The following is a 49,033-nucleotide window of genomic DNA, read 5'->3' as shown; positions in this document are numbered from 1 at the left end:
CCTCTTCCAACCCCACGAGTGCGCCAACTACCTGCACAACTCCGGATACGGTTCCGTCTAATCGAGTCCCGCTCTAGCGGGGCGGTGAGCCAGGCGACTGTCTTGCCCGACGCTTCAAGAGTTCCCGCACCCTTGTGCTGAGGGACACCGCGGCCGGCTGACAACCGACGCAGGCCCGTCCTGCGGATAGATCCCGGCGCGTGACGTCGGGCCCGATTGACACCCCCCGCGGCCGGCCCACTGATAGGCGAATTCATCCGGCGTTACGACCGGCGTCTATTTTTGTAGGAAACCATAATGGCCAGCTCGGCGCAGATTCCCGGCGCGCGCGTACCTCTTCGCACCAAATTCTTCTTCGGCCTCGGCGCCACCGCCGAAAGCATCACCCTGGCCGCGGTCGGCGGCTATGCGATGTTCTACTACAATCAGGTCCTGGGCTTGCCCGCGACGCTCGCGGGTCTCGCGATCACGGTCAGCCTGGTGCTGGACGGCTTCGCTGATCCCATCGTCGGCTCACTGTCGGACCGAACGCGCGGCAAGCTCGGCCGCCGCCACCCCTACATGTATCTCGCCCCCGTCCCGGTGGCCCTCTGCATCGTGGCGCTGTTCAATCCCCCAGCGGCCTTCTCGCACCTGTGGCTGTTCGTCTGGTTCTCGGGCTTCATCGTCACCCTGCGGGTGTTCATGGCCGTCTACCACGTGCCGCACCTGGCGCTGGGGGGCGAGCTCTCGGGCGACTACACCGAGCGCAGCCGAATCATGAGCTGGAACAACCTGCTCGGCATGATCGGCACGGCCGGCACCAGCTTCGTGGCGCTGACCTTCTTCTTCCACAAGACCGCGGAATATCCGCGCGGCCTGCTGAACCCCCACGCCTATACGCCCTTCGCCTTCGCAGTGGCCGGCTCGGGCATGCTGCTGCTGCTCGCCTCGGCCTGGTTCACCCGCGACCGCATCGCGCTGCTGCCCAAGACCCCGGACGACCTGCCGGCCTTCAGCCCCTTCGAGTTCATGAAGGACATGGGCAGCGCCTTCTCCAACCGAAACTATGTGTACCTGCTGATCGCCTATTTCTTCCTGTCCCTGATGCTCGGTATTCGCCAGGGCCTGGGGCTCTACATGAACACCTTCTTCTGGGAGTTCACGTCCGAGCAGATCCGCTGGTTCGTGATCGGCACCATCAGCGGCTACTTCCTCGGGTTCGCCACCGCGGCCAGGCTGCACGGGCGGTTCGACAAGAAGATCGCCATCATCGTCACCTGCGTCCTGCTCGCGACGATCCCGGCCATCGCGCCGAGCCTGCGGATTCTCGGGCTGTTCCCCGAACCGGGCCAGCCGATGCTGCTGCCGCTGATCATCATCTTCACCGGCCTAGGCTCCTGCGTGGCCAGCATCATGAGCATCAGCGTCATGTCGGCCCTGGCCGATATCGCCGACGAGAATGAGGTCCGCTACGGCTACCGGCAGGAGGGGGTGCTCTATTCGACGCGGGCCCTGTTCTCCAAGATCGACGCCGCCATCGGTCACTTCTTCGCCGGCATGGCCCTGGACATCGTGGCCTTCCCCGAGAAGGCGCAGCCGGGACAGGTCGATCGCCAGACCCTGATGGACCTGGCTCTGGTGGACGCGCCCATCGCCACCATTCCGGGCCTGATCGCGGTGTTCTTCTACGCCCGCTACAAGATCAACCGGAAGAGCTACGACGCGACCCAGGCCCAGCTCCAGGTCCTGCGCCGCGAGCGTGCCGCCAAGGCCGCGCCGGCCGGCCAGCCGGGCGCCGAGCCGGACGGCATGGTGGGTGAAACCACGACCTAGACGATCAGGCGGGCGCGGATGGCCTCACGGGTCGCCGCGTCCGCCCCTATCGCATCCAGATAGGCCTCGATCGAACCGCTACGCGCCTGGATCGAGGCGAAGGCGGCGTCCAGATAACTGGCCTCGACCCCCAGGAAGGCGCGCACCGCGGTTTCCGACGGCCGCTTGCCGAGAGACGCCTCCAGGGCCTGGGTGATCATCGGCAGTCGCGCATCGACCCGGGCGGCGAGGTTGGTGAGCAGGTAGTCGGCGCGGATGTCGTCGTCGTGGACGCCGAGCACGTGGTGGGTCAGGGCCGCGAGCAGACCCGTGCGGTCCTTGCCGGCCGTGCAGTGGATCAGCACTGCGCCTTCGTCCTTGGCCAGGGCGGCGAGGTAGCGGCCGAAGAGCTCCAGGTGGCGCGGCTCGAAGGGCGCCTTGTCGTAGTAGTCGAGGAAGAAGGCCCGCGCGCTTTCCGGGGTCAGGTCGGTCTCGCGAAGAAAGGCCACATGCGGCGCCTCGGTCTGGTCGCCCAGGTCGCACTGGATCACCTGGGCCGCGAAGCCCTCGTGGCGCAGGATGGGATCATTGTCCCGCTCGCGAGGGCGGCGCAGGTCCACCACGGTGGCGAGCTTGAGGTCGGCCATCACCGCCAGATCGGCCGGCGTCGCGCGGGCCTGATGGGCGGCGCGGAACAGCTGGCCCGAGGCGACGCGTCCCCCGCGCACGGCATACCCACCGTAGTCGCGGAAATTCTCGACACCCTCGAGGGGCAGGATGCGGGGATCGGTCATGAGCGCTTCCATGAGGCTCATGACCTAGACAACAAGTGTGACGGCTGGCCTAGAGCTGGTTGTACTCGCCGCAGCGGCACTTCACGACCACTTCGCGGGCCGAGGCTTCATCCTGGCCCACGAGGATCACCGCGTCGCAGGCGCCGCAGGTGAAGGCCGCGCCGATGTCGGAGGTCTTGTCGAGGTCGATGGCGACCGCTTCCACCAGGTCCCGACGGCCGATGAACAGGCTGGGGAACACACGCATCGAAGTCATGATCATCGAAACCGCCTCACTATGGCTCAAACTCACGGGGTCCAGAGCTGACCCTGCAAGAACCAAGGTTATGAACTGCAATTGCTGCAATGCAATGACAACCAGCACCCCTTGCGCGCAAAGGCTCCCGGCGCTCGGTGGGCGAACAACTTGCGCGGCGCAGCATCGCCAGCGCCCGGTTTGCGATCAGCGGGCCTGAGCGTCCATCAGGCTGCCGGCATAGGCGGCGTGGCCGACATGGGTCAGGCGGGTTTGGAAGTCGGCGAACACCTGGCCTCCCAGGTCACGCCATCGGCTGCAGAAGGCATAGTCCTCCGAGAGATGCTCGCCGGTGTCGGGTTCGATGAAGGTCTCGAAGATCATGGCGGCCTGCTTCGACCCGCCACCGGAGGTGTCGCTGAGCCGCGCCTTGAGTTCCGGATGGGCGGCGGCGACCCGCTCCACCACGACGCGCTTGATCAGCATGAAACCCGTCCCGAGATAGGCCACCGGGCCAAAGCCGTCGTCATCGATCTCGACACTGTTGTTGGGCGTGGGGATGAAGCGGACCACATAGCCCACGGAGGCGGCCATCAGGTCGCGTTTGCCGTCGATCGCGGCCTGGCGCACCTTGGCCCAGTCGATGCTCTTGAGGGGATAGACGCCGCCCACCAGGTCGCGATCGGCGTCCAGCAGCCGGAAAACCTGCTCGGGCCGAAAACCTATGTCGGCGTCAACGAACAGCAGGTGGCTGGCGTCGCTTGTCAGGAACTTGTCGGCCATGGCCGCGCGGGCCCGGGTGATCAGGGCGTCGCCGCCTCCCAGTTCCACGGTCAGCCCCACGCCCCGCGCCGCGCAGGCGGCCTGGAGGTCCAGGACCGAGCGCATGTAGTGGATGTGGGCCAACCCGCCATAGCAGGGCGTCGCCAGAAAGATCGATGCGGCCTTGGCCATGAAGCCCCCTTGTTTCGGAGTGAGCTTCCCGTGCGCCGCCCCGCAGGGCAAGGCGTCTAGTAGACCAGATCAAAGCTCGCGAGCGCTGCGGCGGCGGTAAGGAAGAGGATCACCGCCAGGATTTCATAGCGTTTGAAGAGGGGCCCGTTCGGCGATCGCATCTTGGTCTCCTGGGCGTCCCGGGATGGGACACCGAGGTTTTGTCAGGGCAAGCGTGAGGCCAGCCTCAGGGGCGCGCGGGAACCTTGCCGGGCCAGGTGAGGAAGCCGTTGCGGTCGCGGCCGGCGGCTTCGCGCGGGGCGCAGCCTCCGCAGCCCCGCCCGCCACCACGACTGTCGTAGCCGCCGTGGTGCTCATAACCTCCGGCATAGCGTCGACCGCCGGAGCTTTCCGACTGTTCGGAATAGCGCTCGCTGAAGGTTTCACGGTCTTCGACGCTCACCACCCGGCCCTGGATGCGGCGATCGGGGACCTCGACATAGCCGTCATACTCGGGCGCGGGCGCGGGCGCGGCCGCATATGAGCGCTGCTGGGCATAGGCGTACTCGCGCACCTCCCCATAGTCGCGCTCGACTGCGCGCTCGGCATGATGGCGCTGGACCTGGGTGACACGGCGCGCGGCGGGGCGAGCCGCCTGGCGGTGTACGGCCGGACGATAGGCGGGTTGTTCCGGCTCCGGCGTCATGGCGGTTGGCTGGTCGGCGATGGGGGTCGGCGCGGCGGCCGGCGGGCAGCTGGCCTGGGTCGCGGCCGGCTTGCAGCAGCAGTCGGCGGGCTTGGCCGCAGGCGCCTGGGCGATCCTCAGGGCGCCGGTGGAATCGCAGGCGGCGAGGGCCAGGAAGGCCAGGGCGGGAATGAGGGAGCGCAGGCGCATAGCTGGGTCTTCCGGCGGCTCGAAAACGAGGGTCGGAGCCACCGTTGGAGATCAGGCGCCGTTAACGCTGTGACTTTCACCGTGCGCGCGAAGAAAGCTCTCCACCAACTCGGCGTAGAGGTGAAATCCCTTATAGGCCGCGAAATCCGGGGCGGCAGAACGCCAGGCGCGGGCGAAGGCCGACAGGCGCTCCGGGCTTTCCAGCAGGGCCGCAAACGGCGTCAGCCACACCCGGATGGTGAAGAGCACGCCGCCGGTGTCGGGCAGCCGGCGCACGGTCTGGCGTTCCACCCGGGTGAACAGCGCCTGGCCGACATCGCCAGGCGAGATCTCGGCGATGCGAGCGCGGACCGGGGCGGAGAACGGGGTGAAGAATTGATCGGAATTGACCACCGACCAGTTGCGCCGTTGCAGGATCAGGCCAGGACGCAGGCCATCGAAGATGCGCGCCAGCCGCACTAGGAAGCGGTCATTGAAGCCGTTCACCGGGCCGTGGATGTCGGCCAGGCTCTTTCCCAGCACGTCGGCGGCGGTGAAGAAGGTCGGCGCCGAGAGGCTCAGCGCGCTGACCCGCCAGTGACCGCCGGCCTTCTCCACCAGCACCAGGTCGTCGGCGACGGCGCGCGAGGCGGCATAGAGCGGCGGCAGGTCGCCGGCGGACGCGACCCCGATGAGCGCGGCGACCTCCATCTGGCCAGGCCGCGACGCCGCCGTCTCGCCCCAGACCAGGTCGCGGTGTTGGGCGTAGAGGGTGTCCTTGCGCGCCGCGGGATCGGCCTCTCCCCCCTCCAGCCAGCGGGCCTCGTCGATAGGCGCCAGGCCGATGGCGAAGTCGGCGCCCTCCTCCCAGGGACGGTGGCTCATCGCCGCCGCAGCCTCTCGACCAGGGCGTAGAGCGCCAAGGCCGCCACGACCCCCAGGGTGTCGGCCATCAGATCGCGCCAGTCGCCGTGCCGGCCGAACCCCATGGTCGCCTGCAGCAACTCCACCGCCGCGCCCACGGCGATGGCGAAGGCGGCGATGGCGCGAGGCCGATGGTGCGAAAGCAGCAGGCCCGTCATCGTCAGGACGAACCAGGCGATGCTGTGCTCGATCTTGTCGCCCATGGGCGCCGAGGGCAGCTCCTGCTGCGGGATCAGGCACATGGCCAGCAGGATGGCGGTGGCCACGGCATAGAGGGCCAGGCGCAGCGGGCGAGGCAGGGAAGCGAGAAACATGTCCCCTAACTTGCACGTCTCCCCTTGCGTCTCTAGCGTCGCGCCGATTTTCAAGGACGGAGTGGGTAATGGCGGTCGAGGCGGTGATCTGGGATTTCGGCGGGGTGTTCACCTCCTCGCCCTTCGAGGCTTTCGCCCGCTATGAGAGCGAGAACGGCGTGCCCAAGGACCTGATCCGCCGGGTCAATTCCACCAATCCCGACACAAACGCCTGGGCGCTTTTTGAGCGGAACGAGATCGACACCAAGGGCTTCGATCAGCTCTTCCTGGAGGAGTCGACCGTGCTCGGTCATCCGATCCCCGGCAGCCACGTCCTGCCCCTGCTGTCGGGCATGGTGCGGCCGCGCATGGTGGCGGCGCTGAAGGCCTGCAAGGAACACTTCAAGGTGGGCTGCATCACCAACAACATGGTCAGCATGCATTCCCCGGGCGCCGACGCTCCGCAGCGGGCGGCGGGCGCCATGGGTCAGATCATGCCGCTGTTCGACCACATCATCGAAAGCTCCAAGGCCGGCGTCCGCAAGCCCGACCCGAAGATCTACCTGATGATGTGCGAGGCCCTGTCGGTTGATCCCCAGAGCTGCGTCTATCTCGACGACCTGGGGATCAACTGCAAACCGGCCGCGGCGCTCGGGATGAAGGCCATCAAGGTGGTGGACGTCGACCAGACCCTGGCCGAGTTGGGCGTCGCCACCGGCCTCACCTTCGACAAGGTCGCCGCGTGAGCCGCCCAGACAAGATCGGCGCGGCGGCGGCCCTGGCCAAGCTGCCCGGCTGGAACGCCCTGGGCGGCGACCGCGACGCCATCACCCGCACCTATCTGTTCCCCGACTTCAACACCGCCTTCGGCTTCATGGCCCGGGCCGCCCTGATGGCCGAGAAGCTGGATCACCATCCGGAGTGGTTCAATGTCTACAACCGGGTCGAGGTCACCCTGGCCACCCACGACGCCGACGGAGTGACCGAGCTGGACGTGACCCTGGCCGCCTTCATGGATAACGCGGCCCACCACGCGGGGCTGAAGAACTAGTTCACCAGGATGGTGCCCAGCAGCAGCTTGCCGCCCGGGCCGCCGAGCACTCGGTCGGTCTCGCGCTGCAATTCGCGGGCGATGAACTCGGCGTTGGGGGCGGTGGAGGGCGACAGGCCCGAGGCGTAGATCTGCAGGGCCTGCACAAATCCCGCCCGGAACCGAGGGACCAGCAAATCGGCCTTGGCCCGCTGGTCGGTGTTGGGAATGTCGATCCCCGTCTCCACGGTCAGCACGCCGCGCCGGCCGTCGGGACGCATGATGGTGGCCGTCAGGGTCGGAAGCTGCAGGTAGGAAAGCCCGCCGCCCTTCTTCTTTTCGGTCTTCTCCCCGCCTCCAGACGCCTGGGCGGCCACCGGCAAGGCGGCGGCGAGGGCGGCGAGACTCATCAGGCGGCGGCGATCCATGCGTGACGGTGTGCCGCATTATGGTTAGCGGTCTCTTTACGCGGGGCGTTCGACAGTGCGGCGAAGATTCGCACGACCGATCACGCATGTGATCGGTCTTCTGGGTTAGAGCGGGCGCGGGCGGAAAACCGGTTCCCACTTTTTCTCGCCCGCTCTTGATGGAGCCCGCCCTTGGGCCGTTTCGCGCCAACCTCTCTCGATCTCGACGGCAAGGTGATCCTGGTCACCGGCGGCACGGGATCCTTCGGCAAACGCTTCATCGAAACCGTTCTGCTGCGCGCCAGGCCGCGCAAGCTGATCGTCTATTCCCGCGATGAGCTGAAGCAGAGCGAGATGCAGACCGACCTGGCCGAGAAGTTTCCGGCCGAGCAACTGACCTGCATGCGGTTCTTCCTCGGCGATGTCCGCGACCGCGAGCGCCTTACCCTGGCTCTGCGCGGGGTCGACATCGTGATCCACGCCGCGGCCCTGAAGCAGGTGCCAGCGGCGGAGTACAACCCGTCCGAGTGCATCCACACCAACATCATGGGCGCCGAGAACGTGGTCTGGGCCTGCCTGACCAACCGGGTGCAGCGGGTGATCGCGCTCTCCACCGACAAGGCCTGCAACCCGGCCAATCTCTACGGCGCCACCAAGCTGGCCTCCGACAAGACCTTCGTGGCGGCCAACAACCTGTCGGGCGACATCGGCGCCAAGTTCTCCGTGGTCCGCTATGGCAATGTAGTGGGTTCGCGGGGCTCGGTGGCCCCGGTCTTCCAGCGGCTGCTGGCGCGCGGCGCCACGGAGCTGCCGATCACCGACCCGCGGATGACCCGGTTCTGGATCACCCTGAACCAGGGGGTCGACTTCGTACTGTCGTCCCTGTCGCTGATGCGCGGCGGCGAGATCTTCGTGCCCAAGATCCCGTCGATGAAGATGACCGCTCTCGCCGAGGCCATGGCGCCCGGCGTGCCCATCAAGGTGATCGGCATCCGGCCGGGCGAGAAGCTGCACGAGATGATGATCTCGGTGGACGACGCCCGCACCACCGTCGACCTGGGGGACCGCTACGCCATCGAGCCGGCCTTTGTGGAATACACCCGCGAGAGCTACGCCAAGACCCATCCCATGGCGCCGGACGGCTTCTGCTACGCCAGCGACACCAATGACGAATGGCTGAGCGGCGACGGCCTCATGGAGCTGATCAACGATCCGGCGCCGGTGGCCCCGCCCCTGCGGCGGCGGCTGACCGACTGATGGCGGGGCCGCTGCTCCCCTATGGCCGCCAGACCATCGAGGACGACGATATCGCCGCCGTCGCCGAGGCCCTGCGCGGCGACTTCCTGACCACCGGCCCCCTGGTCGACGCCTTCGAGGCCGCCTTCGCCGAAAAGGTCGGGGCGCGCCACGCGGTAGCCTGCGCCAATGGCACGGCGGCCCTGCACCTGGCCATGCTGGCGCTCGATGTGCAGCCGGGCGAGGTCTGCATCGTCCCCTCCATCACCTTCCTGGCCACCGCCAACTGCGCCCGATACGTCGGCGCCGAGGTGGTGTTCGCCGACGTCGATCCGGCGACCGGCCTGATGACGCCCGACACCTTGGCGCAGGCCCTGACCCGGATGGGCGATCGCAGGCTTCGCGCCGTCCTGCCGGTCCACCTGCGCGGCGACACCGCCGAGCTTCCGGCGCTGGCGGCCCTGGCCCAGAACGCCGGCGCCGTGCTGGTGGAGGACGCGCCCCATGCGCTCGGCTCCACCATGAGCTTCGGCAATACCAGCGAACGGGTCGGCGACGGGCGCCACTCGGCCATGGCCACCTTCTCCTTCCATCCGGTCAAGACCATCGCCACCGGAGAAGGCGGCATGGTCACCACCAATGATGACCGGCTGGCCCAGCGCCTGAAGACCCTGCGCAGCCACGGCATGGTCCGGCCGGAAGGGGCCGATCCGTGGATCTACGAGATGCCCGAGCCGGGCTTCAACTACCGCCTGCCCGACATCCTCTGCGCCCTGGGGCTCTCGCAGCTGGCCAAACTCGACCGCTTCGCCGCGCGGCGAAGGGCGCTGGCCGCGCGCTACGCCGAGGCCCTGAAGCCGCTGACGCCCATCGTGAGGCCTGCGACCCGCCCCGACTGGAGCGACCCGGTCCTGCACCTGATGGTGGTCCTGATCGACTTCCAGGCCGCGGGCAGGACGCGCCGCCAGGTGGTGGACGACCTCAAGGCGCGCGGGGTGGGGACCCAGGTCCACTACATCCCCGTCCACACCCAGCCCTACTACCGCGACCGCTATGGGCCGATGGACCTGCCAGGGGCCCAGGAATGGTACCGGACCTGCCTGTCGCTGCCGCTTTATCCCGGCATGGCCGATGAGGATGTGGACCGGGTGATCGTGGCCCTGTCTGAGGTTCTGGGGCTCTGAGGGCAGGTTTAGGCGCCGGATGAAGTGGTTCACCCGCCCCTGATTTCGATATATCGGAATCAGGCCGCCGCGGCGACGGCGGTCATGGCCTGCAGCAGTTCGCGGACCTGGCCCATGCGTTCGGGCGCGCGGGCGAGTTCGGCGCGGGTGTCGTCGCGGCGAACCAGTTTCAGGGCCTCAGCGCGGGCGCGATCGGCGGTGGGGCCGAGGGGGGCGGTGTCGCCGATCGCCATGCGCAACAGGGTCATCAGCCGTTGGACCGGCCCCTGGGAGGACTTGGCGACGAGGGAGACGATCTTGGAGTCGGCCTCCACCATGCCGCCGACATCACCGATCTTGGCCTGGATCGGACCATAGTCCTCCGGCGCCAGGCCAGCGCGGGCCGCCTGTTTCTGCAGCTTGGCCAGGACTTCCAGCTTCACGGCCGGGCTGTCGGAGCTGAGCCGGAACTCCTTCTCGAAGCGCATGCCGCTGACATTGGCCGACAGAAAGCGGCCGGCCTGACGCTTGTTGGCCGCGCCGATGACGTTCTCCACCAGCCACATCAGGGCCTCGACCTCGGCGCGGGAGGTGCGGCTGGTTCCCAGATAGGCCTCGACGAAGTCGCCGGTGACCAGCATCCGGGATCGGGTGACGAAGGCCTCCTGCACATCGTCCAGGGAGATCATGGTCCCGGCCGCGCAGGTGAGCGCCATGGCCAGGGCCCGCATGACCGCGATCTCGCCCTCGGCGTCTCCAGGCCGCAGGCGGCGTGGGCCGGTGAGGTCGCGGACAACGCGCTTGGCGATGGCCAGGCGCACGGCGCCGAAGTCCTCGGTGGAGAGCCAGCGGGCCAGGCGCTGGCCGGTCTCCGACAGGGGCGGCATCATCCGCTGCACCGAAGGTTCGATGCGCATGAGGGCGTCGACCGGATCACAGGCCACCAGCCGGGTCATGGCCGCCAGGCGCGCGCCCAGGTCCAGGTCCTTGCCGATGATGTCGTCCAGGCCGGACTTGGAGCCCAGGATCTCGGCCAGGGGCTGTTCGATGACCGCGAGCGCCAGGGCCCGCGGCGGTCCGGCCAGGGGGGCGGAGTCGGCGAGATCCAGCAGGCGGGTGACCTTTTCGGTCCAGCTGCGGGCCGGTGCGATGGAGACCGCGACCCCGGCGCCCAGCAGATAGGCGCGCTCCGGGTGCTGGGCCACGCGCTCGGCGGCGCGGGCGAAGCCTTCCTTGTCGAGGTTGGGCAGGTCGCCCTTGCGGGTGTCCTTGAGCAGCCGCTCGATGGCGCGCTCCACCAGGCCCTGGAAGACGCGGATCAGCTCATGGACCGACAGACCCCGGGCCTGCGCCTCGGGAATGGCCAGCTTCTGGATGGCGTGCTGCAGGTCGGTGCCCGAGGCCTCGAGCTCCTCCACCAGGTCGGCCCGGTGCAGCAGTTCGAAGGGCGTCGCGCCCTTGCGCTCCAGGAAGCCCTCCAGCAGGCGACCGATCCGGTCGCGGGCGTGGATGGTGTAGAGGTCCTGCGGGCTGACGCAGAGCGGGTCGTTGTCTTCCTTGACCTTGGACTTCTTCGGCGGCTCGGCGTTGCCCAGGTTGAGAATTCCGACCGACTGGAACTCGCGGGTCTCGGGATCGAGGGTTTCCTTGGTGACGCGGACCGCGGCCACCTTGCCCTCTTTCATCATGTCGTTGGCGGCCGCCAGCGCCGCGGCGCGGTTCTCGGTCGCAAGATCAAGCGTCCAGCCGCCGGCCGGCGTCCGCTTGCTGAAAACCTCGTAGTGAACCTGAGCGCCGTCCATAGTCCCCCCAAGAACCAGCACCGTGACGCAACAACCCTAAAAACAGTTTACTGCGACAAAGTGGCGCTGGTGGCCGGTTGACGCGTTATGGAGACAGCCGCCGCCTCGCCGCCCGCCCCATTGAGGCCACGCTGCGGGGCGACTAGCTTCAGTCACGCTTCCAAGAAGGAATTTGTTCGAGCCCATGGCCAAGATCACCCTGGTGGACGACGACGAGAACATCGTCACGTCGGTCAGCCTCGCCCTCGAGAGCCACGGCCATACCGTGAAGGCGTACTTCGACGGCGCCGCCGGCCTGGCCGCGCTGGAGAACGATCCGCCCGACCTGGCCATCCTCGACGTGAAGATGCCGCGCATGGACGGCATGGAAGTGCTGCGCCGCCTGCGTCGGACCTCCGACCTGCCGGTGATCATCCTGACCTCCAAGGACGAGGAGATCGACGAGATCCTCGGCTTCAACCTCGGCGCCGACGACTACATGCACAAGCCCTTCAGCCAGCGGCTGCTGATCGAGCGGGTGAAGGCGGTGCTGCGCAGGGCCGGGGCCGACGCCGAGGAGGCGCTGGCCACCCCCGGCGACACCAGCGCGCGGGCCTTGAAGCGCGGCAAGCTGACCCTGGACCCCGCCCGCCACGACTGCCTGTGGGAAGGCCGCCCGGTGAAGTTGACGGTGACCGAGTTCCTGCTGCTGCAGTCCCTGGCCCAGCGGCCCGGCTTCGTGAAGAGCCGCGACAACCTGATGGACGCCGCCTACGACGATCAGGTCTATGTCGATGACCGCACCATCGACAGCCACATCAAGCGGATGCGGAAGAAGTTCCGCGAGGTCGACCCTGAGTTCGACGGCATCGAGACCCTTTATGGCGTCGGATACCGATACCGCGAGACCTGACCCGGGACGCCTGTCCTCATGGTTCAGCTGGCTGCCAGGCTCGCGCCTGGGGCGGCTCATCATCGTGCTCAATCTGCTGGGCCTGACGATCCTGATCGCCGGGGCCCTGGTGCTGAACGAGCTGCGGCGCGGGCTGGTCAACGCCCGCATCGACAGCCTGACCACCCAGGGCGAGCTGATGGCCACCATCATCGACCAGGCGGCCACCGTGGGCGAACCCCTGCCGGCCATGGATGGCGCCTATGCCAGCCAGATCCTGCAGCTGCTCTCCAACCCCCGAACCCAGCGCGCGCGGCTGTTTGACTCCAAGGGCCGGCTGATCGCCGACAGCTACTGGGTGGCCGACCGGGTGGAGTGGAAGGTGCTGCCACCAGCCCGGGCCCGCGACGACGACCCCGGCTTCTCCCTGCAGCTCAACAAGGGCCGAGAGCCCCCGGCTCCGCAGCCCGAGGTCAAGGAGGCCCTGGCCTTCGAGGTGGCCCAGGCTCTGAACGGCAAGCATTGGTCGGGCATGCGGGCGGGCGACGACGGCGAGCGGGTGGTGTCGGTCTCGATCCCCATCCAGCACGTCCAGGCTGTGCTGGGCGTCCTGACCCTGGAGGCCAGCGACGTGGACGAGATCATCGCCCGCGAGCGCGTGGCCCTGATCCCCTTCATCCTGATCGCCATCGGGGTGACACTGGCCTCCTCCCTGCTGCTGAACAGCCTGATCGCCCAGCCGGTGCGCCGCCTGGCCCGGGCCGCCGACCGGGTGCGCCTGAGCCGCGCGCGCTCCATCTCCCTGCCCGATATCGCCAAGCGCGACGATGAGCTTGGCGACCTGACCCGGTCCCTGCAGGACATGACCCACGTGCTGAGCGAGCGGATGGACGCCATCGAGCGGTTCGCGGCCGACGTGGCCCACGAGATCAAGAACCCGCTGACCTCCCTGCGCTCGGCGGTGGAGACCCTGGAGCTGGTGAAGGACCCGGCGGCCCGCGAGCGGCTGCTCGCCATCCTGCAGCAGGATGTCACCCGCCTGGACCGGCTGGTGACCGATATCTCCAACGCCTCGCGGCTGGACGCCGAGCTCTCGCGGGAGGATCCCAAGGCCTTCGACCTGGGCCACCTGATCGGCGAGGTGGTGCAGCTCTACAGGGACACCGCCAAGCCCGGCGAGCCCACCGTGGCCTACACCCCGCCCGACGTGCTGGAGCCGATCATGGTCTCGGGACGCGAGGGGCCGCTTGGCCAGGTGCTGCGCAACCTGGTGGACAACGCCCGCTCCTTCAGTCCGCCCGGCGGCGAGGTGCGGGTCAGCCTGGAGCGCAACAAGGGCGAGGCGAGCGTCGCCGTCCAGGACGACGGGCCCGGTATCCCCCCCGACAATCTGGAGACCGTTTTCGATCGGTTCTACACCTCGCGGCCCAAGGGCGCGGCCTTTGGCGGCAATTCGGGGCTTGGCCTCTCCATCGCCCGCCAGATCGTCGCCGCCCAGGGTGGGACGATCCGGGCGGAAAATCGAATAGATACGGACGGCCAGGTGGCCGGCGCCCGCTTCACCGTGGTGCTGCCAGAGGCGCGGCGGTGATCCATCACGCCGGATTGATCGCCGCCTTCGTCGGTGGCGGCTGGCGCGGGATCCTGATCCAGGGCCCCTCCGGCGCCGGCAAGAGCGACCTGGCCCTGCGCTGCCTGAACCAGGGCTTTCGATTGGTGGCCGATGATCGGGTGGAACTCTGGATCAGCGGCGGGGGTCTCTACGGCCGCGCGCCGGAATCCCTGTCAGGCCGGATCGAGGTGCGGGGGCTCGATGTCCTGACCGAGCCGGCCCTCGCCTGGTGCCGGGTCAGCCTCTGTGTGCGGGCCGGAACGCCCGATCGCATCCCCGAACCCGCCTTCACCGATGACTTCGGGTTGCGGATACCCCTGCTGACTCTCGCGCTGCTTGAGTCTTCGGCGCCTGCGAAGCTGACTCGCGCGTTACGACATCTTGGAGACAGTCGATAAGGAGCGTATCTAGGCGGCCTCGCGGCCGGCGTTCCGCCGCAGCCGGGTGGGGATTCCCGTTGAGAGAGTTGGCATGATCGGCCTCGTGATCGTCACGCACGGGCGCTTGGCCGAGGAATTCGTCTTCGCCATGGAGCATGTGGTGGGCCCGCAGACCGCGGTCGCCGCCATCTGCATCGGGCCGGAGGACGACATGGAAAAGCGTCGCCAGGACATCCTGGCGGCCTGCGGAAGCGTGGACGCCGGCGATGGTGTCATCCTGCTCACCGACATGTTCGGCGGCACGCCCTCCAACCTGGCCATCTCCGTCATGGAGCAGACCAAGGCCGAGGTGATCGCCGGCCTGAACCTGCCGATGCTGATCAAGCTGGCCAGCGTACGCACCAAGCTGTCGCTGCAGGACTGTGTGGCCCACGCCCAGGAGGCCGGCCGCAAGTACATCTCCGTCGCCTCCTACGTGCTGGCCGGCGAGAAATGACGACGAGCCGCTCGGTCGAGATCGTCAACAAGCGGGGCCTGCACGCGCGGGCCTCGGCCAAGTTCGTCAGGATGGCCTCGACCTTCGACGCCGAGGTGACGGTTTCGAAGGACGGCTCCACGGTGGACGCCCGCTCCATCATGGGCCTCATGATGCTCGCCGCCGGCCCCGGCTGCTGCATCGAGATCCAGGCCGAGGGCGCCGAGGCTGGACCGGCTCTCGAAGCCCTGGCCAAACTCGTCGCCAACCGCTTCGACGAGGATGAGTAGGTCTTGAAGCCTGGCGTTCTGGCGAAGCCAGAAGAAGAATGTCCACGAACCACACGAACCACACGAACGGGTTCAGAGGGCGAGGCGCTCAATGCGGGCCTTTGGCATGGCGCCGAAGTTCACGAGCAGACCTAGGCGCATTCCGGACGCCTTCAGGTAGTTCAGGACCTGCGCCCGATGCTCGGGCGCGAATTCGCGCAGGGCTTTGATCTCAACGATGATGGTGTTGAAGCAGACGAAGTCCGGGACATAGGTCTGCCTCAGCGCCTGGCCCTTGTAGGTCAGGCTCAACGGCCGCGAAGCGGCGAAGGGTATTCCACGGGCTTCGAACTCGATACTCAGCGCCTCCTGGTACACGGCTTCAAGGAAACCGGCGCCAAGCTCTCGATTGACCTCGAAGATCGCGCCTTGGATCCGAAACACCTCGTCCGGATAGAGCACCCGTTCGTGTGGTTCGTGTGGTTCGTGGACCATTCTTCTTAGCACGCAGCTTCACCCGAATGGCCAAGCTAGCTCGCGTTCAGTCCTAGGTCTTCAGCTTGTAGCCGGTCTTGAAGATCCAGGTGATGGCCGCCAGGCAGAGCAGCATGAAGCCGAAGGTGGCCGCCAGGCTGACGCCGACGCTGACGTCGGACTTGTCGTAGAAGGCCCAGCGGAAGCCGGAGACCAGATAGACCACCGGGTTGAACAGGGTGATCTTCTGCCAGATCGGCGGCAGCATGCTGATGGAATAGAAGCTGCCGCCCAGGAAGGTCAGCGGCGTGACGATCATCATCGGCACGATCTGCATCTTCTCCCAGCCATCGGCCCAGATGCCGATGACGAAGCCGAACAGGCAGAAGGTCACCGCCGTGAGCGCCAGGAAGGCGATCATCACGAAGGGGTGGGCGATGGTGAAGGGCACGAAGAGCCGCGCCGTGGCCAGGATGATGAGACCCAGGATCACCGACTTGGTGGCCGCGGCCCCCACATAGCCGATGACGATCTCCACCGGGGAGATCGGCGCCGACAGCACCTCGTAGATCGTGCCCGACCACTTGGGCATGTAGATGCCGAAGGACGCGTTCGAGATGCTCTCGGTGAGGATCGACAGCATGATCAGGCCCGGCACGATGAAGGCGCCGTAGCTGATGCCGTCGATCTCCGTCATCCGCGAGCCGATCGCCGAGCCGAAGACGATGAAATACAGCGAGGTGGAGATCACCGGCGAGGCGATGGACTGCAGCACCGTGCGCCAGGTGCGGGCCAGCTCGAAATGATAGATGGCGCGGATCGCATGGAGGTTCATCGCGGGGTCCTCACCAGGCTGACGAAGATTTCCTCAAGCGAGCTCTGGCTGGTCTGGAGGTCCTTGAAATCGATGCCATGCTTTGCGAGCCGGCGCAGGAGGTCGGCGATGCCGGTCTCCTGGCTCTGGGTGTCGAAGGTGTAGACCAGCTCGGCGCCGTCGGCCGACAGCTCCAGCGGTTCGCCCGCCAGCTCCTTGGGCAGGGCGGTGAGCGGTTCCTGCAGGTGCAGGGTCAGCTGCTTCTTGCCGAGCTTCCGCATGAGGACGTCCTTGTCCTCCACCAGGATCAGCTGGCCTGCGCTGATCACCCCGATCCGGTCGGCCATCTCCTCGGCCTCCTCGATATAGTGGGTGGTGAGGATGATGGTGACGCCGCTGTCGCGCAGGCCCCGGACCATCTCCCACATGTCGCGGCGCAGCTCGACATCGACCCCCGCCGAGGGCTCGTCGAGGAACAGGATCTGCGGCTCGTGGCTCAGCGCCTTGGCGATCATCACGCGGCGCTTCATGCCCCCCGACAGGGCCATGATCTTCTCAGCCTTCTTGTCCCACAGGGAGAGCTGGCGAAGGATCTTCTCGATATAGGCGGGGTTGGGCGCCTTGCCGAACAGGCCGCGGCTGAACTTCACCGTGTCCCAGACGCTTTCGAAGGCGTCGGTGGAAAGCTCCTGCGGCACCAGGCCGATCTTGCCACGGGCGGCGCGGTAGTCGGCGACGATGTCATGGCCATCGGCCAGGACCTGGCCCGAGCCCGGATTGACGATGCCGCAGATGATGCTGATCAGCGTCGTCTTGCCGGCGCCGTTGGGGCCCAGCAGCGCGAAGATCTCGCCCTTGCGGATATCCAGGTCGATCGACTTCAGGGCCTGGAAGCCCCCGGCATAGGTCTTGGAGAGACCTCTCACGGATATGATCGGCTGCACGCGGGCTCCGGGGTCATCGGGGGTCCCGCAGATATGCGGGGGGGGGGGGGGTCAAGCTAGTCCGCAGGACGAATAAGGGGCGCCCAGGCCGACATCGGCCAAGCTTTAATCGCTCAGGCGCCGGTTTCTGTCAGCAGCCGCGAAAGGGCCCTGGGCGCCATGGCGACATAGCTCTGGCGCACCCAGCCCTTCAGGGTGTCGAGCTCCGCCAGGATGTCATCTTCAGGACCAAAGTGCGCGATGGCCCATCTGTTCTCCCGGTACCAGGGTGAACCTTGCCGCATGAACGGGAGGTCCTGGACCATCTCGTAGGAGATCGGCAGCTTGACGGTGAGCGTCAGGGCGTCTGGCGCTTGCGCCTTGTCGCCGAAGACGGCGAAGCCCTTGCCCCGCACCCGCAGGTAGCGGGTCTCGCCCCATCCCGGCGCCAGGTCTGTCTCCGGCAGGCTCAAGGCGTAGGCGGTGAGTGCGGCTTCGGCCTGTTGGTGCGGCGTGGGCATGGCCTGAAACTACCACCGCCCACGCCTTTGCGAAGCGTCTAGGCGCCGACGCCCATGGTCATGGGGCGCAGGCCCAGGTCGGCCATCAGGGCCGCGTCGGTGTCCTTGTCCGGGTTGGCGGTGGTCAGCAGGCGCCCGCCGATGAACATGGAATTGGCGCCGGCCAGGAAGCACAGGGCCTGCAGCTCCCGGCTCATATGCTCGCGGCCGGCCGACAGGCGCACCACGGTCTTGGGGCAGAGGATGCGGGCCACGGCGATCATGCGGACGAACTCGATGCCGTCCACCGGCGTGGAGTCCCCCAGCGGCGTGCCCGGAATGGGCATCAGGTCGTTGATCGGCAGCGAGTCGGGATGGGCCGGCAGGGTGGCGAGCGTATGCAGCAGGCCCGCGCGGTCGCGGCGGGTCTCACCCATGCCGACGATACCGCCGCAGCAGGTGCTCATCCCCACCGAGCGCACGGCCTCCAGCGTGTCGAGGCGGTCCTGGTAGGTGCGGGTGGTGACCACCTTGTCGTAGTAGTCGGGGCCGGTATCGAGGTTGTGGTTGTAGTAGTCGAGGCCGGCGTCCTTCAGGGACTGGGCCTGGTCTCGGGTCAGCATGCCGAGCGTCGCGCAGGTCTCCAGGCCCAGCGCCTTCACGCCGGCGATCATCTCGGCCACCTTGGGCACATCGCGGTCCTTCAGGTCGCGCCAGGCCGCGCCCATGCAGAAACGCTGCGCCCCGCCGGCCTTGGCCTCGGCAGCCGCGGCGATCACGGTGTCGGCGTCCAGCAGCTTGGATGCGGTGGTCGCGGTCTTGAAGTGCTGGGACTGGCTGCAATAGCCGCAGTTCTCGGGACAGCCGCCGGTCTTCACCGACAGCAGCTGGGAGAGCTGGACCTCGGTGGGGTCAAACCACATGCGGTGGACTTGCGCCGCGCGGAACACCAGGTCCATGAACGGCAGCTCGAACAGCGCTTCCACCTCCTCCAGGGACCAATCGTGCCGCGGTTGCGTTTCATCAAGGACGGCGTGGAAGGGGGCGTTCATGGTGCACTCCTCGTATGGGCGCCCATTCTGAATCGGGCGGCAGGAGCATCTAGCGCATGGGCGCCGACGAGATCGAGTTGAAGTTCCTCTGCGAGCCGCAGGATGTGACGGCCCTGCTGGCCGCCGCCCCGCCGGGGCTGGAGGAAACCAAGCAGTTCACGGCCGTCTATTTCGACACGCCGGACGGCCACCTGCAGGCCGCCCACGTCTCGTTGCGCCTGCGGGAGAGCAGCGGCAAACGCGTCCAGACCCTGAAGCGTGGCGACGGTTTCGCCCGCGAGGAGCACGAGGCCAAGGTCGCCGGCGACGCCCTGAACCTGACCATGCCGGCGGTGAAGGCGGCCCTCAAGCCCGCCCAGCGCAAGGCCCTGGAGCCGGTCTTCACCGTTCGCGTCACTCGCCAGCAGCGGACCTTCACCTATGCGGGGGCGCAGATCGAGTTGGCCCTCGACCAGGGGGACATCACCACGGGCGACAAGCGCAGCACCCTGTGCGAACTGGAGCTTGAGTTGAAGTCGGGCGACCCGGCGGCGCTCTTCGCCCTGGCGCGTCAACTCTCGGTGACCGCGCCGCTCTATCTTTCCTTCGACGGCAAGGCCTCGCAGGGCCAGGCCCTTCGCGCCGGGACGGAACGCGAACCCCGACGGCACGACAAGGCGCCCCTGCGCCGGGGCGGGACGGCGGGCGAGGCCTTCCAGACCATCGCCCGCAACGCCCTGGTCCAGATCGCCGCCAATGGCCTGGTGCTGCGGGAGGCCGAGAGCCAGGACGCCCTGCACCAGCTCCGCGTCGCCGTGCGCCGGCTGCGCAGCGCCATGAGCACCTTCAAGGCCGTGGTTGACGATCCGAGGGTGGCCGACCTGAAGGCCGAACTGAAATGGCTGTCGGGCGCCTGCGACGAGGCCCGCGACCTGGACGTCTTCGCCCAGGACAATCTGGAGATCGCCGGCGACCGGACCCCGCTGGCCCCCAAGATCGCCGCCGCCCGCGCCCAGGCCCATGCCAAGACGGCCGCCGCCGTGGCCTCCAAACGCTTCCGCGACCTGGTGCTGGAGACCACCGCCTGGGTGGAGACCGGCGCCTGGCGGAGCGCGGAGCGCGGCCGCCGCTCGGCCCGGGACTTCGCCGCCAAGGCTCTGGACCGCCGCTGGAAGAAGCTGCTGAAGCTGGGTCACGACCTGCGGGCCCTGGACGACGCGGGCCGCCACACCGCCCGGATCGCGGCCAAGAAGCTGCGCTATGCCGCCGAGGCCTTCGCCCCCCTGTTCACGGCGCAGCCCGGCCGCCGGTACATCAAGAAGCTGAAGGCGTTGCAGGACACCCTGGGCGACCTCAATGACGCCGCCGTGGCCAAGACCCTGGTGGCCAGGCTGGCCACCGATGACTCCGACGCTGCGCGCGACCTGATCTCGGCGCGCGACGCCAAGCGGCCAAAGGCCCTGAAGACCGCGGCCAGACAGATGAAGGCCCTGACCGAGGCCAAGCCTTTCTGGCGGTGACCGCGGCATATAAAGATATCTTTATATCACGGTTGCAGGCTTGCCCGTGCGCGGCTATAGAGCCCGCAATTGCATTCGCGCCGACAGGAAGCCCTGATGACCGACTATGTCGTGAAAGACATCACCCTCGCCGACTTCGGTCGCAAGGAAATCGAGATCGCCGAAACCGAAATGCCGGGCCTGATGGCCGTGCGCGCCGAGTTCGGCAAGGCCCAGCCGCTGAAGGGCGCCCGCATCGCCGGCTCCCTGCACATGACCATCCAGACCGCCGTGCTCATCCAGACCCTGGAAGCCCTGGGCGCGGAAGTCCGCTGGGCCTCGTGCAACATCTTCTCCACCCAGGACCACGCCGCCGCCGCCATCGCCGCGGCCGGCACCCCGGTCTTCGCCATCAAGGGCGAGAACCTGGTGGAGTACTGGGAATACGCCCACCGCATCTTCGAGTGGCATGACGGCGGCTACCCGAACCTGATCCTCGACGACGGCGGCGACGCCACCCTGCTCTGCGTGCTCGGCCCCAAGGCCGAGCAGGACATCAGTGTCCTGGCCAACCCGCAGAACGAGGAAGAAGAAGCCCTGTTCGCCGTGATGAAGCGGTACCTGAAGGAGAAGCCCGGCTTCTATTCGGGCATCCGCGACGCCTGCAAGGGCGTGTCGGAAGAGACCACCACGGGCGTCCACCGCCTGTACCAGATGTCGGAACGCGGCGAGCTGCCGTTCCCCGCCATCAACGTCAATGACAGCGTCACCAAGTCCAAGTTCGACAACCTCTATGGCTGCCGTGAGAGCCTGGTGGACGCCATCCGCCGCGGCACCGACGTCATGCTCTCGGGCAAGGTCGCCGTGGTCCTGGGTTATGGCGACGTGGGCAAGGGCTCGGCCGCTTCGCTGCGCAACGGCGGCGCCCGCGTCATCGTCACCGAGATCGACCCGATCTGCGCCCTGCAGGCGGCCATGGAGGGCTACGAAGTCCAGACCATGGAAGACATCGCCGACAAGGCCGACATCTTCGTCACCGCGACCGGCAACAAGGACGTCCTGACCGTCGATCACATGCGGCGGATGAAGAACAACGCCATCGTCTGCAACATCGGCCACTTCGACAGCGAAATTCAGGTCGCTGGCCTGAAGAACTTCAAGTGGGACAAGATCAAGGACCAGGTCCACCACGTCGAGTTCCCGGACGGCAAGAAGATCATCCTGCTGTCGGAAGGCCGCCTGGTGAACCTGGGCAACGCCACCGGCCACCCCAGCTTCGTGATGAGCGCCTCCTTCACCAACCAGACGCTCGCCCAACTTGAGCTCTGGACCAATGGCGCCAAGTACGAAACCAAGGTCTACACCCTGCCCAAGCACCTCGACGAGAAGGTGGCCATGCTCCACCTGGGCAAGCTCGGCGCCAAGCTGACCACGCTCTCCAAGGACCAGGCCGACTATATCGGCGTGCCCGAGGCCGGCCCGTTCAAGCCCGATCACTACCGCTACTAGGTTCCAGCCTTCGTCATCCCCGGCGCCGGCGATTCTCCAGTCCGCCGAGCCCCCCAAGCGCCGGGGATGACGTTTTATTTGTTGAGCTAGCGCCGCCCTGTGGGCTCGGCTAACAAGCCTGCCATGCCGCTAGCGCTCGTCATCTCCAGTCATGTCGCCGCCAGCCGTGTCGGCGGGACCGCCCAGGCCCAGGCCCTGGCGCCCTTCCGCATCGACACCATGGTGGTGCCCACCGTCCTCTATGGCCGCCACCCCGGCTGGGGCGCCCCCGGCGGGGCCTCGGTTCCGGTGGAAGCCATCGAAGGCATGCTGGACGGCATCGAGGCCAATGGCCTGTTCGCCCAGACTGACCTGGTGCTCACCGGCTATTTCGCCTCCGCCGCCCAGGTTCGCGCCGCCGCCCGCGCCATCGACGCCGTGCGGGCCGCCCCGCGCGAGACCGGCGTCCGCAAGCCCATCATCATCGTTGATCCCACCATCGGCGACGCCGGCAAGGGGCTCTATGTCGCAGCCGACGTGGCCGACGCGGTGATCGGCGAGCTGGTCCCCCGCGCCGACATCGTCGCCCCCAACGCCTGGGAGCTGCAGCGCATGACCGGGGCCGAGACCCGAGACCCGACCCAGGCCCTGCACGCCGCCCGCCTGCTGGGCCGCCCGGTGATGGTGTCGTCGGTGCAGCGCGGCGGCGAGATCGGGGTGATCTATGCCGACAAGAAAGAAGCCTGGCTGGCCGCCCACCCTCGCGCCGATAGCGCCCCAAAGGGCACCGGCGACCTGCTGTCGGCCTTGTTCGGCGCGGCCCTCATCGATGGGCTGACGACCTCCTACGCCCTGGCCCGCGCCGTCGGCGGGGTGGCCGAGACCATCAGCGCCGCCCAGATCTGGAACGTCGCCGAACTGCCCGTCGTGGCCATGGCCCAGAGACTGAAGGCCGCGTCGCCGACGGTGCGCATGGAGCGGCTGATCTGACCGAGATCTTCGGAACCTGCGCGCCCACCTTCTACGCGGTCCGGGAGGCCTTCGAGGCCAACTTCGCCAGGGGCCAGGAGCTGGGCGCGCGTTTCTCCCTGGTCCGCAAGGGCGAGGTTCTGGTCGATCTCTGGGCCGGGTTCGCCGACCGTCAGCGCAGGCGGCCCTTCAGCGACACGACGCTCACCACCATTTTCTCCAGCACCAAGGCCATCGCGGCCCTGCTGATCGCCCGGCTGGTGGACGCCGGTAAGCTGGACTACGGCCAGACCGTCGCCAGTGTCTGGCCCGAGTTCGCCGCGAACGGCAAGGCCGCCATCACCGTCGAGCAGGCCATGAGCCATCAGGCGGGGCTTTCGGGGTTCCCAGATCCCATGGAGCCGTCCCTGTGGTTCGACTGGGACGCCATTTGCACCAAGCTGGCGGCCATGGCGCCCCTGTGGCCGCCCGGAACCGCCAGCGGCTATCACCCGGTGACCTTCGGCTATATCGCCGGCGAGATCTTCCGCCGGGTGGACGGCCGGACCATGGGAACCGCCCTGCGCGAGGACCTCGCCGTCCCCTTCGGACTGGACCTGTGGATCGGCCTGCCGGACGCCGAGCACGGCCGGGCCGCCGACATGCAGCGCCCCAGCGGCCCGGCGAAGTTCGGGGAGATCAACGAGGCTACCCGGGCGGCCTTCCTCACCCCCTGGTCCTCCGTCGGCGGGCGCGGCCAGGCCGAGTGGCGGCGCACGGAGATCCCCTCGGCCAACGGCCACGCCACGGCCCTGGCGCTCGCCCGCCTGTTCGGGGCCCTGGCCAATGACGGCTGGCTGGATGGGGAGGTCATCCTGTCGCCGGCCCTGATCGCCGAGGCGTCCCGCGAGCGTATCGGTGGCCAGGACCTGGTCCTGCCCTTCGAGATGAGCTGGGGGGCGGGCTTCATGCGCAACGCCCCGGTGAAGGTCTGGGGGCCCGGGGAGCAGACCTTCGGCCACTCCGGCTGGGGCGGCTCCTGCGTGTTCGCCGATCCGCAGACGGGTCTGGCCGGCGCCTATGTGATGAACCGCCAGTCCGCCGACCTGATCGGCGACCACCGCCCCAAGGCGCTGATCGAGGCGGCCTACGGGTCCTTATAACGCCGCTCGCCCCGGCGCAGGCCCGGCCCCCAGTTTCACCTCCGACCCTGGGTGAGGATTCCCATGTTCGTGTGGTTCGTGTGGTTCGTGGACAAGCTGATGGGCCTCGACGCCGTGAGGTCTTCAAGAATTTGAACCACGAACCACACGAACGGGCGGGCCAACTACGAGCGCCCGGCATGCATTGGGTCCCGGCCTTGACGGCTTCGCGCCGCCGCTTCGCGGTCGCCGGGAGGCGCGGTGGAGCGGCTAAGCCACCACTGGGCTAGGCAGGGCGCGGCTCCGGCGCCAGGCGCCGAAGGTGAAGACCGCCGCACCGCCCCAGATGAAGATGAAGGAGATCGCGCGCAGGGGGGTGAAGGCCTCGCCCTGGGTCACGCCGATCACGAAGGCGATGGTGGGACCGATGAACTGCAGGAACCCCATGAACGACAGGGGGATGCGACGGGCCGCCCAGGCGAACAGCACCAGGGGCACCGCCGTGATCGGCCCCGAGGCGATCAGCCAGGCGACGGTGGCGGGGCTGGCCAGGAAGTGGCCGTCGCCCTGGCCTTCCAGCCACAGCACGAAGAAGAAGCTGGGGATGGCCAGCAGCAGGCACTCGATGAACAGGCCGGTCTGGGCGTCGGCCGCCACCTGCTTGCGCACCACGCCATAGCCGCCGAAGGAGAAGGCCAGGGCCAGGGAGACCAGGGGGAGATGCCCCAGCGCCACGGCCTGGATGATCACGCCCACCACCGCGAGCACGATGGCGGCCACCCCGATGCGGTCCATGCGCTCGCGGAACAGCAGGGTTCCCGCGGCCATGTTGATCAGGGGGGTGATGTAGTAGCCGAGGCTGGACTCCAGCACCCGGCCGGAATTGACCGCCCAGATGAAGACCATCCAGTTCACGGCGATCAGCCCGGCCGACAGGGCCAGCCAGGCCAGCACCTTGGGCTGGCGGAAGACCCCCACCACCTGGGCCCACTGGCTGGCGAGCAGCACAAAGATCAGGGCCGTCGGCGCGCCCCAGATTGTGCGGTGGGCGAGGGTCTCCCAGGGGCCGACCCCGAGCTGGCCGATGGCCTGGAAGGCCAGGGGCACGAACCCCCAGATGAAGTAGCAGAGGATCCCGGCCCCCAGCGCCGTGCGGTCGATCGAGGCGGGCTGGGTCACGGGCGGAGCTTTCGAAGCGTCAGCGTCTAGCGGGTTTCCTACCTAGGCGCCGCTCGGCCTACGGCAAGAGCCATTCGCGCAACCCCTCGCGGAGTCCGGACCGGCAATCTCGTGTCACCTCCTCTCCCACTTGTGGGAGAGGGTAGGGTGAGGGCTCTTTCTGACGTCTGTTGTTGCTCGCAGGCCGAGACGCGCAGCCTTGCTGCGCGCCCCCTCACCCTACCCTCTCCCCCAAAAGGGGAGAGGAGAAGAGGCGCCTTAAGCGCTGGCGATGGCCTTGGTCTTGATCAGGCCGCGCTCGTGCAGGAGCTGAGCGATCTGGACCGCGTTGAGGGCCGCGCCCTTGCGCAGGTTGTCAGCCACGACCCACAGGTTCAGGCCGTGCTCGACGGTGGGGTCGTTGCGGATGCGGCTGACATAGACCGGGAACTCGCCCTGGGCTTCCTTGGGGGTCATGTAGCCCTGGTCGTTGCGGCTATCGATGACGATCAGGCCAGGGCTCTCGCGCAGCAGGTCGCGGGCCTCGTCCTCGTCCAGGTGCTCGTGGAACTCGATGTTCACCGCTTCGGAGTGCCCCACCATGACCGGCACCCGCACGCAGGTGACCGTCAACTTGATGGCCGGGTCGATCATCTTGTGGGTCTCGTTCCACATCTTCTGCTCTTCGTCGGTGTAGCCGTCGTCCTGGAAGGCGCCGATGAAGGGGATGACGTTGAAGGCGATCTGCTTGGGGAACTTCTTCGGCGGGGTGGCCCCCAGCACGAAGACGTTCTTGGTCTGGTCGAACAGCTCGTCCATGCCTTCCTTGCCGGCCCCGGAGACCGACTGGTAGGTCGAGACCACCACCCGCTTGATCTTGGCCCGGTCATGCAGCGGCTTGAGCGCCACCACCAGCTGGGCGGTCGAGCAGTTGGGGTTGGCGATGATGTTCTTCTTGTGCGCCCAGAGCACGTCGTCGGGGTTCACCTCCGGCACCACCAGGGGCACGTCGGGGTCCATGCGGAAGGCCGAGGAATTGTCGATCACGATGGGACCGGCGGCGCCGATCTTCGGCGACCATTCCTTGGAGAAGGCGCCCGACACGCTCATCAGCACCACATCGACGGTGGAGAAGTCGAACTGCTCCACGTCCTGGCACTTTATGATCTTGTCGCCGAAGGACACCTCGACGCCAATGGAGCGGCGGCTGGCGATGGCGTGAATCTTGTCAATGGGGAATTGAACCTCCTCAAGGATGTTCAACATTTCGCGGCCCACATTACCCGTGGCGCCGACGACGGCTACGCGGTAGCCCATCGGGGTCTCTCCTCATCTCAAAGCGGAGCGTTCCGTTACGCTCCTGGCGTTGAAATCGCAAGGCGAGCGCCCCGATTGATCCTCAGGAGGACCCCATGACCCAGGAAACCGGAATGCCCTTCGCCAATCTCATGGGGGTGGAGATCGTCGAGCGCGCCAAGGACAAGGTGGTGGGCCGGCTGCTGGTGCGGCCCGACCTCTGCACGGCCGGAAACATCCTGCATGGCGGCGCCTTCATGGCCTTCGCCGATGCGCTCGGAGCCATCGGCGGCCACCTGAACCTCGTCCCCGGCTCACGCACCACGACCATCGAGAGCAAGACCAACTTCCTCGGCGCGGCCCGGGAGGGGACCACCGTGACCGGCGAGGCCACGCCCCTGCACATCGGCCGTTCGTCCAGCGTCTGGCAGACGCGGATCACCGGCGAGGACGGCCGGCTGGTGGGCCTGGTGATCCAGACCCAGATGACCGTGCCGGTTCCAGCGAAGACGGCGACCTAACCCTTCTTCGGGCCGACGCGGGCGAGCCCCGGACCGCGCCAGGTCAGGTCTCGCCGGCCATCGCCAGGATCGCCTTCCATTCGGCGGGCTCGACGGGGCAGACCGACAGGCGGAACTGCTTGAACATCTTCATGTCGGCGAGCTTCGGGTCAGCCTTCATCTGGGCCAGGGTGACGGGCTGTTTCAGCGCGCGGACGGGAGCGACCTCCACGGCGACGAAGCGCCCGGCCGGGTCGCTGGGGTCGAGGAAGGCCTCGCGCACCACCCTGGCGATCCCCACCACCTCCAGCCCCTTCTGGGAGTGATAGAAGAAGGCCTCGTCGCCCACCTTCATGGCCTTCAGATAGAGGGCCGCCTGGTTGTTGCGGACACCGTCCCAGACCGTCTTGCCGTCGCGGACCAGGTCCTCATAGCTGAACGTCTCGGGCTCGGACTTCATCAGCCAGTGGGCCATCTGCGCATTCCCTTGCCGTGTGCTCCCGATATCGCCGTCCAAGGCGGCGCTTGGCAAGGCGCATCCGGGGCGGGCCTTCACGCGTAGCTCCGGCATGATCGATCGCCGCTTCCTGCTCGCCGCCGGCCTGGCCGCCCTGCCCGGTCTCGCCTTCGCCGCCGCCCCGGCCAACCGCCGCCTGGTGTTCAAGGTCCTGCGCAACGGGACACAGATCGGCGAACACCAGATGAGCTTCGCGGGCGACCCGGCCTCACCCACGGTCACCACCGATGTCCGCATGACCGTGAAGCTGGGGCCCGTCCCCGTGTTCCGCTATCGCCATCACGCCGTCGAGCGGTGGACCGGCGGCCGCTTCGTGAGCCTGGAGACCACCACCGACTCCAATGGCAAGGCCGAGCGCGTCTCGGCGCGGCGCACGGACGGCGGCGTGGTCATCGAGACCGTCAAGGGCCGGACGAGCGGCTCGGCTGGCCTGCGCCCCTTCACCCACTGGAACCCGGAGGTCCTGTCAGGCCCCCTGTTCAATCCGCAGGGCGGGAAGATCCTGAAGGTCACCGCCCGGCGCGTCGGCGCCAACCACTGGGCGGTGCGTGGCGAGGCGGAGATCGACAACTGGTACGACGAAGCCGGCGTCTGGACGGCCCTGAAGGGCAAGCTCGAGGACGGCTCGCGCATCGAGTACCGGCGCGCCTGATCGCCGGACGCGGGAGCCCTCTTTCCGGCGGCGCATGATCCTGTAGGTTGAGTCACGCCGCCAGGGGGACACGCTTGCCGATTATCCGCGCCGCGCTGGGCCTTGTCCTGACGCTGAGTCTGGCGCCGCCCGGCGCCTCGGCCGCACCAACGGCCGCGACCTCCGTTTCCAGTCCGCTTCCCCAGGACCCGGCCCTGCGCCGAGGCGTCCTGCCCAATGGCCTGCGCTACGCAGTGATGCGCAACGCCGCGCCCGTGGGCGCGGTCTCGCTGCGCCTCCACATCGATGTCGGCAGCCGCGAGGAGACCGAGGCCGAGCTTGGGGCAGCCCACTTCGTCGAGCACATGGCCTTCCGCAGCGCCCGCCGCTTCCAGGACGGCGAGCTGGAGCGGGCCTTGGCCCTGGTGGGGGTCGGCGCGGGCCGCGACCACAACGCCGACACCTCGGTGGCCTCGACCTCCTATCGGCTCGACCTGACCGACCCGGCCCCCGCCAACCTGGACCTGGCCTTCAGGTGGCTGCGCGACGTCGCCGACGGCGTGACCTTCAAGCCGGCCGACGTGGATCGCGAGCGCGGCGTCGTGCTGGCGGAGAAAGAGGCCCGGGATGGACCGGGCGACCTGGTGCGCGACCAGGTCACCGCCTTCGTCGCGCCCCGGCTGCGGAGCACCAGCCGACGGCCTATCGGCACGGAGGCCAGCCTGCGGGCCATGGCGCCCCAGACCCTGGAGGCCTTCCACGCCCGCTGGTACCGGCCGGAGAACGCCTGGGTGGTGATGGTTGGCGACATGGCGCCCGAGGCCATGGAAGCCGAGATCGCCAGGGCCTTTGGAAGCTGGACCGGGAAAGGGGTGAAACCAGTCCGGGCGACCCTGGGCGAAGTCGATGGCGGCCGCGGCCTCGAGGCCCTGGTGATCGCCACGCCGCAGGTCGCGAGTGGACTGTCGGCCTGCCGGGTGCAGCCGGGCTCCCCCGTCACCACCACGGACGCCGCGAGCCTGCGCCGCAATAGCCTGAGGGCGGTCTGGCAGTCGGCCCTGAACGCCCGCCTGACCCAGTTGACCAACGGCTCGAAGACCCTGCTGAGCGCCAGCATTTCGGTGGTGGACCTGGACGGCGGCCAGGCGGCCTGCCTCAGCCTTGCCCCCAACGCCGAGGCCTGGGAAGCGGCGCTGGCGGCGACCCAGGACGAGCTGCGCCGCTTCGAGCGCGACGGGCCCACCGAGCTCGAAATCGACCAGGCCATCGCCCGCGTCCGCAATACCATCCGGTCTGACCTGGTCGCGGCCCCGACGAGGCTCTCCTCGACCCTCGCCACCGGCCTGGTCCAAGCCCTGGCCGGAGGCTGGACGGTGATGGAGCCGCGGGCCTCCCTGCGGGCCTTCAACCTCGCGGTGGAGACGGTGGCCCCCGCCGACGTCAAGGCCGCTTTCACCAGTGACTGGTCCGGCTCGGGACCGTTCGTGACCGTCACCGCGCCCGAGCCCCCGACCCGCGAGGCGGTGATCGCGGCGTGGCGACGGGGCGAGGCCGGGGCGGGGCCCGCGAGGTACGCCGATGTCCCGGTGGCGCAGTGGGCCTATGGCCCGCTCGGCGCGCCGGGCAAGATCGCACGGCAGGAACGGCTGGCGGCCGGCGTCACACGCGTAACCTTCCGCAACGGGGTGATCCTGAACCTGAAGAAGACCGGTTTCGCCAACGACACCATCGCCCTGCGCCTCTGGTTCGGGGCCGGGCGCGGCGCGGTGGCGGCCAAGGACTTCGACGCCGCCAGTTCGGCCACCGGCGTCTTCGCCTACGGCGCGCTGGCGCGTCACAGCTACGAGGAACTGCGGGGAATCTTCGGGGACAACGCCCTGGAATTCGAGCTGAACCTCACCCCCTACGCATTCCAGCTTGAGCATGCCGTGTCCGACGAGACCCTGGGCCCGCGCCTGCGCCTGCTGGTCGCCTATATGAGCGACCCCGGCTTCCGCGACACTCTGGACGCCAAGTTCGGCACCGAGATCGACAACAGTTTCCGCGACCGCCAGACAGACCTTTGGGGCCTGCTGCGCGAGGCGGTGATCGACACCGTGGCGCCGGGCCTGCCCCTGGGCGCCCCGGACCGGGCGGCGCTGGAACGCCTCACCTCCAAGGACCTCGCCGCCGTCCTGAAGCCGGCGGTCACCGGCGACCCGATCATGATCACCCTGGTGGGGGACGTCGATGAAGCCGCCGCCATCGACCTGGTGGCCCGGACCTTTGGCGCCCTCCCGGCGCGGAGGTCGGCGCCCAGGCCGCGCCCGGACACCTTCTCCCTGAGTTTCCCCAAGGTTCCGCCGCCGCAGATCGCGACCACACACCAGGGCTCGCCGGACAAGGGCGCCGTCGCGGTGATCTGGCCGCTCTATGTGGCCGTCCCGGCCCGCCGCAAGGAGGAGGACGCTCTCAAGCTGCTGGCGGAGGTCTTCAGCGACGCGCTGCGCCACGAAGTCCGCGAGCGCCTGGGCAAGGCCTATTCCCCGATGATCTTCGCCTCGACCCCCGACTATGTCGACCAGGGCGAGCTGGACGCCCTGGTGGAGACCCATCCCGCCGACCTTGAGGCTGTGCGCGACGAGATCCGCGCCGTGGCCGCCCGGCTGGCGGCGGGCGAGATCACCTCGCAGATGCTGGAGGCGGCCCGCACCCCCATGCTGTCGGGGGCCCGCGCCAGCGCCGCCACCAACGACTGGTGGGCCGACGCCCTGGCCGGCTCCGCCCAGCACGAGGCGTGGCTGCAGGACGCGATCCACGAGGAAGACCGCATCGGCGGCGTCACCCTCGCCCAGGTCAAGGCCGCCGCCGCGGCCTGGCTGACCCAAGAGCCGATCGTAGCGATGATCCGCCCAGCCCAGCGCGCAGACGGAGGCGCAAGATGACCCGACACCTGATAGGCGGCGTGGCCGCCCTGACCCTGCTGGCCGCCGCGCCCACGGCATGGGCCGCGCCGAAGGACTGCTTTACCGACGCGAAGGACGAGGCCGGCTACCTGTCCATGGAGGCGGGCTGCGCCAGGATGGCGGCGGAGGCCACAGACGACCTGACGAAGAAGCGGGCCAATGTCGGCCGGGCCTACGCCCTGTTCTTCCTGCAGCGATACGAGGAGTCGCTGAAGGCGTCCGACGGCGCCCTGGCCCTGGACCCCGAGGACTCCGACGCCCTGCTCGTCCGCGCCCGCACCCTGCGTCTCCTCAACCGCACCGACGAGGCCCTGGCCGCCGCCACCCTGGCGGTCGAGGCCGATGCGGAGGATGCCAATGCCTGGTCCCTGCGCGGCCAGATCTGGCATGGCGGCAAGGACGACCCCGTCAAGGCTCGGGCCGATTACGACAAGGCGATCGCCCTCGATCCCAAGAATGGCCTGACCTACTACCACCGCTCCGAATTGACGGACGACGCGGCCGTGGCCTTGCTGGACCTGGACAAGGCGGCCGCACTGGAGCCCGGCGACGCCGATATCCACGCTGCCCGTGCGAACGCGTTGCGCGACCTGGGTCGGCCGAAGGAGGCGCTGGCGGAATACGATACCGCCCTTCGCCTGGACCCCAGCTATCAGGCCGCCCTCATCTCGCGGGTGTATGCCAAGCTGGACCTCGGCGACGTGAAGGGCGCCGCTAGGGACGCCGACCGGGCCGTCGCCCTTGATCCCGGTAGTGCCTACGCGGTCGCCGTCCAGGGCTATGTTCTTGAGGCCGAAGAGCGCCTGGAAGAGGCCGCCGCCCGTTATGAGACCGCGTCCAAGCTGGCGCCCAAGGACGCCAGCCTTCGTCTGGGCGTGGCCCGCGTGCGCCGCAGCCTCGGCCAGTACGATCAAGCCCTCGCCGCCCTGGACACAGCGGAAGCCCTGGACGCCAAGAGCCCGTTGGTTCCACACCAGCGGGCCCTGGTCTGGCGCGACCGAGGCGATTTCGCCAAGGCCGTCGCCCAGTACGACATCGCCATCAGCCGCGATCCCAGCGCCGGGAACTATCATATGCGGGGCCTGGCCCTGGCCGAGCTCAAGAACCACAAGGCCGCCCTGGCGGACTTCACCAAGGCCGTCGAGCTTGATCCTCGCAACGTCGATTCCCTGACCTCCCGGGGCGTCGAGGAGGGCGAACTGGGCATGCTCGAGGCCCAGGCCAAGAGCTACGACCAGGCCCTGGCCCTGGATCCCGGCAACCTGAACGCCCTGGTGGCGCGGGCCGACGCCCAGATCGCCAGGGACGACCTGGCCGCCGCCGCCGCGACCTACGAACTCGCGCTAAAGAGCCACCCCCGCGAGCCGAACCTCTGGTTCTGGCTCAGCGAAACCCGCCGCGACCTCGGGGACCCGGCCGAGGCCCTGAAGGCGGCCGACCGGGGCCTGCAACTCGATCCCAAGTCGCAGCTGGGCCTGAGAGACCGGGCCACCGCCCTTGAGCAGCTGGGCCGGCCCGCCGAGGTGATCAAGGCCACCACCACCGGCATCGCGCTCTACCCCAAGGACGAGGCGTTCCTCTTCCTGCGGGCCGGCGCCCTTATCGCCAAGGGCGATCTGGCGGGCGCCCGCAGGGACCTTGACCTCTATCTGCAGCTCGCGCCCAAGGCGTCAGGCGCTCTCACCCGGCGGGGCGAGGTGCATCGCGCGGAGGCGCGTTACGACCTGGCTCGCGCCGACTTCGACCAGGCGATCGCGCTGCAGCCGGACGCCGTCCGCACCCTCTATGACCGTGGCCTGCTTTCGATGGACGAGGAGCGCTACGACCGGGCGATCAAGGACTTCAACCAGGCCCTGGCCCTCCTCCCCGGCGACCCTGACATCCTGGCGGAGAAGGCCGAGACCTATCGACGGATGGACGACAACCTGCTGGCCGTGGAGACCGCCGATATGGCCATCAAGGCCAATCCCAAGCTGGCCTTCGCCTGGCATGTCCGCAGCCTGGCCAAGCAGGAGCTGGGCGACGCCGCCGGGGCCGCCGCCGACCTGGCCCAGGCCAAGCGCCTGGACCCGACGATCAAGTAGGGTTCGTCAGAGGGCGGCCAGCACCGCGTCGCCCATCTGGACGGTGGTGAGCGCGCCGCCCAGATCCCGCGTGCGGGCGCCGGTCTCCAGCGCCTTGTTGACGGCGGCAAAAAGGGTGTCGGCCAGGTCGGTGCGGTCCAGCGACCAGCGCAGGGCCATCTCGAAGGACAGGATCGCGGCCAGCGGATTGGCAAGGCACTGGCCGGCGATATCCGGCGCCGAGCCGTGGATCGGCTCATAGAGGCCGGGCTTGCCCGCCACGCCCAACGCCGCCGACGGCAGCATGCCGAGCGAGCCGGTGAGCTGGGCCGAGATGTCCGACAGGATGTCGCCGAACAGGTTGTCGGTGACCATGACGTCGAACTGCTTGGGGTTCTTGACGATCTGCATGGCGGCGTTGTCGGCCAGGATGTGCTCCAGCTCCACGTCGGCATAGTCGCGGGCGTGCAGGTCGGTGACCACCTGGCGCCACAGCAGGCCTGAATCCATCACGTTGGACTTCTCCGCCGAGGTCACCTTGTTGCGGCGGCCGCGGGCCAGTTCGAAGGCCACGCGGGCGACCCGCTCGATCTCGGCGGTGGTGTAGACCTGGGTGTCGACGGCGCGCTTGCCGCCGCCGGGCAGGTCCTCGATGAAGCGCGGGCTGCCGAAATAGATGCCGCCGGTCAGCTCGCGGACGATCATGAAGTCCAGGCCCTCGACCACCTCGCGCTTGAGGCTGGAGGCGTCGGCGAGCGGCTGGAAGCAGAGGGCCGGGCGCAGGTTGGCGAACACCTCCATGCCGGCGCGAAGGGCCAGCAGGCCGGCCTCGGGACGCTTGTCGCGGGGAACGCCCGCCCACTGCGGGCCGCCGACCGCGCCCATCAGCACGGCGCGGGACGCCTTGGCGGTGGCGAGCGCCTCGTCGGTGAGCGGGGTCCCGTGGGCGTCATAGCTCGCGCCGCCGAACAGCCGCTCCTCGACCTTCAGGTCGGGGGCGAGCGCGCTCACCACGCGCCGCACCTGGGCGGTGACTTCGGGTCCGATGCCGTCGCCCGGCAGGAGGAGGAGGTCGGTCATGTCGGAAGCCTTGGAGAGAACCTAAAGCGCGCGCTCGGAAGCGGTCTCGTAGGCGAAGAGCCTGCGGTCGCCAACACCGAACTGGGGCCAGGACGCCCGCCAGGTCGCCATATGCGGCTTCTGGAAGTGAGCCTCGATGGCGGCCTGGTCGCGCCAGGCTTCGTACACTCGGATCAGGCCGGGATCGGCCACGTCCTGGGCATAGGAATATTCCAGGCAGCCGTCCTCGGCGCGGCTGGCGGCCAGCATCGCCAGCATGTGCGGGCGGAAGGCATCCAGGTTCTCCGGCGGGACGCGGACCGTCCCGGCGATGATGACGGTCACGCCCGTTCCAGCCAGGGCTCGGAGAGGGCCCGCTTGCTCTCATAGACGTCGATGTCGGTGGCGGCGGTTAGGGTCTCGCCGATGGCGTCCAGCCCCTGCAGCATCTTGGCCTTGCGCTGCGGGTCGATCTGGAAGCTGAAGGCCGCCCCCGAGGGCGAGACCACGGTCTGAGCCTCGAGATCGACGGTGACCACGTGGTTGCCGCCCTTGGCCTCCTCCATGAGGGCCTGGACCTCCTCGGGCTTCAACACCACGGGCAGCAGGCCGTTCTGGAAGCAGTTGTTGTAGAAGATGTCGGCGAAGGAGGTGGAGATCACACAGCTGATCCCGAAATCCAGCAGGGCCCAGGGCGCGTGCTCGCGGCTCGACCCGCAGCCGAAATTGTCGCCCGCCACCAGGACGCCGACGCCTTTGTACTCCGGGCGGTTCAACACGAAGTCGGTCTTTTCCACCCCCTGCTCGTCGAAGCGGAAGTCGTAGAACAACCCGCGGCCCAGGCCCTCGCGTTCCACGGTCTTGAGGAACTGCTTGGGGATGATCTGGTCGGTGTCGATATTGGCCATGGTCAGGGGCGCCATGCGCGCATCGAGCTTGGTGAAGGCTTTCATCTGAAACTCAGGCGTTCTGCTGGATGATGAGGGCCGGGGCCGAGGGCACGCCCGAGCGCAGGGTGAAGACCTTGGTGCCGGGCTTGCGGCCCGTGCGGACCTCGGAGACGTCGAAGCCGGCCGCGGCGATCCGAGCGCGGGCCGCGTCGGCGTCGGTGACCCGCCAGGCCAGGCCGCCGAAGCGGTCGGGCGCGTCCGACACCGGTGTCTTCAGGCTGGCGCCCATCTCCACCACCGCCGAGCCGCAGCGGAAGAACAGCTGGCGCACGCCCCACTGCTCGTTGGCGCGGTCGAGGCGCAGGTCGAGGCCGAGCTTGGCGCCGTAGATGGCCAGCGCCCGGTCGGGATTGGCGGTGTTGATCACCACGTGGTCCAGCTCGCTGACGGCCGAGGCCTCGCTCTCGACGGGCTCCGACAGCGGCCAGGGCTCGCCGCTGCGGGGCGGATCCACCAGCAGGATGTTGAGGCCCCCGGTGTCGGCGGCGTTCAGCGCCGAGGTCGTCCAGTAGCGCTTGCGGCCGTCGTCGTGGGTCGAGCGGGTTGGGCCGGGCGTGCTGCCCCGCAGGCCGCGGCGCTCGGCCAGCTTCTGCGACGCCTCGGCGTTCTCGACCGTGAAGGCGATGGCCCAGATGCCTTCGCCGTGCTCGGCCAGGTGCTTGCGGATGGTGTCGCCGAAGGCGCCCTCGCCGTGCGGGGTGATGAGGTCCAGGGCCATGTTGGGCAGCTGGAACCAGGCGTGGCGGGCCCCGCCGTCGCCGCCGATCCAGTTGGGCTCGCGGCCCAGCAGGGCGCGGTAGCCGGCGACGGCCGCGTCCAGATCGTTCACCGCCAGGGCGATGTGATCTAAGGCCGTGATCACGCCATCATCTCCCGGACATCGACGATGTGGCCGGCGATGGCGGCGGCCGCGGCCATGGCCGGGCTCATCAGGTGGGTGCGTCCGCCCCGGCCCTGGCGGCCTTCGAAGTTGCGGTTGGAGGTCGAGGCGCAGCGTTCCCCCGGCGCCAGGCGGTCGGGGTTCATCCCCAGACACATCGAGCAGCCCGGCTCGCGCCAGTCGAAGCCGGCCGCCTTGAAGATGGCGTCCAGGCCTTCTTCCTCGGCCTGTTCCTTCACCAGGCCCGAGCCCGGCACCACCATGGCCCGCACGTGGGGCGCCACCAGGCGGCCGTTCAGGAAGGCGTGCTGCGCCACCGCGGCGGCGGACCTCAGGTCCTCGATCCGGCTGTTGGTGCAGGAGCCGATGAACACCACGTCCACCCTGGCCTCGGTGATCGGCTGGCCGGCGGTGAGGCCCATATAGTCCAGCGCCCGCTCGGCGGAGATCTTCTTGTCCGGGGTGGCGAAGCTCTCCGGCGACGGCACGTTTCCGGTGACCGCCACTACGTCCTCAGGGCTGGTGCCCCAGGTGACGGTGGGCGCGATGTCGGCGGCGTCCAGCACCACCTCGCGGTCGAACACCGCGTCGTCGTCGGAGAAGAAGGTCTTCCAGTGGGCGAGCGCCATCTCCCAGGCCGCGCCCTTGGGCGAGGCGGGGCGGCCCATCATGTAGTCATAGGTGGTCTGGTCGGGGGCCACGAGACCCGCCCGGGCCCCGGCCTCGATGGCCAGGTTGCAGAGGGTCATGCGGCCTTCCATCGAGAGACCCCGGATGGCCTCGCCGGCATATTCGATCACCGAGCCGGTGCCGCCCGCGGTGCCGATGGCGCCGACGATGGCCAGGGCGAAGTCCTTGGCGCCGACGCCGGGACCCGGGGTCCCGTTGACGGTGACCCGCAGGTTCTTCGACTTCTTCTGGCGCAGGGTCTGGGTCGCCAGCACATGCTCCACCTCCGACGTGCCGATGCCTTGGGCCAGAGCCCCGAAGGCGCCGTGGGTCGAGGTGTGGCTGTCGCCGCAGACGATGGTCATGCCCGGCTGGGTGCGGCCCTGCTCAGGCCCCACCACGTGGACGATCCCGTTGCGGATATCGCCCATCGGGAAGAACTCGATGCCGTTGTCCTTGACGTTGCGCTCCAGGGTCTGGAGCTGCAGCCGCGCCTCCTCGTCGGCGACCGCGCCCACGCCCAGCGCCTGGCCCTCGGTGGGCACATTGTGGTCGGCCACCGCGAGCGTGCGGTCGGGACGGCGCACGGGGCGGCCGGCGGCGCGAAGGCCGGCGAAGGCCTGGGGCGTCGTCACCTCGTGGATCAGGTGCAGGTCGATATAGAGGATCGCCTCGCCGTCTTGCTGCGCAACGACGTGGGCGTCCCAGATCTTGTCATAAAGGGTCTTGCCGGACATGGGCGGCATGTAGGGTCGCAGGGCCCCCTAAGTCCAGCACCCCGCGACGAATTCCCCGAGGCCCGCGCAAGGATTTGCCTCAGGCTGCGGCTTTTTGGTCGACCGGGAGGCAACCTTGACCCTGAAGGGCGGTCCGAAGCGCGGTTTCCAGGGGTGTGTGGGGCTCCGCGCCGAGGGTTTTCACCAGCTTGGCGTTGTCCAGCAGGACGGTGTTGTCCCAGAGGTAGCGCATCTCGCTGAGTTCGCGGAGCATCTCCACGAAGGGGGCGAGCGCCCGCAGGGCCAGCCAGGGGAAGCGCTTCACCGTCAGCCTGCGGCCCGCGACACGCTCAAGGGCCGCGATCATCTGGTCGCCGGTGATCTGATGCCCGCCGAAATGGTAGGCGGCGTGGTCGGGCAGGGTGGCCTCGATATCGGCCAGCCGCGCCATGGTCTCGGCGAGGTCGGGCAGATAGGCCCAGGCGTGGCGGATTTCGCGCGGGCCGGGGTAGGCGACGCTCTTGAGCGGCTTGTCCTTGGCGACCATCCCCTCGGTCAGGAAGGAGCTGGCGCTGACCGGGCCGAAGAAGTCGCCGGCCCGCACCACCAGGCTGCGCACGCCGGCGCTTTCCAGCCGCCTTTCCATCACCACCCGGATCGCGCCCTTGCGGGTCCTGGGGTTCTGCGGCGCGTCCTCCGCCATCATCGGAAAGGCGTCGGAACCGTAGTTGTAGACATTGCCGGGGAAGAGGATCCGCGCGCCCGTGGCCTTGGCCGCCGCGATGGTGGCCTCCAGCATGGGCATGGCCAGGCCCGCCCAGTTCTTGTAGCCGGGGGGGCTGGCGGCGTGGACGATCAGCTGCGCGCCTTGCGCCGCCGCCGTCACCTCGGCCGCCGACATGGCGTCGCCCTTCACCCACTCGATCGCCTCCAGTTCGACCGCCTCGCGGGCCGCCCGCGCGGGGTCACGATGCAGGCCGCGCACGCGCCAGCCATGGGCCAGCAGCGCGGCGGCCACCTCCCCGCCCACCGATCCCGTCGCCCCGATCACCAGAGCGCTCTTGTCTGAGGTCGCCATGTCGTCATCTCCTTGAGAGACCAAGACGATCGGCCCCGGCGAGCGCAGACGAAATTGCGGATATCCGTGACTCAGCTATTCATGAGCGCATGAGCGATCCGACCTGGGACCTGTATCAAAGCCTGCACGCGGTCCTGCAGTCGGGCAGCCTGTCGGCGGCCTCCCGCTCCCGAGGCCTGACCCAGCCCACGATCGGCCGGCACATCGAGGCGCTGGAACAGCAGCTGGGCGCACCGCTGTTCCTGCGCAGCCCGCGCGGCCTGACCCCCACTGACCTTGCCCACAGCCTCAAGGCTCACCTGGAGGAAATGCACGCCGCCGCCGCGGCCGCCGCGCGCGACGCCTCCGGCGCGGCCGACAGCGAGAAGGGCTCCGTCCGCATCGCCGCCAGCCTGATTGTCGGGGTCGAGGTGCTGCCGCAGATCCTGGCCGGCTTCATGGAGCAGCATCCGGAGATCGCCATCGAGCTGGTGCTGTCCAACAAGATCGAGGACCTGTCGCGCCGCGACGCCGACATCGCCGTGCGAATGGCCCGCCCGACCCAGGGCGCCCTGGTGGCGCGCAAGGTCGGCATGCTCGGAGTCGGCTTCTATGCGACCCAGGCCTATCTGGACCGGCGCGGCGCGCCAGAGAGCCTCGAGGACCTGGAGAACCACACCATCATCGGCTTCGACCGGGAACGCCCGCCCCTGGAGGCGCTCACCAACATCGATTTTCCGCGTCCCATCACCCGCGACATCTTCAGTTTCCGCACCGACGACGACGCCGCCCAGATCTCGGCGATCCGGGCCGGCATGGGGATCGGCGGCGTCCAGCATCAGATCGCTCGCCGCGACGGCCTGGTCCCGGTCCTGGCCAACGCCTTCTCTTTCCAGCTCGAATGCTGGATCGCCATGCACGAGAACCTGAAGGGCAGCCGGCGCATGCGGCTGATGTTCGACCACCTGGTCGCGGGATTCGGCGAGTATCTGGGGCGCAAGTGATGAGCCGTCTTCCGGACTTCCCCGTCGAGGGCGGCTGCGCCTGCGGGTCCCTCCGCTATCGGCTGAACGCGCCGCCGATCGCGGTCTATACCTGCCACTGCACCGACTGCCAGTCCCTGACCGGCAGCGCCTTTTCCATGGCCATGCCGGTGTTCCGGAAGGATTTCGAGATCACCCGCGGTGAACCCGGAAGCTGGCCGCGAAAGGCGACGTCGGGGACGGTGATCCCCCAGCGCTTCTGCCCCCAATGCGGCGCCCGGATTTTCACCGAACCGCCGGGCGGGCCGCATTCCCTGACCATTCGGCCCGGCACCCTGGACGACACGAGTTGGCTGCACCCGGTCTCGGCCTTCTGGGTGAAGAGCGCCCAATCCTGGGTCCGGTTCGCCGACGATGTCCTGCAGTACGAGACCCAGCCCACCGACTTCACGCCGGTGATGAAGGCGTGGAAGGCTTGGATCGAGGGCTGAAACGAAAACGGCGGCCCCGTCGCCAGGGCCGCCGCTTGAAACTCGTAGGGTCGGAAGACCTAGTCCTCGGCGGTTTCCGCCGGGGTGACGGTTTCCGGCTTGGCCGCGCCGCCGGTGTAGGAGCGTTCGGCGATCCGGGCCGACTTCCCGCGACGGTCGCGCAGATAATAGAGCTTGGCGCGACGCACGACGCCGCGGCGCTTCACCTCGATGGACTCGATCATCGGCGAGTGGGTCGGGAACACCCGCTCCACGCCTTCGCCGAAGGAGATCTTGCGGACGGTGAAGCTCTCGTTGATGCCGCCGCCCTGACGGGCGATGCAGACACCTTCATAGGCCTGGACGCGCTCGCGCTCGCCTTCCTTGATCTTCACGTTGACGCGAAGGGTGTCGCCGGCTTGGAAATCGGGGATCTTGCGGGTGGCGAGAAGGCGGTTGCGCTCTTCGTCTTCCAGCTGCTGGATGATGTTCATCGGGTGGTCCTCTAGGTCTTCGGGCTTAATCGCCCTTTGGCTGTTGATTGGCGGTTCGCCGCGCCCACAAGTCCGGCCGCTGCTTCCGCGTCGTCTCTTCGCGCTGCTCAGCTCTCCATTTCCGCACCAGGGCGTGATGGCCGCTCAGCAGCACCTCGGGGATATGCAGGCCTTCGAACGTCCGCGGTCGCGTATATTGCGGATGCTCGAGGAGCCCGTCCTCGAAGCTTTCTTCACTCAAACTCTCGGCCTGCCCCAACACACCGGGGACCAGCCGTACGCACGCCTCGATCGTCACCAGGGCCGCAGCCTCGCCACCGGCGAGCACCGCGTCGCCGACGGCGACCTCCTCGAACCCTCGGGCGTCAAGCACCCGCTGGTCCACCCCCTCGAACCGGCCGGCCAGGACGATCAGTCCAGGCCCGTCAGCCCACTTTCGAACCCGCGCCTGGGTCAGGGGCTGACCCCGGGCGCTCATATACAAAAGCGGCCGTCCTCGCCGCTCCACGCTGTCCAGCGCAGAGGCGATGACGTCCGCTCGCATCACCTGTCCCGGGCCGCCACCCGCGGGGGTGTCGTCCAGGAAGCCGCGCTTATCCTTGGAAAATCCCCGAATGTCCACTGTTTCCAAGGACCAGAGCCCCTGCTCGCGCCAGGCCGTGCCGATCAGCGAAACGCCGAGCGGACCTGGGAAGGCCTCGGGAAACATGGTCAGGACGGTGGCGTCGAAGGGCATCTGCGGCTTTTGGACCATCGGCGTGCGTAATTCTACCGCCTTGCCCGAGCGCCGCTATGGGCCTAATCCAGCGCCTTTCGCACTTGCAGCATATTTCGAGACGCATATGGACACTCCCGAGAGCCTGCCCGAGACCCTGTCGCTGGAGCGCCTGGAGCTGAACCTGTTCCGGGGCGTCAGCCCGTCCATGGGACCGGGCCGCATCTTCGGGGGCCAGGTGATCGCCCAGTCCTTGCTGGCGGCCTATGAGACGGTCGAGGACCGCGTCTGCCACTCGCTGCACTGCTACTTCATCCGCCCGGGCGATCCGCGCGTGCCGATCGTCTTCGACGTGGATCGCTCGCGCGACGGCGGCACCTTCACCACGCGGCGGGTGGTGGCCATCCAGAACGGCAAGCAGATCTTCAACCTCGCCGCCTCCTTCCAGGTCCTGGAAGAGGGCTTCGAGCACCAGGCGCCTATGCCTGACGTGCCGGGTCCTGCAGACCTGGAGGACGACTCCGTCAAGCAGCGCAAGATGATGGAGAAGGCCCCGGAGGAGATGCGCAAGATGATGTCGCGTCCGCGGCCCATCGAGATGCGTTCGGTCGGTCCGTCCTCCTGGAGCAAGGGCCCCAAGCCCGCCGAGAACAGCGTCTGGTTCCGCGCCACGGCCCCCATCGGCGCCGATCCGCACATGCACCAGGTGATCATGGCCTATGCGTCGGACATGAACATGCTCTCGACCGCCATGCGCCCGCACCGCGTCGAGTGGCAGACCCCCGGCCTGCAGTCGGCCAGCCTCGACCACGCCATGTGGTTCCACAAGCCGTCCAACTTCAACGAATGGCACCTCTACCACCAGGACAGCCCTTCGGCGTCGGGCGGGCGGGGCTTCGTGCGCGGCTCGATCTACGACCAGAAGGGCGACCTCGTCGCCTCGGTCACCCAGGAAGGCCTCATCCGCCTGCGCAAGCCGGACGCCAAGACCTAAAACCCCGCGGCCAGGTCAGGCCTTGGTGTCCACCGCGTCGCCGTCGTGAGCCGCATCGTGGCTGGCGTCGTTGGCCGCATAGGGATTGACCGGGGCGCCCGTGGCTTCCGCAGCCGCGGCGCTCGGCCCCGTGGAGCCCTTGGCCGCCACCACCACCATGGCCGGGCGGATCAGCCGGCCCAGCAGTTCGTAACCCGGCTGCAGCACCTGGATCACCCCGCCGGCGCCGACCTCGGTGGAGGGCTGCTCCATCATGGCCTGGTGCTGGTGCGGGTCGAACTTCACGCCCTTCTCGGGCTCGATCTTCTTCAGCCCGTTGGTCTCGAAGGCGGCCTGCAGCGACTTGGCCGTCATCTCCACGCCGACCACGAAGTTCTTCACCACCGTGTCGGCGCTGTCGGCCGGGGCGGCGGCGAGCGCGCGGCCCATGTTGTCGGCGGCGGCCAGCAGGTCCTTGCCGAACTTCTGGATGGCGTAGGCGCGCGCGTCATTGGCCTCGCGCTCGGCGCGGCGGCGGGTGTTCTCCGCCTCGGCGGCGTAGCGCAGCACCTGCTCCTTCAGCCCCTTGTTCTCGGCGGTGAGGGCCTCGATGTGGTCGATCGCCGCATCGGCGATCTCGTTGACGTCTTCGGCCGGCGTATGATCGTCGGACATGTTCAATCCTTCACGCGTTCTCGGACCTGGGACAGCACGCGGGCGGTATAGTCCACCAGCGGGATGACCCGGGCATAGTTTAGGCGGGCCGGACCGATCACTCCGATCGCGCCCAGCACCTTCTGACCGCCCGTCATATAGGGCGCGGCGATCACGGCGGAACCCGAAAGCGAAAACAGCCGGGTTTCGGCCCCGATAAAGATGCGCACGCCCTGGGCTTCGTTGACCCCGTCCAGCAGCCCGATGAGCTGTTCCTTCTGTTCGAGGTCGTCGAACAGCATCCTAACGCGCTCGAGGTCGTCCAGGGTCTCCGGATCGGCCAGAAGATTGCCGCGGCCCCGCACGATCAGGGCGCGCTCGGCCACCTCGCCCCCGCCCCAGGCGGCCAGGCCATCCTCCACCAGCCGGGCGGCGGTCTCGTTGAGCTGCCGGCGGGCGGTGTCCAGTTCGGTGCGCATCTCGCGCCCGGCCTCGGCCAGGGTCTTGCCGCGCAGACGGGTGTTGAGGAAGTTCGACGCCTCCTGCAGGGCGCTCGGCGTCACCCCGGCGGTCAGGGCCATGAGGCGGTTCTCCACCGCCCCGTCGTCGAAGACCATGACGGCGAGCGCCTGGTCGGCCGAGAGCGACACGAACTCCACGTGCTTTACGCCAGCGTCGCGCACCGGGGTGACCACCACCCCGGCCCCGCCCGCCAGACCCGAGAGGATGGCGCTGGCCTCGTTGAGGGCGTCGTCGAAGGTCTGGCCCCGGCCGGTGAGGCGGTGCTCGATGGACCGCCGCTCCTCCTCGCCGACGTCGCCCACCTCCATCAGGCCGTCGACGAACAGGCGCAGGCCCGCGTGGGTCGGCAGCCGGCCGGCGCTGACATGGGGCGCCCCCAGCAAACCGAGCTGGGTCAGGTCCTGCATGGTGTTGCGGATCGAGGCGGGAGACAGATGCACCCCACCCTTGGAAAGCGTGCGGGAGCCCACCGGGTCGCCGGTCTCCAGATAGCTTTCCACGACGCGGCGGAAGATGTCGCGGGCGCGTTCATCCAGGGCGGCGAGCGAAGGCCCGCCGGTCAAGAGCGAGCTGGTCAAGGAGCTAGGCAGGTCAGAACCATGGACGGAACCTCTGTATTCTAGGATAAGCGCGACCCTCTGCGGCGCAAGACGTCGCGCTCATATCCGAGCCCTTCATGCGCCCTTCTGACCGCACTCCCGAGCTTCTTCGCGCCGTGACCATCGAAACCGGGGTCAATCGCTATGCGGAGGGCTCCTGCCTGATCACCTTTGGCCACACCAAGGTGCTGATCACCGCCAGCGTGGAGGATCGGGTCCCGGGCTTCATGCGCGGCCGCGGCCAGGGCTGGGTCACCGCCGAGTACGGCATGCTGCCGCGGGCCACCCACACCCGGGGCCGCCGCGAGGCTTCGGAAGGTAAGCAGTCGGGGCGCACCCAGGAAATCCAGCGCCTGATCGGCCGCTCCCTGCGCGCCATCATCAACCCGACCCTGCTGGGGGAGCGCCAGATCTCCATCGACTGCGACGTGATCCAGGCCGACGGGGGCACGCGCACCGCCGCCATCACCGGCGCCTGGGTCGCCCTGCGCCAGGCCGTCAACTACCTGATGGAGGAAGGCCTGATCACCCAGGACCCGATCACCGACCAGGTCGCGGCGATTTCCTGCGGCATCTATAACGGCGTCCCGGTTCTCGACCTCGAATACGAGGAAGACTCCAACGCCGAGGCCGACGCCAACTTCGTCCTGACCGGCTCGGGGGACATCGTGGAGATCCAGGCCACCGGCGAGAAGCGCGGCTTCAGCCAGGATGAATTCGAGGCCCTGTTCGCCCTGGCCCGCAAGGGGATCAGCGAACTCTGCCTCATGCAGCAGGAAGCCGGCGCCCGGAAATAGAATGCAAAACGGGCGGCCCTGGAGAGGGCCGCCCGTTTCGAACGCGACACCGCTGGAGAGCGATGGGTACGGGTCCTAGAGACCGTTCAGCAGCTGGCGGAAGGCCGAGGCAGGCAGGCGGGCCAGCTCGTCGGCGAAGGGGGCCATCAGGCGGTCGATCAGGCTTTCAATGGCGCGAGCCATGGGTAGCTCCTTTGTGCAATGCAGCAATTGTTGCAGCGCATATAGGAGCGAAAGCCTTACGTGGCAATATCTAAGCACCGCTCAGTCGAACTATTTGCACACGCGCGCACAGTTTTTTGCCGCGCTGCGTCATCACGCCACCGTGTTCAGCCGTCCTCGTCGTCCGGCAGGTCGTCGGAGGGTCCAGCCTCGTAGTGCAGCAGGTCGCCGGGCTGGCAGTCTAGCTCGCGGCACAAGGCCGCCAGGGTGGAAAAGCGTACGGCGCGGGCCTTGCCGGTCTTGAGGATCGACAGGTTGGCGATGGTGACGCCGACGCGGTCGGCAAGTTCGGTGAGCGACATGCGGCGTTCCAGCAGCACGCGGTCGAGCAGGACTCGAATAGGCATGATCAGATCGTCAGCTCCGCTTCGCGGCGCAGGCGCGCGCCTTCGCGGAACACCTCAGCGAGCACAAACACCACCAGGACCGAGAACCAGGCCGTCAGGCTGAAACCTTGGCTGCTCTTGGTCTGGGCCAAGTCGAGCCAGTCGCCGGCGAAGCGGACGGCGTAGCGCACCAGTTCCAGGCTGCCGAGCGCCAGGCCGATCACCCGCAGGCGCAGCACATTGTCCGGATGGAAGGGGTCGCCGGCCGTCAGGGTGGCGAAGATCTGGCGCAGGCGCGCCACGATCACCTGCAGGCCGGCCATGTAGAGGGCCGCGGCGAGCAGGCCGCCGGCCAGGACAGGACCGCGGCTGACCACCGACGCCCCCTCGGCGTTCAGGGACAGGTTGGCGATCAGCTCGGGATTGAAGCTCAGCAGCAGGGCGGCGAGCATCAGGACGCCGACGACGCCGATGCCGATCCACAGGGCCACATAGACCACGTCGAGGATGATCTTCAGGAAGCTCGAAACCGAGCCGGGACCCAGGGCGCGCATCAACTGTATCTCCCCGCTGGTGTGGCTCCGCCGCCAACGCGGCGGCTGGCGGCGGGAAGCGTCTGGCTTGAGCACTTCTACTAGCCGACCAGGGCGCCGGCCACCAAGGCCACCACGGGGAGGGCGGCGAGAACGACCACGACTTGCATCAGGGCGCGGTCCATCCAGGTCATCACAGGCGAAAACATGACTTCATCTCCAGGTTTGCGCCGCCTTGGCGGCGCTTGGTGTGGTGGGCGGCCCGTCGCCGCCCGATGTCGATAGTCAATATGGGCGCATCGCTTTTCGATCAAGAAAATTATCGAAAAACGATATGAAACATTGGTAATGTTGAGCTTGGGGGCGCGCAAACCCTTGCAATTGAACGGTTCGCGCCTGGCGACTATGGTCCGCGCTCCCGTCCCAACCGGAGGTTTTCCCATGGCGCTCAAGCTCGAACCCGGCGCGCGGCTGGTGGTGGCGACCCACAATCCAGGCAAGGTCGTGGAGATCGCCGCCATCCTGGAGAACCGTTTCTCCCTGGTGACCGCCGGCGAGCTGGGCTTGGCCGAGCCTGACGAGACTGAGACCACCTTCGTCGGCAACGCCCTGCTGAAGGCCCGCGCCGCCGCCGACGCCAGCGGCCTGATCGCGCTGGCCGATGATTCCGGCCTGTCGGTGGCCGCCCTCGACGGCGCCCCGGGCATCTTCTCGGCCCGCTGGGCGGGGCCGGGGAAGGACTTCTCGGTGGCCATGGGCAAGGTCCAGGAACGAGTGGAAGAAAGCAGCTCGGAGGATCTCTCCTGCTGGTTCACCAGCGCGCTCGCCATCGCTTGGCCCCATGGCCCCGCCGTGGTGGTGGAGGGCCGGGTGGACGGGACCCTGACCTTCCCGATGCGCGGAACCAAGGGCTTCGGCTACGACCCCATCTTCACGCCGCTGGGCCACGACCTGACCTTCGGGGAGATGGACCCCGCCGCCAAGGACGCAATGAGCCACCGGGCGCTCGCCTTCGCGAAGCTCAAGGCAGCCATCCTTTGACGCCGCTGGCGCCGCTCGGGGTCTATATCCACTGGCCCTACTGCGCGCGCATCTGCCCCTATTGCGACTTCAACGTCCTGCGCGACCGGGGGCGGGGCGCCGAACAGCTTGCCCTGAAGGACGCCATCCTCGCCGACCTGCGCCGGCAGCGGGAGCTGACCGGCCCCCGAGAGCTGACCTCCATCTTCCTGGGGGGCGGCACGCCGTCGCTGATGGATCCCGAGTGGGCCGGGGAGATGATCGCCCTTTGCCGAAGCCTCTGGACGCCCGCGCCGGACCTGGAGATCACCCTGGAGGCCAATCCGACCGACGCCGAGGCCGGGCGGTTCGCGGGCTTCGCCGCCGCCGGGGTGCAGCGGCTGTCCCTCGGGGTCCAGGCCCTTGATGACGCCAGCCTCGCCCTGCTCGGCCGCAACCACGGGGCTGACGAGGCCCGGCGCGCGGCAGCCCTCGGCGCGAAGCTGTTCCCGCGCCTGTCGCTGGACCTGATCTATGCGCGCCCCGGCCAGACCACCGACGCCTGGCGGGCTGAACTCGCCGAGGCCATCGGCCTGGGCGCCGAGCACCTGTCGCCCTACCAGCTCACCATCGAGGCCGGCACCGCCTTCGACCGCGCGGTGAAACGCGGCACCCTGGTCCCGCCCGGCGAGGACCTGGCCGCCGAACTGTTCGACGTGACCCAGGAGACCCTGACCGCCGCCGGGTTTACCGCCTATGAGGTCTCCAACCATGCGCGGGGCGAGGCCGCCCGCTCCCGGCACAACCTCGTCTATTGGCGCGGCCAGGACTATGTGGGCGCGGGCCCTGGCGCCCACGGCCGCCTCACCGTGGACGGCGCCCGCACCGCCACCTTCGCCGCCACCAGGCCCGCCGACTACATCGCCAGGGTGGCCGAGACCGGCCTCGGCTGGGTGACCCGCGAGGCGCTCTCACCCCAACAGGCCGCCGAGGAGCGCCTGCTGGCCGGCCTGCGCATCGAGGACGGCGTCACCTTCGCCGAGATCGCGGCGCTCGCCCTGACGCCGGCCCATCCTGAGGTGCGAAGCCTGGTGCAAGCTGGCCTAGTCGCCGCCGATCCCGAGCGCCTGCGAGCCACCCCGGCGGGGCGCCTGGTGCTCAACTGGGTCACCAGCCGGCTGGCCCTGGCCTGAGCCCAAGCTTGCCATGGGCGGCCGAACCGGCGATTCCTCGCCCATGTCCCCCCGCCCGCCGCCGCCCGCCCTATCCGAAGCCCCCCTGGCGCCGGGCCTCTATCTGGTGGCGACGCCGATCGGGAATCTGCGGGACATCACCCTGCGCGCCCTCGACGTGCTCTCGGCCTGCGACCTGGTCCTGGCCGAGGACACCCGGGTGGCGGGCAAGCTGCTGAGCGCCTACGGCCTGTCGAAGAAGCTGGAGCGCTATGACGAGCACTCCGCCGACCGGGCCGGGCCCAAGGCCCTGCAGATTCTGAGCGAAGGCGGACGGGTGGCCCTGGTGTCTGACGCCGGCACCCCCCTTGTCTCCGACCCCGGCTACCGCCTGGCCCGGGAGGCGATGGCGGAGGGGCTGCCGGTCTATCCGATCCCCGGGGCCTCGGCCCTGCTGGCGGGGCTCACCGTCGCGGGCCTGCCCACCGACCGCTTCCTGTTCGCCGGCTTCCCGCCCCCCAAGAGCGCCGCGCGCCGAACCTTCTTCCAGGAGCTGGCCGGCCTGCGGGCCACCCTGGTGTTCTTCGAGGGCGGCTCCCGCGTGGCCGCCAGCCTCGCCGACATGGCCGCCGTCTTCGGGCCTCGCGAGGCCGCCGTGGCCCGCGAACTCACCAAGCTCTACGAGACCGTGACCCGGGCGCCCCTGGACCAGCTGGCCGCTGACAAGCGGTTCGCCGCGCCCAAGGGCGAGTTCGTCATTGTCGTCGGCCCCGGCCGCGAGGAAGCCGCCACCGAGGCCGATGTGGATACAGCCCTGACCCAGGCCCTTGAGCGCCTGGGCACGGCCGACGCCGCCAGCGAGGTGGCCAAGGCGCTGGGCCTGCCCCGCCGCGAACTCTACAAGCGCGCCATGGCCCTCAAGGACGCCAGGCCGTGAACCCGATCCGTCAGGCCCGCGGAGCTGCGGCCCGGCTGTCCGGGCGGCGCGCCGAGGTCTGGGCGGCGATCTGGCTGATGCTGAAGGGTTACCGCATCCTGGGCTTTCGCCTGAAGACCCCCCAGGCCGAGATCGACCTGCTGGCCCATCGGGGCGGGGTCCTGGCGGTGGTCGAGGTCAAGTCGCGCACGACGATGCTGGCGGCGATGGAGGCGGTCAGCGCCGATCAGCGGGCCCGGCTGCGGCGCGCCGGAGCCACCCTGGCCGCCCGCCGGCCGGCCCTGC

54 protein-coding genes (1 of these 54 only partly in view) are annotated in these 49,033 nt (G+C 68.5%); 26 read left to right on the top strand and 28 right to left on the bottom strand.

What is annotated here, in order from left to right:
• Positions 1 to 297: 297 nt before the first annotated feature.
• Positions 298 to 1,815 carry an MFS transporter gene (locus tag OCL97_RS07010; protein ID WP_377368829.1) on the top strand — a complete coding sequence of 506 codons (1,518 nt, stop codon included), beginning with the start codon at positions 298 to 300 and terminating at the stop codon, positions 1,813 to 1,815.
• Here OCL97_RS07010 and OCL97_RS07005 read toward each other — a convergent pair.
• The 6 genes from OCL97_RS07005 to OCL97_RS06980 form a co-directional block, all read right to left on the bottom strand.
• Positions 1,812 to 2,588, bottom strand: a complete 777-nt coding sequence (locus OCL97_RS07005) for a tyrosine-protein phosphatase (RefSeq protein ID WP_377368827.1) — start codon at positions 2,586 to 2,588, stop codon at positions 1,812 to 1,814. The genes OCL97_RS07010 and OCL97_RS07005 overlap by 4 nt on opposite strands.
• Positions 2,589 to 2,637: 49 nt before the next feature.
• Positions 2,638 to 2,850, bottom strand: a complete 213-nt coding sequence (locus tag OCL97_RS07000) for a hypothetical protein (RefSeq protein ID WP_305337383.1) — start codon at positions 2,848 to 2,850, stop codon at positions 2,638 to 2,640.
• A 180-nt stretch (positions 2,851 to 3,030) separates the two neighbouring features.
• A complete protein-coding gene (locus OCL97_RS06995) occupies positions 3,031 to 3,777 on the bottom strand; it encodes a hypothetical protein (protein WP_377368825.1) in 747 nt (248 codons plus the stop codon).
• Between the two features lie 226 nt (positions 3,778 to 4,003).
• Positions 4,004 to 4,651: a hypothetical protein gene (locus OCL97_RS06990; RefSeq protein WP_377368824.1), complete on the bottom strand. Its 648-nt coding sequence runs from the start codon at positions 4,649 to 4,651 to the stop codon at positions 4,004 to 4,006.
• Positions 4,652 to 4,702: 51 nt separating this feature from the next.
• Positions 4,703 to 5,515, bottom strand: a complete 813-nt coding sequence (locus tag OCL97_RS06985) for a heme-dependent oxidative N-demethylase subunit alpha family protein (protein WP_377368823.1) — start codon at positions 5,513 to 5,515, stop codon at positions 4,703 to 4,705.
• Positions 5,512 to 5,868: a VanZ family protein gene (locus tag OCL97_RS06980; RefSeq protein WP_377368822.1), complete on the bottom strand. Its 357-nt coding sequence runs from the start codon at positions 5,866 to 5,868 to the stop codon at positions 5,512 to 5,514. Before OCL97_RS06980 ends, OCL97_RS06985 begins: the two co-directional genes overlap by 4 nt.
• Before the next feature lie 68 nt (positions 5,869 to 5,936).
• Here OCL97_RS06980 and OCL97_RS06975 point away from each other — a divergent pair, with 68 nt between their 5' ends.
• Together OCL97_RS06975 and OCL97_RS06970 are read left to right on the top strand one after the other, a co-directional pair.
• Positions 5,937 to 6,593 (top strand): HAD-IA family hydrolase, encoded by a 657-nt coding sequence (locus OCL97_RS06975; protein WP_377368820.1) that lies wholly within the window; start codon positions 5,937 to 5,939, stop codon positions 6,591 to 6,593.
• Positions 6,590 to 6,898: a 4a-hydroxytetrahydrobiopterin dehydratase gene (locus OCL97_RS06970; RefSeq protein ID WP_304775409.1), complete on the top strand. Its 309-nt coding sequence runs from the start codon at positions 6,590 to 6,592 to the stop codon at positions 6,896 to 6,898. Before OCL97_RS06975 ends, OCL97_RS06970 begins: the two co-directional genes overlap by 4 nt.
• Here the strand turns inward: OCL97_RS06970 and OCL97_RS06965 are convergent.
• The gene (locus OCL97_RS06965; protein WP_305703538.1) at positions 6,895 to 7,287 is read right to left on the bottom strand and encodes a Tat pathway signal protein; all 393 of its coding nucleotides are present in this window, start codon (positions 7,285 to 7,287) and stop codon (positions 6,895 to 6,897) included. The two genes, OCL97_RS06970 and OCL97_RS06965, sit on opposite strands and share 4 nt — an antisense overlap.
• Positions 7,288 to 7,476: 189 nt before the next feature.
• Between OCL97_RS06965 and pseB the strand changes: the two genes are divergently transcribed.
• Together pseB and pseC are read left to right on the top strand one after the other, a co-directional pair.
• Complete coding sequence (gene pseB / locus OCL97_RS06960) at positions 7,477 to 8,541, top strand: UDP-N-acetylglucosamine 4,6-dehydratase (inverting) (protein WP_377368818.1); 1,065 nt, start codon at positions 7,477 to 7,479, stop codon at positions 8,539 to 8,541.
• Complete coding sequence (gene pseC, locus OCL97_RS06955; protein WP_377368816.1) at positions 8,541 to 9,704, top strand: UDP-4-amino-4,6-dideoxy-N-acetyl-beta-L-altrosamine transaminase; 1,164 nt, start codon at positions 8,541 to 8,543, stop codon at positions 9,702 to 9,704. The genes pseB and pseC overlap by 1 nt, the downstream gene beginning before the upstream one ends.
• Positions 9,705 to 9,763: 59 nt before the next feature.
• Here pseC and OCL97_RS06950 read toward each other — a convergent pair whose 3' ends face one another.
• Positions 9,764 to 11,485: a hypothetical protein gene (locus OCL97_RS06950; RefSeq protein WP_377368814.1), complete on the bottom strand. Its 1,722-nt coding sequence runs from the start codon at positions 11,483 to 11,485 to the stop codon at positions 9,764 to 9,766.
• A gap of 184 nt (positions 11,486 to 11,669) precedes the next feature.
• Here OCL97_RS06950 and OCL97_RS06945 point away from each other — a divergent pair, with 184 nt between their 5' ends.
• The 5 genes from OCL97_RS06945 to OCL97_RS06925 all read left to right on the top strand — a co-directional run bounded on the left by OCL97_RS06945 (position 11,670) and on the right by OCL97_RS06925 (position 15,113).
• Positions 11,670 to 12,377 carry a response regulator transcription factor gene (locus tag OCL97_RS06945; RefSeq protein ID WP_305337389.1) on the top strand — a complete coding sequence of 236 codons (708 nt, stop codon included), beginning with the start codon at positions 11,670 to 11,672 and terminating at the stop codon, positions 12,375 to 12,377.
• Positions 12,346 to 13,947 (top strand): stimulus-sensing domain-containing protein, encoded by a 1,602-nt coding sequence (locus tag OCL97_RS06940; RefSeq protein WP_377368811.1) that lies wholly within the window; start codon positions 12,346 to 12,348, stop codon positions 13,945 to 13,947. The genes OCL97_RS06945 and OCL97_RS06940 overlap by 32 nt, the downstream gene beginning before the upstream one ends.
• Positions 13,944 to 14,366, top strand: coding sequence for an HPr kinase/phosphorylase (locus tag OCL97_RS06935; protein ID WP_377368810.1), 423 nt, complete (start codon positions 13,944 to 13,946; stop codon positions 14,364 to 14,366). The genes OCL97_RS06940 and OCL97_RS06935 overlap by 4 nt, the downstream gene beginning before the upstream one ends.
• Positions 14,367 to 14,439: 73 nt before the next feature.
• Entirely contained in the window at positions 14,440 to 14,844 is a 405-nt protein-coding gene (locus OCL97_RS06930) for a PTS sugar transporter subunit IIA (protein ID WP_304698226.1), read from the top strand.
• Positions 14,841 to 15,113: an HPr family phosphocarrier protein gene (locus OCL97_RS06925; RefSeq protein WP_304698227.1), complete on the top strand. Its 273-nt coding sequence runs from the start codon at positions 14,841 to 14,843 to the stop codon at positions 15,111 to 15,113. Before OCL97_RS06930 ends, OCL97_RS06925 begins: the two co-directional genes overlap by 4 nt.
• A 72-nt stretch (positions 15,114 to 15,185) precedes the next feature.
• Here the strand turns inward: OCL97_RS06925 and OCL97_RS06920 are convergent, their stop codons facing one another.
• The 5 genes from OCL97_RS06920 to bioB form a co-directional block, all read right to left on the bottom strand.
• Positions 15,186 to 15,554 (bottom strand): GxxExxY protein, encoded by a 369-nt coding sequence (locus OCL97_RS06920; protein ID WP_377368807.1) that lies wholly within the window; start codon positions 15,552 to 15,554, stop codon positions 15,186 to 15,188.
• A gap of 85 nt (positions 15,555 to 15,639) precedes the next feature.
• Positions 15,640 to 16,401 carry an ABC transporter permease gene (locus tag OCL97_RS06915; protein ID WP_377368805.1) on the bottom strand — a complete coding sequence of 254 codons (762 nt, stop codon included), beginning with the start codon at positions 16,399 to 16,401 and terminating at the stop codon, positions 15,640 to 15,642.
• Positions 16,398 to 17,357, bottom strand: coding sequence for an ABC transporter ATP-binding protein (locus OCL97_RS06910; RefSeq protein ID WP_377368839.1), 960 nt, complete (start codon positions 17,355 to 17,357; stop codon positions 16,398 to 16,400). Before OCL97_RS06910 ends, OCL97_RS06915 begins: the two co-directional genes overlap by 4 nt.
• Positions 17,358 to 17,437: 80 nt before the next feature.
• Positions 17,438 to 17,824: an MmcQ/YjbR family DNA-binding protein gene (locus tag OCL97_RS06905; RefSeq protein ID WP_377368803.1), complete on the bottom strand. Its 387-nt coding sequence runs from the start codon at positions 17,822 to 17,824 to the stop codon at positions 17,438 to 17,440.
• Between the two features lie 38 nt (positions 17,825 to 17,862).
• On the bottom strand, positions 17,863 to 18,855 hold the full coding sequence (gene bioB / locus OCL97_RS06900; RefSeq protein ID WP_370690214.1) for a biotin synthase BioB: 993 nt from the start codon (positions 18,853 to 18,855) through the stop codon (positions 17,863 to 17,865).
• 56 nt (positions 18,856 to 18,911) lie between these two features.
• On the opposite strand from bioB, the gene OCL97_RS06895 reads away from it, so the two are divergent.
• From OCL97_RS06895 to OCL97_RS06880, 4 genes are all read left to right on the top strand, one after another.
• Positions 18,912 to 20,354, top strand: coding sequence for a CYTH and CHAD domain-containing protein (locus OCL97_RS06895; protein WP_377368801.1), 1,443 nt, complete (start codon positions 18,912 to 18,914; stop codon positions 20,352 to 20,354).
• Between the two features lie 96 nt (positions 20,355 to 20,450).
• On the top strand, positions 20,451 to 21,842 hold the full coding sequence (gene ahcY / locus OCL97_RS06890; RefSeq protein WP_305336614.1) for an adenosylhomocysteinase: 1,392 nt from the start codon (positions 20,451 to 20,453) through the stop codon (positions 21,840 to 21,842).
• 123 nt (positions 21,843 to 21,965) lie between these two features.
• Positions 21,966 to 22,811 (top strand): bifunctional hydroxymethylpyrimidine kinase/phosphomethylpyrimidine kinase, encoded by an 846-nt coding sequence (locus tag OCL97_RS06885; protein WP_377368799.1) that lies wholly within the window; start codon positions 21,966 to 21,968, stop codon positions 22,809 to 22,811.
• On the top strand, positions 22,808 to 23,932 hold the full coding sequence (locus OCL97_RS06880; protein WP_377368837.1) for a serine hydrolase domain-containing protein: 1,125 nt from the start codon (positions 22,808 to 22,810) through the stop codon (positions 23,930 to 23,932). Before OCL97_RS06885 ends, OCL97_RS06880 begins: the two co-directional genes overlap by 4 nt.
• 249 nt (positions 23,933 to 24,181) lie before the next feature.
• Here the strand turns inward: OCL97_RS06880 and rarD are convergent, their stop codons facing one another.
• Positions 24,182 to 25,090 carry an EamA family transporter RarD gene (rarD, locus tag OCL97_RS06875; RefSeq protein ID WP_377368797.1) on the bottom strand — a complete coding sequence of 303 codons (909 nt, stop codon included), beginning with the start codon at positions 25,088 to 25,090 and terminating at the stop codon, positions 24,182 to 24,184.
• Between the two features lie 258 nt (positions 25,091 to 25,348).
• Positions 25,349 to 26,386: an aspartate-semialdehyde dehydrogenase gene (locus OCL97_RS06870; protein ID WP_377368795.1), complete on the bottom strand. Its 1,038-nt coding sequence runs from the start codon at positions 26,384 to 26,386 to the stop codon at positions 25,349 to 25,351.
• A 95-nt stretch (positions 26,387 to 26,481) separates the two neighbouring features.
• Between OCL97_RS06870 and OCL97_RS06865 the strand changes: the two genes are divergently transcribed.
• The gene (locus tag OCL97_RS06865; protein WP_377368793.1) at positions 26,482 to 26,886 is read left to right on the top strand and encodes a PaaI family thioesterase; all 405 of its coding nucleotides are present in this window, start codon (positions 26,482 to 26,484) and stop codon (positions 26,884 to 26,886) included.
• Between the two features lie 43 nt (positions 26,887 to 26,929).
• Here OCL97_RS06865 and OCL97_RS06860 read toward each other — a convergent pair whose 3' ends face one another.
• Positions 26,930 to 27,340 (bottom strand): EVE domain-containing protein, encoded by a 411-nt coding sequence (locus OCL97_RS06860; protein ID WP_377368791.1) that lies wholly within the window; start codon positions 27,338 to 27,340, stop codon positions 26,930 to 26,932.
• Positions 27,341 to 27,434: 94 nt separating this feature from the next.
• Here OCL97_RS06860 and OCL97_RS06855 point away from each other — a divergent pair, with 94 nt between their 5' ends.
• The 3 genes from OCL97_RS06855 to OCL97_RS06845 all read left to right on the top strand — a co-directional run bounded on the left by OCL97_RS06855 (position 27,435) and on the right by OCL97_RS06845 (position 33,042).
• Complete coding sequence (locus tag OCL97_RS06855) at positions 27,435 to 28,034, top strand: DUF6134 family protein (RefSeq protein ID WP_377368789.1); 600 nt, start codon at positions 27,435 to 27,437, stop codon at positions 28,032 to 28,034.
• 74 nt (positions 28,035 to 28,108) lie between these two features.
• Complete coding sequence (locus tag OCL97_RS06850; protein ID WP_377368787.1) at positions 28,109 to 30,937, top strand: M16 family metallopeptidase; 2,829 nt, start codon at positions 28,109 to 28,111, stop codon at positions 30,935 to 30,937.
• Positions 30,934 to 33,042 carry a tetratricopeptide repeat protein gene (locus tag OCL97_RS06845; protein ID WP_377368785.1) on the top strand — a complete coding sequence of 703 codons (2,109 nt, stop codon included), beginning with the start codon at positions 30,934 to 30,936 and terminating at the stop codon, positions 33,040 to 33,042. Before OCL97_RS06850 ends, OCL97_RS06845 begins: the two co-directional genes overlap by 4 nt.
• A gap of 6 nt (positions 33,043 to 33,048) precedes the next feature.
• Here OCL97_RS06845 and leuB read toward each other — a convergent pair whose 3' ends face one another.
• From leuB to OCL97_RS06815, 6 genes are all read right to left on the bottom strand, one after another.
• Positions 33,049 to 34,101 (bottom strand): 3-isopropylmalate dehydrogenase, encoded by a 1,053-nt coding sequence (leuB, locus tag OCL97_RS06840; RefSeq protein WP_377368783.1) that lies wholly within the window; start codon positions 34,099 to 34,101, stop codon positions 33,049 to 33,051.
• A gap of 21 nt (positions 34,102 to 34,122) precedes the next feature.
• On the bottom strand, positions 34,123 to 34,425 hold the full coding sequence (locus OCL97_RS06835) for a putative quinol monooxygenase (RefSeq protein WP_377368781.1): 303 nt from the start codon (positions 34,423 to 34,425) through the stop codon (positions 34,123 to 34,125).
• Positions 34,422 to 35,033 (bottom strand): 3-isopropylmalate dehydratase small subunit, encoded by a 612-nt coding sequence (gene leuD / locus OCL97_RS06830; protein ID WP_377368779.1) that lies wholly within the window; start codon positions 35,031 to 35,033, stop codon positions 34,422 to 34,424. The genes OCL97_RS06835 and leuD overlap by 4 nt, the downstream gene beginning before the upstream one ends.
• A 7-nt stretch (positions 35,034 to 35,040) precedes the next feature.
• A complete protein-coding gene (locus OCL97_RS06825; protein WP_377368777.1) occupies positions 35,041 to 35,892 on the bottom strand; it encodes a VOC family protein in 852 nt (283 codons plus the stop codon).
• The gene (gene leuC, locus OCL97_RS06820; protein WP_377368835.1) at positions 35,889 to 37,316 is read right to left on the bottom strand and encodes a 3-isopropylmalate dehydratase large subunit; all 1,428 of its coding nucleotides are present in this window, start codon (positions 37,314 to 37,316) and stop codon (positions 35,889 to 35,891) included. Before leuC ends, OCL97_RS06825 begins: the two co-directional genes overlap by 4 nt.
• 79 nt (positions 37,317 to 37,395) lie before the next feature.
• Positions 37,396 to 38,373: an NmrA family NAD(P)-binding protein gene (locus OCL97_RS06815; RefSeq protein ID WP_377368775.1), complete on the bottom strand. Its 978-nt coding sequence runs from the start codon at positions 38,371 to 38,373 to the stop codon at positions 37,396 to 37,398.
• An 89-nt stretch (positions 38,374 to 38,462) separates the two neighbouring features.
• On the opposite strand from OCL97_RS06815, the gene OCL97_RS06810 reads away from it, so the two are divergent.
• Positions 38,463 to 39,356, top strand: a complete 894-nt coding sequence (locus tag OCL97_RS06810) for a LysR family transcriptional regulator (RefSeq protein WP_377368773.1) — start codon at positions 38,463 to 38,465, stop codon at positions 39,354 to 39,356.
• Complete coding sequence (locus tag OCL97_RS06805; protein ID WP_377368771.1) at positions 39,356 to 39,826, top strand: GFA family protein; 471 nt, start codon at positions 39,356 to 39,358, stop codon at positions 39,824 to 39,826. Before OCL97_RS06810 ends, OCL97_RS06805 begins: the two co-directional genes overlap by 1 nt.
• Positions 39,827 to 39,885: 59 nt before the next feature.
• On the opposite strand, the gene rplS is transcribed toward OCL97_RS06805, so the two are convergent.
• Positions 39,886 to 40,299: a 50S ribosomal protein L19 gene (gene rplS / locus OCL97_RS06800; RefSeq protein WP_304698266.1), complete on the bottom strand. Its 414-nt coding sequence runs from the start codon at positions 40,297 to 40,299 to the stop codon at positions 39,886 to 39,888.
• A gap of 25 nt (positions 40,300 to 40,324) precedes the next feature.
• Positions 40,325 to 41,035 carry a tRNA (guanosine(37)-N1)-methyltransferase TrmD gene (gene trmD / locus OCL97_RS06795; RefSeq protein WP_377368769.1) on the bottom strand — a complete coding sequence of 237 codons (711 nt, stop codon included), beginning with the start codon at positions 41,033 to 41,035 and terminating at the stop codon, positions 40,325 to 40,327.
• Positions 41,036 to 41,141: 106 nt separating this feature from the next.
• Between trmD and OCL97_RS06790 the strand changes: the two genes are divergently transcribed.
• Positions 41,142 to 42,008: an acyl-CoA thioesterase gene (locus OCL97_RS06790; RefSeq protein ID WP_304698269.1), complete on the top strand. Its 867-nt coding sequence runs from the start codon at positions 41,142 to 41,144 to the stop codon at positions 42,006 to 42,008.
• Positions 42,009 to 42,023: 15 nt separating this feature from the next.
• Here OCL97_RS06790 and grpE read toward each other — a convergent pair whose 3' ends face one another.
• Positions 42,024 to 42,662 carry a nucleotide exchange factor GrpE gene (gene grpE, locus OCL97_RS06785; RefSeq protein WP_377368766.1) on the bottom strand — a complete coding sequence of 213 codons (639 nt, stop codon included), beginning with the start codon at positions 42,660 to 42,662 and terminating at the stop codon, positions 42,024 to 42,026.
• Between the two features lie 2 nt (positions 42,663 to 42,664).
• Complete coding sequence (gene hrcA / locus OCL97_RS06780; protein WP_305761082.1) at positions 42,665 to 43,741, bottom strand: heat-inducible transcriptional repressor HrcA; 1,077 nt, start codon at positions 43,739 to 43,741, stop codon at positions 42,665 to 42,667.
• Positions 43,742 to 43,839: 98 nt separating this feature from the next.
• Here hrcA and rph point away from each other — a divergent pair, with 98 nt between their 5' ends.
• The gene (gene rph / locus OCL97_RS06775) at positions 43,840 to 44,559 is read left to right on the top strand and encodes a ribonuclease PH (protein WP_304776173.1); all 720 of its coding nucleotides are present in this window, start codon (positions 43,840 to 43,842) and stop codon (positions 44,557 to 44,559) included.
• Positions 44,560 to 44,888: 329 nt separating this feature from the next.
• Here the strand turns inward: rph and OCL97_RS06770 are convergent, their stop codons facing one another.
• Positions 44,889 to 45,128: a helix-turn-helix domain-containing protein gene (locus OCL97_RS06770; RefSeq protein WP_305338734.1), complete on the bottom strand. Its 240-nt coding sequence runs from the start codon at positions 45,126 to 45,128 to the stop codon at positions 44,889 to 44,891.
• 2 nt (positions 45,129 to 45,130) lie between these two features.
• Positions 45,131 to 45,661: a DUF2975 domain-containing protein gene (locus tag OCL97_RS06765; protein ID WP_377368763.1), complete on the bottom strand. Its 531-nt coding sequence runs from the start codon at positions 45,659 to 45,661 to the stop codon at positions 45,131 to 45,133.
• A 420-nt stretch (positions 45,662 to 46,081) separates the two neighbouring features.
• Between OCL97_RS06765 and rdgB the strand changes: the two genes are divergently transcribed.
• The 4 genes in view from rdgB to OCL97_RS06745 are tightly spaced (at most 43 nt apart) and all read left to right on the top strand, a layout consistent with a single transcriptional unit that may run on beyond the window.
• Positions 46,082 to 46,681, top strand: coding sequence for an RdgB/HAM1 family non-canonical purine NTP pyrophosphatase (gene rdgB, locus OCL97_RS06760; protein WP_377368761.1), 600 nt, complete (start codon positions 46,082 to 46,084; stop codon positions 46,679 to 46,681).
• On the top strand, positions 46,678 to 47,832 hold the full coding sequence (gene hemW, locus OCL97_RS06755) for a radical SAM family heme chaperone HemW (RefSeq protein ID WP_377368759.1): 1,155 nt from the start codon (positions 46,678 to 46,680) through the stop codon (positions 47,830 to 47,832). Before rdgB ends, hemW begins: the two co-directional genes overlap by 4 nt.
• 43 nt (positions 47,833 to 47,875) lie before the next feature.
• Complete coding sequence (gene rsmI, locus OCL97_RS06750; RefSeq protein ID WP_377368757.1) at positions 47,876 to 48,748, top strand: 16S rRNA (cytidine(1402)-2'-O)-methyltransferase; 873 nt, start codon at positions 47,876 to 47,878, stop codon at positions 48,746 to 48,748.
• Positions 48,745 to 49,033 carry the 5' portion of a YraN family protein gene (locus OCL97_RS06745; protein WP_310540105.1) on the top strand. It continues 86 nt past the right edge of the window, so the window shows 289 of its 375 coding nt (coding positions 1-289); the start codon lies at positions 48,745 to 48,747; its stop codon lies off the right edge, out of view. The genes rsmI and OCL97_RS06745 overlap by 4 nt, the downstream gene beginning before the upstream one ends.

Origin of the sequence: Phenylobacterium ferrooxidans, assembly GCF_042714595.1 — a bacterium.
Classification (GTDB): Bacteria; Pseudomonadota; Alphaproteobacteria; order Caulobacterales; family Caulobacteraceae; genus Phenylobacterium; species Phenylobacterium ferrooxidans.
The sequence above is the reverse complement of the archived record's forward strand: the minus strand, read 5'-3'. Positions and strand labels throughout refer to the sequence as shown.

What these genes read in the sequence shown, in the direction of transcription:
- OCL97_RS06915 (WP_377368805.1), bottom strand. Translation starts at nt 16,401, where the DNA reads ATGAACCTCCATGCGATCCGCGCCATCTATCATTTCGAGCTGGCCCGC.
- grpE (WP_377368766.1), bottom strand. Translation starts at nt 42,662, where the DNA reads ATGTCCGACGATCATACGCCGGCCGAAGACGTCAACGAGATCGCCGAT.
- rplS (WP_304698266.1), bottom strand. Translation starts at nt 40,299, where the DNA reads ATGAACATCATCCAGCAGCTGGAAGACGAAGAGCGCAACCGCCTTCTC.
- OCL97_RS06945 (WP_305337389.1), top strand. Translation starts at nt 11,670, where the DNA reads ATGGCCAAGATCACCCTGGTGGACGACGACGAGAACATCGTCACGTCG.
- OCL97_RS06845 (WP_377368785.1), top strand. Translation starts at nt 30,934, where the DNA reads ATGACCCGACACCTGATAGGCGGCGTGGCCGCCCTGACCCTGCTGGCC.
- OCL97_RS06810 (WP_377368773.1), top strand. Translation starts at nt 38,463, where the DNA reads ATGAGCGATCCGACCTGGGACCTGTATCAAAGCCTGCACGCGGTCCTG.
- OCL97_RS06870 (WP_377368795.1), bottom strand. Translation starts at nt 26,386, where the DNA reads ATGGGCTACCGCGTAGCCGTCGTCGGCGCCACGGGTAATGTGGGCCGC.
- OCL97_RS06965 (WP_305703538.1), bottom strand. Translation starts at nt 7,287, where the DNA reads ATGAGTCTCGCCGCCCTCGCCGCCGCCTTGCCGGTGGCCGCCCAGGCG.
- OCL97_RS06980 (WP_377368822.1), bottom strand. Translation starts at nt 5,868, where the DNA reads ATGTTTCTCGCTTCCCTGCCTCGCCCGCTGCGCCTGGCCCTCTATGCC.
- OCL97_RS06770 (WP_305338734.1), bottom strand. Translation starts at nt 45,128, where the DNA reads ATGCCTATTCGAGTCCTGCTCGACCGCGTGCTGCTGGAACGCCGCATG.
- OCL97_RS07010 (WP_377368829.1), top strand. Translation starts at nt 298, where the DNA reads ATGGCCAGCTCGGCGCAGATTCCCGGCGCGCGCGTACCTCTTCGCACC.
- OCL97_RS06815 (WP_377368775.1), bottom strand. Translation starts at nt 38,373, where the DNA reads ATGGCGACCTCAGACAAGAGCGCTCTGGTGATCGGGGCGACGGGATCG.
- OCL97_RS06895 (WP_377368801.1), top strand. Translation starts at nt 18,912, where the DNA reads ATGGGCGCCGACGAGATCGAGTTGAAGTTCCTCTGCGAGCCGCAGGAT.
- bioB (WP_370690214.1), bottom strand. Translation starts at nt 18,855, where the DNA reads ATGAACGCCCCCTTCCACGCCGTCCTTGATGAAACGCAACCGCGGCAC.
- leuC (WP_377368835.1), bottom strand. Translation starts at nt 37,316, where the DNA reads ATGTCCGGCAAGACCCTTTATGACAAGATCTGGGACGCCCACGTCGTT.
- ahcY (WP_305336614.1), top strand. Translation starts at nt 20,451, where the DNA reads ATGACCGACTATGTCGTGAAAGACATCACCCTCGCCGACTTCGGTCGC.
- rdgB (WP_377368761.1), top strand. Translation starts at nt 46,082, where the DNA reads ATGGCGCTCAAGCTCGAACCCGGCGCGCGGCTGGTGGTGGCGACCCAC.
- OCL97_RS06855 (WP_377368789.1), top strand. Translation starts at nt 27,435, where the DNA reads ATGATCGATCGCCGCTTCCTGCTCGCCGCCGGCCTGGCCGCCCTGCCC.
- leuD (WP_377368779.1), bottom strand. Translation starts at nt 35,033, where the DNA reads ATGAAAGCCTTCACCAAGCTCGATGCGCGCATGGCGCCCCTGACCATG.
- rsmI (WP_377368757.1), top strand. Translation starts at nt 47,876, where the DNA reads ATGTCCCCCCGCCCGCCGCCGCCCGCCCTATCCGAAGCCCCCCTGGCG.
- rph (WP_304776173.1), top strand. Translation starts at nt 43,840, where the DNA reads ATGCGCCCTTCTGACCGCACTCCCGAGCTTCTTCGCGCCGTGACCATC.
- leuB (WP_377368783.1), bottom strand. Translation starts at nt 34,101, where the DNA reads ATGACCGACCTCCTCCTCCTGCCGGGCGACGGCATCGGACCCGAAGTC.
- OCL97_RS06790 (WP_304698269.1), top strand. Translation starts at nt 41,142, where the DNA reads ATGGACACTCCCGAGAGCCTGCCCGAGACCCTGTCGCTGGAGCGCCTG.
- OCL97_RS06990 (WP_377368824.1), bottom strand. Translation starts at nt 4,651, where the DNA reads ATGCGCCTGCGCTCCCTCATTCCCGCCCTGGCCTTCCTGGCCCTCGCC.
- OCL97_RS06930 (WP_304698226.1), top strand. Translation starts at nt 14,440, where the DNA reads ATGATCGGCCTCGTGATCGTCACGCACGGGCGCTTGGCCGAGGAATTC.
- OCL97_RS06905 (WP_377368803.1), bottom strand. Translation starts at nt 17,824, where the DNA reads ATGCCCACGCCGCACCAACAGGCCGAAGCCGCACTCACCGCCTACGCC.
- OCL97_RS06995 (WP_377368825.1), bottom strand. Translation starts at nt 3,777, where the DNA reads ATGGCCAAGGCCGCATCGATCTTTCTGGCGACGCCCTGCTATGGCGGG.
- OCL97_RS06975 (WP_377368820.1), top strand. Translation starts at nt 5,937, where the DNA reads ATGGCGGTCGAGGCGGTGATCTGGGATTTCGGCGGGGTGTTCACCTCC.
- OCL97_RS06940 (WP_377368811.1), top strand. Translation starts at nt 12,346, where the DNA reads ATGGCGTCGGATACCGATACCGCGAGACCTGACCCGGGACGCCTGTCC.
- OCL97_RS07000 (WP_305337383.1), bottom strand. Translation starts at nt 2,850, where the DNA reads ATGATCATGACTTCGATGCGTGTGTTCCCCAGCCTGTTCATCGGCCGT.
- OCL97_RS06805 (WP_377368771.1), top strand. Translation starts at nt 39,356, where the DNA reads ATGAGCCGTCTTCCGGACTTCCCCGTCGAGGGCGGCTGCGCCTGCGGG.
- OCL97_RS06865 (WP_377368793.1), top strand. Translation starts at nt 26,482, where the DNA reads ATGACCCAGGAAACCGGAATGCCCTTCGCCAATCTCATGGGGGTGGAG.
- OCL97_RS06765 (WP_377368763.1), bottom strand. Translation starts at nt 45,661, where the DNA reads ATGCGCGCCCTGGGTCCCGGCTCGGTTTCGAGCTTCCTGAAGATCATC.
- OCL97_RS06885 (WP_377368799.1), top strand. Translation starts at nt 21,966, where the DNA reads ATGCCGCTAGCGCTCGTCATCTCCAGTCATGTCGCCGCCAGCCGTGTC.
- OCL97_RS06985 (WP_377368823.1), bottom strand. Translation starts at nt 5,515, where the DNA reads ATGAGCCACCGTCCCTGGGAGGAGGGCGCCGACTTCGCCATCGGCCTG.
- OCL97_RS06950 (WP_377368814.1), bottom strand. Translation starts at nt 11,485, where the DNA reads ATGGACGGCGCTCAGGTTCACTACGAGGTTTTCAGCAAGCGGACGCCG.
- trmD (WP_377368769.1), bottom strand. Translation starts at nt 41,035, where the DNA reads ATGCCCTTCGACGCCACCGTCCTGACCATGTTTCCCGAGGCCTTCCCA.
- OCL97_RS06860 (WP_377368791.1), bottom strand. Translation starts at nt 27,340, where the DNA reads ATGGCCCACTGGCTGATGAAGTCCGAGCCCGAGACGTTCAGCTATGAG.
- OCL97_RS06925 (WP_304698227.1), top strand. Translation starts at nt 14,841, where the DNA reads ATGACGACGAGCCGCTCGGTCGAGATCGTCAACAAGCGGGGCCTGCAC.
- pseC (WP_377368816.1), top strand. Translation starts at nt 8,541, where the DNA reads ATGGCGGGGCCGCTGCTCCCCTATGGCCGCCAGACCATCGAGGACGAC.
- OCL97_RS07005 (WP_377368827.1), bottom strand. Translation starts at nt 2,588, where the DNA reads ATGACCGATCCCCGCATCCTGCCCCTCGAGGGTGTCGAGAATTTCCGC.